The 51,575-nt window shown below is 56.0% G+C and carries 43 protein-coding genes and 1 tRNA gene; 17 read left to right on the top strand and 27 right to left on the bottom strand.

What is annotated here, in order from left to right; translation table 11 throughout:
* Positions 1 to 79 precede the first annotated feature (79 nt).
* Positions 80 to 1,903 (bottom strand): hypothetical protein, encoded by a 1,824-nt coding sequence (locus tag MDHKLMBL_RS19360; protein WP_104272247.1) that lies wholly within the window; start codon positions 1,901 to 1,903, stop codon positions 80 to 82.
* Between the two features lie 101 nt (positions 1,904 to 2,004).
* Here MDHKLMBL_RS19360 and MDHKLMBL_RS19355 point away from each other — a divergent pair, with 101 nt between their 5' ends.
* On the top strand, positions 2,005 to 2,928 hold the full coding sequence (locus MDHKLMBL_RS19355; protein WP_104272244.1) for a viperin family antiviral radical SAM protein: 924 nt from the start codon (positions 2,005 to 2,007) through the stop codon (positions 2,926 to 2,928).
* 360 nt (positions 2,929 to 3,288) lie between these two features.
* Here the strand turns inward: MDHKLMBL_RS19355 and MDHKLMBL_RS19345 are convergent, their stop codons facing one another.
* From MDHKLMBL_RS19345 to MDHKLMBL_RS19335, 3 genes are all read right to left on the bottom strand, one after another.
* Positions 3,289 to 4,131: a protein rep gene (locus MDHKLMBL_RS19345; protein ID WP_104272239.1), complete on the bottom strand. Its 843-nt coding sequence runs from the start codon at positions 4,129 to 4,131 to the stop codon at positions 3,289 to 3,291.
* Positions 4,132 to 4,155: 24 nt separating this feature from the next.
* Entirely contained in the window at positions 4,156 to 5,052 is an 897-nt protein-coding gene (locus MDHKLMBL_RS19340; protein ID WP_104272237.1) for a protein rep, read from the bottom strand.
* 184 nt (positions 5,053 to 5,236) lie between these two features.
* Entirely contained in the window at positions 5,237 to 5,437 is a 201-nt protein-coding gene (locus MDHKLMBL_RS19335) for an AlpA family transcriptional regulator (protein ID WP_104272235.1), read from the bottom strand.
* Between the two features lie 535 nt (positions 5,438 to 5,972).
* On the opposite strand from MDHKLMBL_RS19335, the gene MDHKLMBL_RS19330 reads away from it, so the two are divergent.
* A complete protein-coding gene (locus tag MDHKLMBL_RS19330; RefSeq protein ID WP_146083428.1) occupies positions 5,973 to 6,836 on the top strand; it encodes a hypothetical protein in 864 nt (287 codons plus the stop codon).
* On the opposite strand, the gene MDHKLMBL_RS19325 is transcribed toward MDHKLMBL_RS19330, so the two are convergent.
* Together MDHKLMBL_RS19325 and MDHKLMBL_RS19320 are read right to left on the bottom strand one after the other, a co-directional pair.
* Positions 6,821 to 8,044, bottom strand: coding sequence for a tyrosine-type recombinase/integrase (locus MDHKLMBL_RS19325; RefSeq protein WP_104272230.1), 1,224 nt, complete (start codon positions 8,042 to 8,044; stop codon positions 6,821 to 6,823). The two genes, MDHKLMBL_RS19330 and MDHKLMBL_RS19325, sit on opposite strands and share 16 nt — an antisense overlap.
* A 195-nt stretch (positions 8,045 to 8,239) precedes the next feature.
* Positions 8,240 to 8,316 (bottom strand) — tRNA-Arg (locus tag MDHKLMBL_RS19320).
* 87 nt (positions 8,317 to 8,403) lie between these two features.
* Here MDHKLMBL_RS19320 and MDHKLMBL_RS19315 point away from each other — a divergent pair.
* Together MDHKLMBL_RS19315 and MDHKLMBL_RS19310 are read left to right on the top strand one after the other, a co-directional pair.
* Positions 8,404 to 9,111: a TIGR04283 family arsenosugar biosynthesis glycosyltransferase gene (locus tag MDHKLMBL_RS19315; protein WP_104272228.1), complete on the top strand. Its 708-nt coding sequence runs from the start codon at positions 8,404 to 8,406 to the stop codon at positions 9,109 to 9,111.
* Positions 9,098 to 9,730 (top strand): TIGR04282 family arsenosugar biosynthesis glycosyltransferase, encoded by a 633-nt coding sequence (locus MDHKLMBL_RS19310; RefSeq protein WP_104272226.1) that lies wholly within the window; start codon positions 9,098 to 9,100, stop codon positions 9,728 to 9,730. The genes MDHKLMBL_RS19315 and MDHKLMBL_RS19310 overlap by 14 nt, the downstream gene beginning before the upstream one ends.
* 5 nt (positions 9,731 to 9,735) lie before the next feature.
* On the opposite strand, the gene MDHKLMBL_RS19305 is transcribed toward MDHKLMBL_RS19310, so the two are convergent.
* Both MDHKLMBL_RS19305 and MDHKLMBL_RS19300 read right to left on the bottom strand, forming a co-directional pair.
* Positions 9,736 to 12,558 (bottom strand): insulinase family protein, encoded by a 2,823-nt coding sequence (locus tag MDHKLMBL_RS19305; RefSeq protein WP_104272224.1) that lies wholly within the window; start codon positions 12,556 to 12,558, stop codon positions 9,736 to 9,738.
* A 64-nt stretch (positions 12,559 to 12,622) separates the two neighbouring features.
* A complete protein-coding gene (locus MDHKLMBL_RS19300; protein ID WP_104272222.1) occupies positions 12,623 to 12,922 on the bottom strand; it encodes a hypothetical protein in 300 nt (99 codons plus the stop codon).
* 385 nt (positions 12,923 to 13,307) lie between these two features.
* Between MDHKLMBL_RS19300 and MDHKLMBL_RS19295 the strand changes: the two genes are divergently transcribed.
* Positions 13,308 to 15,293, top strand: a complete 1,986-nt coding sequence (locus MDHKLMBL_RS19295) for an SDR family oxidoreductase (protein WP_008171430.1) — start codon at positions 13,308 to 13,310, stop codon at positions 15,291 to 15,293.
* 159 nt (positions 15,294 to 15,452) lie between these two features.
* Positions 15,453 to 17,699, top strand: coding sequence for a methyl-accepting chemotaxis protein (locus MDHKLMBL_RS19290; RefSeq protein WP_104272220.1), 2,247 nt, complete (start codon positions 15,453 to 15,455; stop codon positions 17,697 to 17,699).
* Positions 17,700 to 17,773: 74 nt separating this feature from the next.
* Here the strand turns inward: MDHKLMBL_RS19290 and rnt are convergent, their stop codons facing one another.
* Entirely contained in the window at positions 17,774 to 18,430 is a 657-nt protein-coding gene (gene rnt, locus MDHKLMBL_RS19285) for a ribonuclease T (protein WP_075267700.1), read from the bottom strand.
* 44 nt (positions 18,431 to 18,474) lie between these two features.
* Entirely contained in the window at positions 18,475 to 19,506 is a 1,032-nt protein-coding gene (gene pyrC, locus MDHKLMBL_RS19280) for a dihydroorotase (RefSeq protein ID WP_092034045.1), read from the bottom strand.
* A 183-nt stretch (positions 19,507 to 19,689) separates the two neighbouring features.
* Here pyrC and MDHKLMBL_RS19275 point away from each other — a divergent pair, with 183 nt between their 5' ends.
* Entirely contained in the window at positions 19,690 to 20,607 is a 918-nt protein-coding gene (locus tag MDHKLMBL_RS19275; RefSeq protein ID WP_104272218.1) for a flagellar protein MotY, read from the top strand.
* Between the two features lie 6 nt (positions 20,608 to 20,613).
* On the opposite strand, the gene MDHKLMBL_RS19270 is transcribed toward MDHKLMBL_RS19275, so the two are convergent.
* Entirely contained in the window at positions 20,614 to 21,540 is a 927-nt protein-coding gene (locus MDHKLMBL_RS19270) for a histone deacetylase family protein (RefSeq protein WP_053114886.1), read from the bottom strand.
* Positions 21,541 to 21,748: 208 nt separating this feature from the next.
* Here MDHKLMBL_RS19270 and MDHKLMBL_RS19265 point away from each other — a divergent pair, with 208 nt between their 5' ends.
* Entirely contained in the window at positions 21,749 to 24,493 is a 2,745-nt protein-coding gene (locus MDHKLMBL_RS19265; protein WP_104272216.1) for a bifunctional acetate--CoA ligase family protein/GNAT family N-acetyltransferase, read from the top strand.
* 56 nt (positions 24,494 to 24,549) lie between these two features.
* On the opposite strand, the gene rdgC is transcribed toward MDHKLMBL_RS19265, so the two are convergent.
* Genes rdgC through MDHKLMBL_RS19225 form a run of 8 tightly spaced genes read right to left on the bottom strand, consistent with a single transcriptional unit; the run spans position 24,550 to position 30,294 of the window.
* The gene (gene rdgC, locus MDHKLMBL_RS19260; protein ID WP_104272214.1) at positions 24,550 to 25,476 is read right to left on the bottom strand and encodes a recombination-associated protein RdgC; all 927 of its coding nucleotides are present in this window, start codon (positions 25,474 to 25,476) and stop codon (positions 24,550 to 24,552) included.
* Between the two features lie 19 nt (positions 25,477 to 25,495).
* Entirely contained in the window at positions 25,496 to 25,696 is a 201-nt protein-coding gene (locus tag MDHKLMBL_RS19255; protein WP_008171445.1) for a DUF2788 domain-containing protein, read from the bottom strand.
* A 24-nt stretch (positions 25,697 to 25,720) separates the two neighbouring features.
* A complete protein-coding gene (yaaA, locus tag MDHKLMBL_RS19250) occupies positions 25,721 to 26,491 on the bottom strand; it encodes a peroxide stress protein YaaA (protein WP_104272212.1) in 771 nt (256 codons plus the stop codon).
* 12 nt (positions 26,492 to 26,503) lie between these two features.
* Positions 26,504 to 26,737, bottom strand: coding sequence for a glutaredoxin family protein (locus MDHKLMBL_RS19245; RefSeq protein WP_008171448.1), 234 nt, complete (start codon positions 26,735 to 26,737; stop codon positions 26,504 to 26,506).
* Positions 26,737 to 27,486, bottom strand: a complete 750-nt coding sequence (locus tag MDHKLMBL_RS19240) for a YciK family oxidoreductase (RefSeq protein WP_104272210.1) — start codon at positions 27,484 to 27,486, stop codon at positions 26,737 to 26,739. Before MDHKLMBL_RS19240 ends, MDHKLMBL_RS19245 begins: the two co-directional genes overlap by 1 nt.
* Positions 27,487 to 27,543: 57 nt before the next feature.
* A complete protein-coding gene (gene gph / locus MDHKLMBL_RS19235) occupies positions 27,544 to 28,230 on the bottom strand; it encodes a phosphoglycolate phosphatase (protein WP_241956276.1) in 687 nt (228 codons plus the stop codon).
* On the bottom strand, positions 28,205 to 28,921 hold the full coding sequence (gene ubiG / locus MDHKLMBL_RS19230; RefSeq protein ID WP_008171454.1) for a bifunctional 2-polyprenyl-6-hydroxyphenol methylase/3-demethylubiquinol 3-O-methyltransferase UbiG: 717 nt from the start codon (positions 28,919 to 28,921) through the stop codon (positions 28,205 to 28,207). The genes gph and ubiG overlap by 26 nt, the downstream gene beginning before the upstream one ends.
* Positions 28,922 to 28,956: 35 nt before the next feature.
* Complete coding sequence (locus MDHKLMBL_RS19225) at positions 28,957 to 30,294, bottom strand: TRZ/ATZ family hydrolase (protein ID WP_008171456.1); 1,338 nt, start codon at positions 30,292 to 30,294, stop codon at positions 28,957 to 28,959.
* Between the two features lie 112 nt (positions 30,295 to 30,406).
* Here MDHKLMBL_RS19225 and mtnA point away from each other — a divergent pair, with 112 nt between their 5' ends.
* Positions 30,407 to 31,471 (top strand): S-methyl-5-thioribose-1-phosphate isomerase, encoded by a 1,065-nt coding sequence (mtnA, locus tag MDHKLMBL_RS19220; RefSeq protein WP_104272206.1) that lies wholly within the window; start codon positions 30,407 to 30,409, stop codon positions 31,469 to 31,471.
* Here mtnA and MDHKLMBL_RS19215 read toward each other — a convergent pair.
* From MDHKLMBL_RS19215 to MDHKLMBL_RS19200, 4 genes are all read right to left on the bottom strand, one after another.
* The gene (locus tag MDHKLMBL_RS19215; protein ID WP_039881881.1) at positions 31,460 to 32,260 is read right to left on the bottom strand and encodes a helix-turn-helix domain-containing protein; all 801 of its coding nucleotides are present in this window, start codon (positions 32,258 to 32,260) and stop codon (positions 31,460 to 31,462) included. The two genes, mtnA and MDHKLMBL_RS19215, sit on opposite strands and share 12 nt — an antisense overlap.
* Positions 32,261 to 32,279: 19 nt before the next feature.
* A complete protein-coding gene (locus MDHKLMBL_RS19210) occupies positions 32,280 to 34,463 on the bottom strand; it encodes a carboxy terminal-processing peptidase (protein WP_104272204.1) in 2,184 nt (727 codons plus the stop codon).
* Between the two features lie 248 nt (positions 34,464 to 34,711).
* Complete coding sequence (locus MDHKLMBL_RS19205) at positions 34,712 to 36,862, bottom strand: 3-hydroxyacyl-CoA dehydrogenase NAD-binding domain-containing protein (protein ID WP_008171463.1); 2,151 nt, start codon at positions 36,860 to 36,862, stop codon at positions 34,712 to 34,714.
* Between the two features lie 29 nt (positions 36,863 to 36,891).
* The gene (locus MDHKLMBL_RS19200) at positions 36,892 to 38,100 is read right to left on the bottom strand and encodes an acetyl-CoA C-acetyltransferase (RefSeq protein ID WP_092034067.1); all 1,209 of its coding nucleotides are present in this window, start codon (positions 38,098 to 38,100) and stop codon (positions 36,892 to 36,894) included.
* 188 nt (positions 38,101 to 38,288) lie between these two features.
* On the opposite strand from MDHKLMBL_RS19200, the gene MDHKLMBL_RS19195 reads away from it, so the two are divergent.
* The gene (locus tag MDHKLMBL_RS19195; protein ID WP_014576682.1) at positions 38,289 to 38,552 is read left to right on the top strand and encodes a late competence development ComFB family protein; all 264 of its coding nucleotides are present in this window, start codon (positions 38,289 to 38,291) and stop codon (positions 38,550 to 38,552) included.
* Between the two features lie 13 nt (positions 38,553 to 38,565).
* Here the strand turns inward: MDHKLMBL_RS19195 and MDHKLMBL_RS19190 are convergent, their stop codons facing one another.
* Positions 38,566 to 41,031, bottom strand: coding sequence for a DUF349 domain-containing protein (locus tag MDHKLMBL_RS19190; protein WP_104272201.1), 2,466 nt, complete (start codon positions 41,029 to 41,031; stop codon positions 38,566 to 38,568).
* 177 nt (positions 41,032 to 41,208) lie between these two features.
* On the opposite strand from MDHKLMBL_RS19190, the gene MDHKLMBL_RS19185 reads away from it, so the two are divergent.
* The gene (locus tag MDHKLMBL_RS19185; RefSeq protein ID WP_053114891.1) at positions 41,209 to 41,679 is read left to right on the top strand and encodes a regulatory protein RecX; all 471 of its coding nucleotides are present in this window, start codon (positions 41,209 to 41,211) and stop codon (positions 41,677 to 41,679) included.
* Between the two features lie 19 nt (positions 41,680 to 41,698).
* Here MDHKLMBL_RS19185 and mltF read toward each other — a convergent pair whose 3' ends face one another.
* On the bottom strand, positions 41,699 to 43,219 hold the full coding sequence (gene mltF / locus MDHKLMBL_RS19180) for a membrane-bound lytic murein transglycosylase MltF (RefSeq protein WP_104272199.1): 1,521 nt from the start codon (positions 43,217 to 43,219) through the stop codon (positions 41,699 to 41,701).
* A 275-nt stretch (positions 43,220 to 43,494) separates the two neighbouring features.
* On the opposite strand from mltF, the gene purL reads away from it, so the two are divergent.
* Positions 43,495 to 47,400 carry a phosphoribosylformylglycinamidine synthase gene (gene purL, locus MDHKLMBL_RS19175; RefSeq protein ID WP_104272196.1) on the top strand — a complete coding sequence of 1,302 codons (3,906 nt, stop codon included), beginning with the start codon at positions 43,495 to 43,497 and terminating at the stop codon, positions 47,398 to 47,400.
* Between the two features lie 416 nt (positions 47,401 to 47,816).
* Positions 47,817 to 48,128, top strand: a complete 312-nt coding sequence (locus MDHKLMBL_RS19170) for a YqfO family protein (protein ID WP_104272194.1) — start codon at positions 47,817 to 47,819, stop codon at positions 48,126 to 48,128.
* A gap of 9 nt (positions 48,129 to 48,137) precedes the next feature.
* Here MDHKLMBL_RS19170 and MDHKLMBL_RS19165 read toward each other — a convergent pair whose 3' ends face one another.
* On the bottom strand, positions 48,138 to 48,689 hold the full coding sequence (locus MDHKLMBL_RS19165; RefSeq protein ID WP_008171471.1) for an NUDIX hydrolase: 552 nt from the start codon (positions 48,687 to 48,689) through the stop codon (positions 48,138 to 48,140).
* 97 nt (positions 48,690 to 48,786) lie between these two features.
* On the opposite strand from MDHKLMBL_RS19165, the gene MDHKLMBL_RS19160 reads away from it, so the two are divergent.
* The 4 genes from MDHKLMBL_RS19160 to purT are packed head-to-tail and all read left to right on the top strand — an operon-like array spanning position 48,787 to position 51,304.
* Positions 48,787 to 49,374 (top strand): NUDIX hydrolase, encoded by a 588-nt coding sequence (locus MDHKLMBL_RS19160; protein ID WP_008171474.1) that lies wholly within the window; start codon positions 48,787 to 48,789, stop codon positions 49,372 to 49,374.
* Positions 49,375 to 49,376: 2 nt separating this feature from the next.
* A complete protein-coding gene (locus tag MDHKLMBL_RS19155) occupies positions 49,377 to 49,910 on the top strand; it encodes a gamma carbonic anhydrase family protein (RefSeq protein WP_008171478.1) in 534 nt (177 codons plus the stop codon).
* A complete protein-coding gene (locus MDHKLMBL_RS19150) occupies positions 49,907 to 50,095 on the top strand; it encodes a DUF1289 domain-containing protein (protein ID WP_008171481.1) in 189 nt (62 codons plus the stop codon). The genes MDHKLMBL_RS19155 and MDHKLMBL_RS19150 overlap by 4 nt, the downstream gene beginning before the upstream one ends.
* Before the next feature lie 18 nt (positions 50,096 to 50,113).
* Positions 50,114 to 51,304 carry a formate-dependent phosphoribosylglycinamide formyltransferase gene (gene purT, locus MDHKLMBL_RS19145; RefSeq protein WP_008171482.1) on the top strand — a complete coding sequence of 397 codons (1,191 nt, stop codon included), beginning with the start codon at positions 50,114 to 50,116 and terminating at the stop codon, positions 51,302 to 51,304.
* A gap of 33 nt (positions 51,305 to 51,337) precedes the next feature.
* Here the strand turns inward: purT and MDHKLMBL_RS21070 are convergent.
* A partial coding sequence (locus MDHKLMBL_RS21070; protein ID WP_206748291.1) for a hypothetical protein occupies positions 51,338 to 51,575 on the bottom strand: 238 nt, incomplete at its 5' end.

The raw sequence follows: 51,575 nt of genomic DNA, 5'->3' as shown, positions 1-51,575 counted from the left end.
AAAAACCGGAATCGGTTGACCCATCGTGACCGCTCAGAGTACAAAACTCACTCCAGCGTGATGGCCGTGTGCAAATCGGTCACGATCCCCGGAATGACCGGTCACGTTCGCCGGAATACGCAAGGGCATCTCTTGCGACTTCTCCGCGCAATGTTCCAAAGCTCTGGTTACGAAGCGCAGACAGAGCCTTGTCGAAATTGGTCTTTGCTTCCTTCAATTCATTCTTTGCGAGCTCGTGTTTTGCCTTGAGTTGAAGTACTAAAGGGGTAAGCTCTTTCTTTACATCTATCTGTTCAAGCTTTTGGAGCATGCTATTGGCAAGATCATTCGCGTCGGCAGTCCGATTTCGTTTGTCGGGGTCGTTGAGCAGCTGGGAAAGTACGGCAATGAGACCGTAGGCTTTTTCTAGATCCGTGCTTGCGACCTCCACCATTCGCCATGCAGCCGCTCTTCTGGCGGCCAGGGAAGCAGTTTCAGAGTCGACGATGCTGTTTAGAGCAACCCAGTTAGAAGTGCCCTCTATCCGCTGAAAGAGCTCGGCATCATTATCGGCCGTATTGAGCCGATGACTCTCTTCATAGTCATACTCACTGCTGTGAATGAGGGCAGTTTTCCTCTCAAACAGAGCTACGAGTTCCTTTTTGCAACGACTAAAGGGGATTTCGTGCTCGATTTCATCGGTCTCACCAAGACCCATTAGCCTTCTATTCAATTGATTCGCGAGCGACTGAAGACCCTCGATTGATTCATTCAAAGACAAAAATGTTGTTGCTGCCTCGATTGGATGTTTCTCTTTGAGGGACTCCATGAATAGCTCGTACTCATTTGAATCATCATCCGATTTAGCAGAGCTATCAATGGTGAGGTTGTAAGCAATTTCAAAGATCTTGATGACCTGCATGGCTGGATTTTCGGATGGACTTGCGGAATTCTGCATGCTTTTGGGAATGCACAAAGCGCTCGCCAGTTGAAAATACGTGGCTTGAAATGCCCTCGCGTATAGGAGACGTTTTCGAATTATCTGGGGGCTCGGCGCTTGGTACCGTTGACATAATTGGTAGCAAAAGTCGTATTTTTCCTCGCTGCTCAGGGTAAGATTGTCGAGGATTTTTCCGGCCATGGCCTTTGGAATAGGCGTTTCCACGCTTAAATCATGGGCAGTTAGCCCCTTGCGACGTAGGAATGCCCTTGCTCTATCAAAGTTCTCGTCGAGGCTTTCTGTTGGGTTCCAGTGAAAAACTCCGTGGAACTGCAAAAGAAGCTTCTCATTAAAGAATTCAAGAATTTTGTTGATACCTGGGGTTTGCGTTCCTGCATACCAGGAATGCAGGGTTTTTCGGATCGATCTCGCATCCGCAACCATATCATTCCCTCGACCAGCAATTGTCCGGGAAGATCCAAGAGAGACCGCAAGCTCATCGACAGAACACGCCAGCAGGTCCAAAAGCCAATTTATAACCTGCGTGATTGGCATCGTCAGCTTTTGATCAGTTTCTGAGAATTTCGCTGGCAGATACCAGAAGCGTCCTCCTGGCATCCCCGGATCCGTTCGACGAGCTAAGTCCCAAAAAGCCAATTGTCTGCCCAATCCTGGCGCATAGACATGTGTGGATAGCAACCAAATAACGTGTTTTGAGCTTGCGTGCGAAACCCAAATGCTTCGTTCCAGAAAGTTATTCACCTTTGACCAGTTGAAGAAAAGTTGGCGAGCTCTCGATTCAGCTGGCTCGTCCAACCTGAGGGCGGATAGTATCTCCTGAATATAGTCTCCAGTTGTCTCAATCTGGATGTCGCTGCGCCGCCGAAGCTGCTCGAACTCTTTCCTTTTTTTGTCAGCGGGACCTGCCTGAAGAACGTCTCTGACGAAGGCGAGGATGGACTCGTTCGAGGGGATGCTGGCCAAAACCTGTCCTTTTAGTAGGGGTAGGGAAAGCAATTTCCACCAACCCTACTATCCAAAATTTATTGTTGGTTCTCATTTCGTTAAACCGAGGAGAGTCAACGATGCTGTACTACAGTGCTCACAACCAGAAACAGTTGGTAATCAATTGGCACCTGACCGAAGCGTGCAACTATTCATGCCGCTACTGCTATGCGCACTGGCAGCGCGATGAAGATGTCAAAGATCTGATCCGCCAAGAATATCAGATACATCAGCTGCTGTTGGAGCTTCGAGAGTTCTTCGATCCGATCAATTCGAGGAATCCTTTGGCCTGGAAAATGGCTTGGGCCAATACGCGGTTGAATATCGCGGGAGGAGAACCTCTGTTGTTTCCCTGTGTTGTCGAAGAGACCGTCAAGTTCGCGAGTAGGGTAGGGCTGAAGGCCTCACTGATAACGAACGGGTCGCTTCTCACTGAGCGGATTGCTCGCAGGATTGGCTCGGGCCTGGAGGTCCTTGGTATCAGCATTGATTCGGCCGATGCTTTTAGTAATCAGCTCATTGGCCGCCTGAACTCAAAAGGGGAGTTTCTGGATCTCAGGCAGCTGCAGAGTGCTGTCGAGGCGATCAGAGAGCGAAACCCTGCAATCAAGATCAAGCTCAACACCGTGGTAAATCGGGTGAACTGGGAGGATGATTTTTCGGATCTGATCAGCCTGTTGCAACCGGATAAGTGGAAGATACTCCGAGCTCTGCCAGTTACAGATCGGTCCATGACCATCGATGAAGAGCAGTTTCAGTCGTTCGTGGAGCGTCACAGGCGCTATCACCGGATCGCGGTTGTTGAGGACAATCAGGACATGGTGGAATCCTACATCATGATCGACCCTCAGGGTCGCTTTTTCCAGAACTCACCTTGCAGCGCCGGTTACCAGTACAGTCAGCCTATTCTGGAGGTGGGGGCTGTGAAGGCCTTCGAGCAGGTTCGCTTTGACCCCGACCGGTTTCTTGCGCGGTACGAAGATGCCGAGGAGGGTGGCTCATGAGGTTCTCCTCGGATAAGGACATTCATCTGTTTGCTAAACATCTGGTCCGGCATGGATGGGTATTCAAGCAGGGTAAAAAGCATGGGAAATTGCTGGCGCCGAAATCTAAAGGGATGGTGGTCATTCCATCGACTCCGAGCAAACGGAGGGCGCTACAAGAGATGATGGCTACTGTGAGCAGGATAGAGCGTCGAAACTAAACCTAGCATATCTAGAGACAGCGACACGATGAACGCTTCACAGGAGGCATCGCTGTCTTCCTTCAAGAGGAAGTGGACCACTACGTAAAAAATTGATTGATTGTGTTGCGGGCTTGCCGGGCGGCTTCGGCTTTATGCCCGGCAAACCTTGGTTGTGATTTCAAGGAACCTGAATGGAAGACTTCGCGATTGAATAGCGCCGCTCCCGTGCGAGGTCCTCCTCTTGATCTTCCAATGCTTTGGTCAGCCATGGTTTGAGAACGCCATCAACATTTAAAGTCGGTACTCCTTGCACCTGTCTGGTCATTTCAAGAAACCATTCTTCGGATGGGAAATCGTCAGAATAGCTCATTGATTTGTGGATTTCGTTCTGAACAGACTCCGTCACTCTGTGTGCACTTCCGACCAATCGCATGAGATGTACCTCTGGCGTAGTCCGACGGTTCAGAAAATTTCTCCAACGTTCTGCCCATTGAGCCTCCGAAACACAATCTGCTCCTTCGAACATTGATGTTGTTACCAATAACAGGCAGCGGAAACGCGGTCTAGCAAGTCGACTATCCACTTGATCTTGGGAAACCTCCAAAAATCGAATGCAGCCGAGAATATGCTGCGCGAAGCGGCGGCGGGTGAGTTGCGTAAAGGCACTCTCCATCTCTTCGAGGCGTCGTTTTAGGCAATTCACTATCGATTGCTGGCCATAAAGGGTTAACACTAGCCAGTTAGCTTTAGCGCCGGAGGATTCGACAATTTCCATGAAGCTGTTAACTTGTTGCTGAAGGTTTTCGACCCTCTCATGCTGGCAAAAGGGACAATAACGATGCCTACAAGCAAGAAGCTTGGGGGATGTCACCATGCGGTAGTGCGGATGCGATTTCATGCTCTGGCCGCACTCGTGAATCATCTGACCTTGGTGCTCTGAATATTCGATAGTTTGAAAGTGGCAAGCGATGAAGTTTGCGATTGGTCTGAGTGCCAACGCTGAATGGGGTTGAATCGTCATAATTGTTCTCGTATTTATTGCGAGTTAAAGAGGTTTATAGCCCGCGATCTTCTCGTCCCAGGTTAGGATTTTTGGCTCATGTCGCCTACGGGCCTCTTCCTGTTGCTCAATAGCATCGAAGGCTGTCTGGCCACGAAGTTCTGACAACAGCTTTCGAACAACGCCAAAGGACCTGACTCGGTTGCGATTCCGCATCTGATCGGTCAAGACCAGAAACCGCCGTCTATCCAGCACCTTTGTTCTAGGCTTCAGGGAATAGCCCGCGTGGCTCACAATTCTGGACCTCATCTCACTAGGGTCGCCCTTGAAACGTTTGACATGGACCATCGGTTCATAATGCGCACTTAAAGCCTTTTGCCAGTGTTTGGCCCAAAGGTTTGTTGAAACGTAGTTGTTGCCGGCAAACATCGACGGTCTTACCAACAAAAGAATATGAAAGTGAGGGTGGACGGTTTCTCTGTCTCTCTGGCGTTCAGTCACTTCGAGAAAGCGAATTCCGCCGAGCACGTATTTTTTCCAGAATTTGCGCCTTTTAAGCCTGTCTAGCGCATCGGTCATGCTATCGATTGTGCTTCCGAGATCGTCAACATCGCAATTGCGAACCGTAAGGGTTAGGAACATCCAGTTGCCGAGAAGAAGCTCGGGGTACTCATCTAGCAAGTGATGAATCTGGCTCCGGTATTTTTTGGCATTATTCTTCTGGCACTGCGGACAGTGCGGGTGCTTACAGTAGAGAGGATCTAAAAAGACACCGCCTGACGAGCTGTTATAGGACCTTATGATTTTGGCACATTCACTTATCCGATATCCGTCCCAGTCAGTTGCTCCATCTGACAAAAAATGGTCCGCGATTTCTCTGGATATGGTTTTAAAGTAATGTAGCTCAGAAAAGCTGCTGCTTTTTCGTTTTTGAAAGTTCATGGCTAAATTCCTAGCTTGTTCATGAGGCAATATTTATTTGGGGTGTGGCGTGGAAAGCGAGCGTTTTATTTGTTTTTATTGAAGACTGCTTGTATTTTTGATCTTCTATAAGTTAAGAAAGATAATTTAAAATGAGGTAAAGTTATCTATATATTAAATATATAGTAGGAAGAGCTTTAATTATCTACCGATTAAAGCTATCTTGATAATCGCGTTCCTCTATCGCCTTAATGATCCATTCATGTACCTCAGAGTCTACCCAGCCTACCGAACGACCACCTAAGGAAATTGGTTTAGGGAAATCACCTGTGTCAACGTATTTATAAATAGTTGATCTGGCCAATCCGGTTTTTTCAATTACGTCTTTTAATCTAAGAATTCTCATTATTCATCCTTTTGGGTCAGTTTTCCCAGAAGATGAAAGGCACCTGTAAAAAATGATGTATGTTGTTGGACAGCAATAGACTAATTGAGAGCTGAAAGGTTGATTGCCAAAATAATTTTTAGATCTGAATTAGACGAAGTTAATCTACTTCTCCACCTTATGTATAGTTCATAAATTGTCAGCGCTTGGAGCTGGCAGTTACCCACGCTCTGAGATTCCGAAGACTCTCAATGATTAGCTACTGGGAAAAACCGATGGTGATGTTTCTCCAGCTGCTCTAGCGGGTGGGGTGTAAAAGGTAGGTATAATCTTGGGCTATACCTCTGAGTGTAGGCATTGAGAAGTCGATAAAATGATCTAGAAAGCTGATATTAATGCATTTATAGAAGAGAAACCGTTGTTTAACACACCTATAAAACTGGTATTTAAGCACTATAATTGCGCTAGGTTGTGCCTAGGTGTATCCTATAACGCTGCTATAAAGGTGCTAGGCTTTGAGGCCTAGTGGGTTTATTGGGAAAATGGTGTATTTTTAATGTCGCTTTCAATGGGTTGGGAGAAGAGAAGACCAGTCGGCCTGGAGGGTTTTAAGAACAGGGATATGCTTTGGCTGTGGTGCCGGCTCGAAGAAAGTGGCTATTCACTGAACCATGGTGTTTTAGGTAGTCCTGATAATCGCGCTAATCATTTAATTGATTGCATTGAAGATCGCGAGACTGTAGGTCGTTTACAAGAATATCGTCGTGAGTGTTTTTCGCATAGATTAGAAATCTCAGATTTGGCTTGGATTAAAAGCGGAGGCGATCGTTTACTTGTTTGGGTTCACGAAATGTTGCGCAATCGTTCTTTGCCGGTTGCTCCTGCAGAGACTAAATTTAATCAGGCTATATTGAGCAAATTTGAACAAATATTGTTGGCTTTCGATCTAAGTAAAGCGCCAGTTAATGTTAAGAAAGATACCATCGAAAATCTGCGCCAGAAGTGGTCTAAATTGATCAGCATAGACCCTTATTTGAACTGGATTGATATAAAAGATGAAGGCCAGTGTAGGTGGTTGGTTGACCAGGTACAGAACAGTGGTCTTTCAGTGTTCGTGCCGCTGGATTTCGCATATCCCGTCGATAATAAGGGGCGTCTTCTTCTTTTATTTAGCGCACTTGATAGATCGACCTACGATGAAAAGATTAAAGTCCTATTTATTAATGACCTAAAAAATAAGTGGGCACGAAAAAAGAGGAAGGACGATACTGAGAAAGTGCAATGTAATCTTAATGTCGACGCGATAACAAAAAAGAATATAAAGAAGTTAGCCGATCAGAGAGGGCTGAAAATGGGCGAGTATATAGATGCGATTGTGGCCGAAGATAAGGAAAGGGTGTTGGGTCAGTCTGAGCCTTGACGCAAGCTTTCGAGATAATCAGCCCATGCTTGCATCATTGTAGTCCGGTCCTTTAGACGAGCGGACCGATTGTATGCGGCAGCCACCTGATCTCTCTGTCTGTGTGCGAGCTGGAGCTCAATAACTTGATGGTCCCAGCCCTGCTCGTGAAGTAACGTGGAGGCGGTAGCACGAAAGCCGTGACCAACCATTGTGTTTCCATCAAACCCCATCGACCTTAATGCGACATTGATAGTGTTTTCAGAGAGGGGGCGGCCGGCGCGGATGGATTCGAACACTAAAATTTTACTGCCTGTAATTGTGTGGAGCTCTTTCAGTACTGAAACAGCCTGCCTCGGCAGAGGAACAATGTGATCCGGTACTTGGCCAGCCCGTTTTGCTTTGAGCGTTCCTTTCATCCGTTTTCCGGGGATGATCCAAGTGGCGGATTCGAGATCTATCTCCGTCCACTCAGCATTGCGGAGTTCGCCAGGGCGCAAGAAGAGCATGGGGGCTAGCTTCAGTGCTGCTCTGGTAGAGGCATGGCCTCCGTAGGCTTCAATGGCCTTCAAGAGGGTACCGAGTTCGGCCTGTGTTGTAATTGCCGCTCTATTTCGTGTGGGAACGGTTTTGAGTAGACCTTGCAGAGCTGACGTGGGATCTGTTTCCGCTCGGCCTTCGGCGACGGCGTACCGGTAGATTTCACCAATGCGCTGACGGATGCGGTGCGCGGTCTCGTGTTTGCCCTGGTTCTCGATTTCACGAAGTGTTTCCAGAATTTTGGTAGGCTTGATGTCTGCGATAGGCAAGTGGCCGAGTTTCGGGTAGGCCCAGGTTTCCAGCCTTCTGCGTGCCACTCTCAAGGTGCCTTCGGAGAGCTCTCCTTTTTTCAGTGTCAGCCATTTTTCCGCAACGACCTTGAAGGTATCGCTCTTTTCTTGTTCAGCGGCCTTTTCCTGCCTTTTGACCGCATTGGGGTCTACGCCGTCAGCGATTAACGCTCGTGCGTCAGAGCGCCTCTGCCGGGCGAGCTTCAGTGGAACGTCCGGGTATACCCCGAGAGCCAACGTTTTTTCTTTGCCGCCGAATCGGTATTTCATGCGCCAATACTTGCCCGACGGTTGGATATCCAGGTACATGCCTGCACCGTCAGAGAGCTTGGTGCGCTTGCCATACTTTTCGAAGCTGGCGGATTTGATCTGTCTGTCGGTCAGCTTGTCCGTCGCCATTGGGGGGTATCCTGCAGCGGTTGGGGGTATAAAACTTACTATAGCGGGGTGCATTTCAGTTTGCACCCCCAGATGTACCCCCAAAGTTTATGGCTGAGCATGGATGTCAATGGATGCTTATGGACTAAGAGAAAGGTAAAAAGTGTTTAAAAACGGTATTTTGCGGATTTCGGTGGATCTTGATGGAAGGGTGCTTGGTACCCCCGGCAGGACTCGAACCTGCTACCTTCCCCTTAGGAGGGGGACGCTCTATCCAGATGAGCTACGGGGGCATTATCGCGAGAAGGGCGGTATGATAGCGGGCTAAGACCTGAGGCTCAAGGTTCGGTCCGGTTTCAGAGAATGCCACGGAGTGTGTTTTGCCAGATCCTTTCTCGCTAAGCGTGATTGTTCCCGTGTGGATGGAAGCGGCAGGTGTAACCGACACCCTGCGCGCCCTGCAACCGATTCGTAACCGGGGGCATGAGGTGGTTGTCGTTGATGGCGGCAGCACCGATCGAACCGTTGAGCTGGCCCAGCCACTTTGCGACAGGGTGGTTGTGTCAGAGAAAGGCCGGGCGCTTCAGATGAACGCCGGCGCGGCAGTTGCAAAGGGCGATCTACTGTTGTTTCTGCACGCAGATACGCGCCTGCCGGAAGAAGCTCTGGAACATCTCGCAAGTTTCGTCCATTCCCGTCGCGCCTGGGGGCGGTTCGATGTGCGGCTGAGTGGTGAGCGGCCGCTTTTCCGGGTTATTGCCTGGTTCATGAACCAGCGCTCGCGCCTGTCAGGCATCTGCACCGGTGATCAGGCCATGTTCGTACGGCGGGATGTTTTCGACGCCCTGGGTGGTTTTCACTCGATGCCGCTGATGGAAGATGTCGAATTCTCACGCCGTCTTTGCCTGGTGTCCCGTCCTTTCTGTATAAAAGAGCCAGTCGTCACCGATAGCCGCCGTTGGCAGAAATACGGTGCCTGGCGAACGATTTTTCTGATGTGGCAGCTGCGCTGGCGGTATTGGCGTGGTGAATCGCCGGAGTCCCTGGCCCAAATTTACCGATCGGATGTGCGCAATGCCTCAAAGTAATCCGCCTGCGGCGGTTTTTCTCCAGTTTGCCAAATGGCCGGAAGCCGGACGGGTTAAAACCCGGTTGATGCCCGAGTTGGGTGCGGTCGGGGCTCTCGAAGCCCATGTTCGGCTCACGCTGGCTGTGCTGGATAACCTGTGTGCGACCGGCTATCCGGTGGAATTCTGGTGGGATAGACCGGTGGATGACCGGCCCGGCGAGGCGGCCTCTATCATTGAAGAGCTTGATGCCGCCGGCCTGATGCAAGGCGTTCAGGAGGGCAGCACACTGGGCCAACGGATGTATCGAGCGTTGAGCCTGTCTCTTCAGGATTATGACCGGGCATTGGTGGTGGGCAGTGATTGCCCCTCGGTCGATCCGGATTACGCCCGTAACGCCGTCTCGCTCCTGAAAGACTACGACGTTGTGCTCGGGCCCTCAGACGATGGCGGCTATGTCCTGATTGGAGCCTCCCGAGTGGCTGAGGGAATGTTGGATGACATTGCCTGGGGCACGTCGGAGGTTCTGGCCCAGACATGTGAGCGCCTGAAAGCATCGGGGCTCAGCTATTGTTTGCTGGAGCCCCGTTGGGATGTCGACGAGCCCGAAGACTGGGCGCGCTTTCTGCGCACTCTTTGAGGACTCTAGCTGGCGGGCACCGGCGGCAGCTCGGTGAGCCTGCCAAGCGCCCGGTTTGCCTCCAGGCCATTCCCACCTGTAACCACTTCTAATGCCTGCTTGCGCTCCAGCACGGCCTTTCTGAAGGTTTCCAGCAATTGTGGTTTCCCGACCTGCTTGATCGCGTTGGCCAACTGCTGGCGGGAATCAAACGTGCCCATGCTCCGATCAATCTCACGCCAGTAGCGGCTGGAAATCTCGCCGAGTTGCCGGTCCTTCTCGAGTAGCTTGCTGATAACGGCCTGTTTCTCCCGATCAAGGCGTTCCGCTGTCAAAGCGGAGAGGGTTTCCTCAAAGCTGTTGGAGAATTCCTGAACCGCCTGGTCAATCTCTGCCGGGGAAGCGGAAGGTGACTGCACAACAAACCCCAGGGCCGGTGTTTCAAGCATTTCAAAAGGCGTCGCGTAAACGATGTAGCCCATCTGGCGGTTGGTTCGGATCTCTTCGTAGAACGGGCTGCTGATAATCTGGGCCAGCAGCCTGAATCGGGCCCGTTCCTCAAAGCTGGTGTTGTCTCCCTGCATGTAGAGGGTATAGCCCGTGTCCGGATGGTCCACGTCGATGGAGACGAGGGTTTCATTATCTGGCAGCTGGCGCACCTGGCTTCGTGCTACCCGGACCAGCTCGCTGTTGCCCAGAACAATGGCGTCAATTTGCCGCGCGAGGTTAAGAGTCGAGGCCTCGGTGAGGTTTCCGTGCGCCATCATGACCGGGTCAACCTGTGACAGCAGGGCTTCAGAGAAGGACTGCAGTTCCTCGAAGCTAACTTCCCGGGCGGCTCTCAGCTTGGCGTCGGTGGGCCAGGCGCCTTCGATGAGGGACGTCTGGATAAACTCAGAGGTCTGTTCGACGGGGCGATCCTTGGCCTTGTTCTGCAGGCCGTCAATCAGCTGCTGCCGCGCGATCTCGAAACGTTGTTCGGTCAGTTCCGGTGCAGCCACCTGGAGCAGAATTCGGTTCATCAGGGTATGGAGTTTGTCGTTGTAACCGCCGACCCGGACCGTGATACCCCTGAGATGCGGATAGACGCTGTAATCCAGGCCCGCAAGACTGGCGGAGTAAGCCCAAGCGTTCAGATTGGTATTGATGGCGTCCACCAGCAACTGAGTGAGCACGTAGCTGCGTGCCGACGCTCGGGTGGCAGGCGTACGAAGGCCCACAAACACGTTGGCTTTCGGGGTATCAAACCGGGTATCCCGGGCAAACCAGACATCCATTCCCTCGATTGTTGCCAGTTGTGTCGGCTGCGCCATGGTTTTTCCGGGCACCATCGCCAGATCTTCCGGCACAAATGGATTCTCCGGCGGCAGGCGCAGCTGGGCAGCGAGTTCTGGCAGGCTCTGGGTCCTCAGCATTGTCGGGTCGAGTGGTTCCCGGGCCCAGGCCGCTTCGTACCAGTCGGTTCGGTTCGGATTTTCAAGTTCAGGCTCCGGTGCCAGAACAAAAGTAAGGAGGTTGTCCGGCGTCAGCCTGTCCAGAATGTCGCGGTACTGTTCCGGCGCGAAGCGCTCAACCAGCCAGGGCGCCCGCAAAACGTCTTCGGCGGGATAGTCCTGGAGGTAACGAGAAAGGCGCATGGCTTCGTGCAGGGGGTTACCCTGTTCGCGGAATCGAAAATCGATGCGAGCCAGGTTCTGCATTTCCAGGAAACGCTGCTCGCTGATGCCTTTCTGTCGAATCTTCTCGATGTAATCGAATACCAGCGGAAGGATGTCCTCATGGCGAGCCAGTCCTTCCGGTGTCAGGGAAATGCTGATTTCGAGGGTGGCGTTCTCGCCGGTATCCATGCCCAGGCCTGCGGAGAGGCTTTCCGCCAGACCGGCCCGTTTCAGAACATCGAACAGGCTGCCCGGGCCCTCGTGGCCGAGCAGGTTGGCCACGTAGCTGGCGGGTTTGGTGCGGTAGTTCGCTTCCTGGGATGGAATAGGGAAGGTGAGCGACAGGCTTCGAACGTCCTTCAGTGCCTCTGCTGTGACCCTGGCTGGCAGCTCATCTGAGCGGTACAGGCTGGCGACGTGACGCTTGGTCTCAAGGTTGCGGTTTTCAATGGCATCGAAGCGCCCTCGCAACATGGATTCCAGCTCATCCAGGGTTTGGGGCCCGTAAACCGCCAGGCTCATGATGTTCGAGGAGTAATGCTGCTTCCAGAACTCGATCAGGTCCGGCCGAAGGGGATTTGCTTCCGTATTCTCAAGGGTGCTCAGGTTTCCGACGGCAAAGTGACTGAAGGCGTGATCCGGATTGCTGACGGCCTTCTTGACGGAATAGAAGCGTCGACCATCGTCTTTCTGTTTGGCGCTGAACTCCGAGTGCACAGCGTTGCGCTCACGATCTACCAGTTCGGCGGTAAATAAGGGCGCGGAAAATTGCTGGGCGAACCGATCCAGTGCCGGTTCCAGAAATTCGGCCTGAACATCGAAGAAGTAGTTCGTGTCCTGGAACGCGGTGAAGGCATTGTGCTGGCCACCGTGGCTCTTTATGAACTGCTGGTACTCGCCAGGATCGGGGTATTTCTCGGTCCCAAGGAACAGCATGTGCTCGAGGAAGTGGGAGAGGCCTTCGCGCTCCGCCGGATCATCTCCGCTACCAACAGCAACGTTCATTGAGGCCGCTGCTTTGTCTGCATCCTCATCAGACACCAGAATGACCTTCAGGCCGTTGTCCAGTTCGATGAACCGGTACTGGTTGTCGTCATTGGGGCTCTTCTCCGGAATCTGCGCAGAAAGAGCAAGGGTGCTGAACAGCAAAAGTATGAGCAGGGAAAACAGGCGTGAGATCGGGTTCTGCATGGAGTTCTTCCTGACGGTACGTGTGTTCATAGGCCCTCTGGGATCCGGAGAAGAGGTTTGCGAATCAGTGCATCAGCGCGTTGCGGGTGCTTTCAGGCTGCTGGTCAAGTGTTTTACGTGCCAGGTCGGCGGCTTTCTCACTGTCCAGCTGGCCCGAGGAAATACGCTCGAGAACCGTGGCCATGATGGCGACGGACTGGCGATAATCGGCGAACTCGGCCTGGAAGGCCTTGTCGATGGCCTCGTAGACCGCCTGAATTTTCTCTTCCCGTGAACCAGCGTTATCGGCTGTGTCGTTGATGGCCTTCAGGCAGGCCCGGGCAATCGAAATGTAGCGTTCCGCGTTGGGATTGTCTTTCTGCATAGTAGGGGTTCCGGAGGTCGGTGTTCCTGTGAAAACAAGAGATGCCAAAAGGCGCGATAAGTTCCCGATTATGTCATTGCTGGCGGGCGCTTTCATTGCATTGTGGTAATCCGGAAATTGAGCATGCACGGGGCAATTCCTGTGCTAGTCTCAAAAACATTGTGTCGACGAACCGGACAGGCATGTCCCGCTTGTCGGGTCAGAAATTTAGAGTAATAGCTCTATACAAAACAAAGGCTTACAGAGTAAAAGCTCTAAAAAAGTTCGATACATGAAGGTTGCAATTAAGTACAATGCCGGCGTTTCCGGAAAACTCTAAGACTTTAGTCGTATGGGTGCCGGCATGGATAGACAACAACAGAGCAACAGGCAGGGTGGAAGATTGATGAATTATTTCCTGACGGGTGGCACCGGATTTATTGGCCGTTTCCTGGTGGAGAAGCTTCTGGCACGTGGTGGCACTGTCCACGTACTGGTGCGTGAACAATCCCAGGACAAGCTGGACAAATTGCGTGAGCGCTGGGGCGCGGATGAAACCCAGGTGAAGGCCGTCATAGGCGACCTGACCAGCAAGAATCTGGGCATCGACGCCAAGACGATGAAAGCCCTGAAAGGGAAAATCGACCACTTCTTTCACCTCGCCGCCGTGTACGATATGGGCGCAGATGAAGAAGCCCAGCAGGCGACCAATATCGAGGGCACCCGCGCTGCGGTGAATGCTGCGGAAGCGATGGGCGCCAAACACTTCCATCACGTTTCTTCCATTGCGGCTGCCGGTCTGTTCAAGGGAATCTTCCGCGAAGACATGTTCGAGGAAGCCGAGAAGCTGGATCATCCGTACCTGCGGACCAAGCACGAATCTGAAAAGGTCGTTCGTGAGGAATGCAAGGTTCCCTTCCGCATCTACCGCCCGGGCATGGTGATTGGGCATACCGCTACCGGTGAAATGGACAAGGTGGATGGCCCCTACTATTTCTTCAAAATGATTCAGAAAATCCGCCACGCGCTGCCCCAGTGGGTTCCGACCATTGGTGTCGAGGGTGGGCGTCTGAACATTGTGCCGGTGGATTTCGTGGTTAACGCCATGGATCACATTGCTCATCTCGAGGGTGAAGACGGCAAGTGCTTCCACCTGGTGGATACCGATCCGTACAAGGTTGGCGAAATTCTCAACATCTTCAGCGAGGCTGGTCACGCACCCCGGATGGGGATGCGGATCGATTCCCGCATGTTCGGCTTTATTCCGCCATTCATTCGCCAGAGCTTGAAGAACCTGCCACCGGTGAAGCGTCTGACGTCGGCCATTCTTGATGACATGGGCATTCCGCCATCCGTGATGTCGTTCATCAATTACCCGACCCGTTTTGACGCCCGCGAAACCGAGCGCGTTCTTAAAGGCACCGGCATTGAAGTGCCTCGCCTGCCGGACTACGCGCCGGTGATCTGGGATTACTGGGAGCGCAATCTGGATCCGGACCTGTTCAAGGACCGCACGCTCAAGGGCACGGTTGAAGGTCGCGTCTGTGTGGTGACCGGTGCTACGTCCGGTATTGGTCTTGCAACTGCCCAGAAACTGGCAGACGCCGGCGCGATCCTCGTGATCGGTGCCCGCAAACTCGAGCGCCTGAAGGAAGTGGCCGCAGAGCTGGAGTCCCGGGGCGCAAGCGTACACGCCTATCCCTGCGATTTTTCCGACATGGATGCCTGCGACGAGTTCGTGAAGACCGTGTTGGATAACCATGGCCAGGTCGACGTGCTGGTTAACAACGCCGGGCGCTCGATTCGCCGTTCACTGGATCTGTCGTTCGACCGCTTCCACGATTTCGAGCGCACCATGCAACTGAACTACTTTGGTTCCGTTCGTCTGATCATGGGCTTTGCGCCCAAGATGCTTGAGAATCGCCGCGGTCACGTGGTCAACATCTCGTCCATCGGTGTGTTGACCAACGCTCCCAGGTTCTCGGCTTACGTGGCTTCCAAATCCGCGCTGGATGCCTTCAGCCGCTGCGCCGCTTCGGAATGGTCGGATCGCAATGTCACGTTCACCACCATTAACATGCCGCTGGTGAAAACGCCGATGATTGCGCCAACCAAGATCTACGATTCTGTCCCCACGCTAACGCCGGACGAGGCTGCGACCATGGTTGCTGATGCCATCGTCTACCGGCCGAAGCGAATCGCTACCCGTTTGGGTATCTTTGCCCAGGTGCTTCATGCCCTGGCGCCCAAGATGGCCGAGATCGTCATGAACACCGGTTACCGGATGTTCCCGGATTCACCGGCCGCCGCTGGTAGCCGTTCCGGGGAGAAGCCGAAGGTGTCCAGCGAGCAGGTGGCTTTCGCCGCCATCATGCGGGGCATCTACTGGTAACGCAGTTGCCCCGAATCGAGTGGGAGGGGGAGTTATTTCCCCCCCCCCCATATTAATGGGTTAAACGAGATTCGCCTCTTTTATAAAGTGTTCTGGGCTAAAGAAAACCAGCCGATAGCCGATGGTTAACATAAGAACAATATAAAAGAAGGGCTATTGATGACTCTCAAGAAACGTCTTTTGCTGACTTTGCTGCTGGTTGGCCTGCTTCCCGTCATTGCCATCTCATTTTTTAACGCCGAAATTGCCCGACAGAGCCTGACGGAACAGGCGTTGCAACGACTCTCTATTGCGGCTACCAATAAGCAGCATAGTGTTGAAGATTATCTCAGCACTATTGCCCGGCAGCTGAAAGCCATGGCCAATAATCGCGGGACCCGAACGGCGGCCCAGGGGTTTGGTTTGGCATTCCAGAATTATGAAAAACTGGTACAAGAGGAGCAGTCGACCTTACGAGAAAACGTCGAGGCTTATTATCAGCAGAATTTTTTGCCACCCTTGCAGCAAAATGGTGGTGCTAACGGACGTTCAGCCTCGGACTTCGTTGCATCCCTCAGCAAAAACAGCCTGGCTCTGCAGATGGGTTACATCGTGGACAACCCGAATCCTGTGGGGCAGAAAGACGAATTGGTATCGGCTGACGTCCATATCGCGCAGTTTTATAACACGCTTCACAAACAGTGGCACACCTCGTTCAAGGAGTTTCAGGAGGCGTTCGGCTACTACGATATTTATCTGATTGATGCCGATACAGGCCATGTTATCTATTCCGTAGCCAAAGAGGTGGATTTTGCTACCTCCCTGAAAGACGGTCCTTACGCGGATTCTGGCCTGGCGGCAGCTTATCGTCAGGCGATGTCTGACGGACAGGATACTGCTCCGACTTTTGTTGATTTTACTCGGTATGTACCGTCCTACGGTGCGCCCGCCGGATTTGTGGCAACCCCCATATATTCCGAAAAAGATGAGCGGCTGGCCGTGCTGGCCTTCCAGTTCCCCATCGACAGCCTGAACAACATCATGATGGAACGAGATGGCATGGGCGAAACCGGGGATGCCTATCTGGTGGGGCCGGATAACCTGATGCGGTCAGACTCCTACCTGGATCCGGAAAACCGCAGTGTTGTCGCTTCCTTTGCCGACCCGGAGAATGGACGCATTAGTTCGACATCGGTGGATGAGGCCCTGGCCGGAAATTCCGGTGAAGGCGTGGTTACGTCCTACCGTGGCGAGCCAGTGTTTTCCGCCCACAGGCCAGTTACCGTAGGCGGGCTGAACTGGGCGCTGGTGGCGGAGATTAGCGAAGACGAGGCCTTGGCGCCGGTGCGTGAAATGTGGACGCTGGCGGCGATAGCCATTGCTATTGTGCTCCTGGCTGTGGCGGCCGTGGCGGTCTGGACCGCAGTGCGGATCATGAAACCCCTCGGCAAAGACCCGTCCGAATTGCAGGCACTGGCGGAACAGGTAGCTGCAGGTAACCTGGTCATTGATTCGTCCGACAGTGACAATGCCACGGGCGTATACGGCTCCATGCTCAAGATGGTGTCAGACCTGAAAGAAGTGATCTTCAAGGTTGAAGAAGCGTCCCAGCGCCAGGCCAGTGCATCTGAACAGTTGTCCGGTACCACCTCGCAGACCCTGGACAGTGTGCATCAGCAGGCAGAGCAGACTGAGCAGGTGGCGTCGGCCATTGAAGAAATGTCCTCTGCCATCAGCGAGGTGTCCCAGAATACCTCGGAATCGGCAGCCGCCGCCCGGCGCACTGATGAGGCGGTCAGCCGCAGCGCCACCGAGGTGGAATCCTCCGCTGAGGACACCCGTGCTATGGCCAGGGAACTGGAGGAAGCAGAAGCCGGCATAGAGGACTTGCGAAAGAATATGGAATCCATCACCAGGGTTCTGGATTCGATAAAGTCCATCGCCGACCAGACTAACTTGCTGGCTCTGAATGCCGCTATTGAAGCGGCCCGGGCCGGTGAACAGGGCAGGGGCTTCGCGGTGGTCGCGGATGAGGTGCGCAGCTTGGCCCAGAACAGCCAGAAGGCGACCGAGGAGATCAGTAGTTCCATCGAAACTCTGGTCAATTCGTCGGAGCGTGCTTCAAAGGTCGTTACCCGTTGCAGCACCCAGGCCAGAGGCATTTCTGAGCGGGCAGGAACCGTAGTATTGCAGCTTCGCGAGGCAGTGGAAGAGGTTGCCCGGATGTCCGGTATGGCGGAGCAGATTGCTACGGCTTCCGAAGAGCAATCAGCCACGGCCGAAGAAGTAACGCGCAACGTATCCACAATTGCTGAAAAGTCCTTGGAGACCAAACAGGCCATGGTCCAGATCTCCGAAGCCAGTGGTGACTTGGCGGAGTTGTCTCATCAGCTCAGGGATTCTCTGTCCCGCTTTAAAGTCAGCTGAGTATGAGGCGTGCCTTCAACACTTAGGCCTGGCACACAGAAAAAAACCCGCTGCGGCGGGTTTTTTTATGGCGGTTATTCGGTCTCTTCGGGGATCACCGGAGGCGGAAAGCCGCCCAGTTCTTTCCAGCGATTCACAATGCCACAGAACAGGTCTGCGGTTTTTTCCGCGTCATAGGCGGCGGAATGGGCTTCCTTGTTGCTGAACGGAATGCCCGCGAGTTTGCAGGCCTGGGCCAGAACCGTGTGGCCATAGGCCAGGCCGGCCAGCGTGGCGGTATCGAAGGTTGAGAAAGGATGGAACGGGTTACGACGGATGTCGGCCCGCAGCGCGGCTGCAAAGATGAAGTTATGGTCAAAGGTGGCATTGTGGCCCACCAGGACGGCTCGCTTGCAATCGTGGTTCTTCACCGCCTTGCGAATGGGGCTGAAGATCTCGCTGAGTCCTTCCCGCTCGGGTACCGCTTCTCGCTCCGGATTCCACGGATCAATACCCGTGAAATCAAGGGCGGACTGCTCCAGATTCGCGCCTTCGAAAGGATCGATCTGCTGAACGTGGGTTTCAGCGCGCCGCACCCAGCCATCGTCGTCCATGGTCAGTATCACTGCCGCCACTTCCAGCAGGGCGTCCCGCTCGGGATTGAAGCCAGCGGTTTCCACGTCGACTACAACAGGCAGAAACCCGCGAAAGCGGCGGGACATGGGATGCGGTGGTTTGTTTTCGTCAGTCACTCAAGCTCCGGTCTTGGCCGTGTGTGAGAAGGAATAAGTCAGGTTTACGCCAGTTTCCAGTGAACGGTTTCACCAGCCTTGAGGGGCACGATGGTTCCGTCAGCCAGCGGCAGCTCTGCCGGCATGGTCCAGGGGTCACGAATCAGGGTGATGGTATCGGTATTCCGCGGTAGGCCATAGAAATCCGGCCCGTTGAAACTGGCGAATGCTTCAAGTTTATCCAGGATGCCAAGCTCTTCGAAAATGTCCGCATACAGGCCGATTGCGCCGTAAGCCGAGTAACAGCCAGCGCAACCGCAGGCTGCCTCTTTGCGATCCTTCGAATGAGGGGCGGAATCCGTGCCCAGGAAAAAGCGTTTGTCGCCGCTGGCCACCGCGTCCCTGAGCGCCTGTTGATGGCGGTTACGCTTCAGGATTGGCAGGCAATAGAGATGCGGTCGAATGCCGCCTACCAGCATGTGGTTGCGGTTATACATCAGGTGCTGGGGCGTCAGAGTCGCACCGAGGTTGTCACCGGTGTGCTGCCGGACAAACTCTGCGGAATCGGCCGTGGTGATATGTTCCAGTACAACCTTCAGGTTCGGGAAAGCCTCGAGAGTGGGTGCCAGGACACGCTCCAGAAATACCTTTTCCCGGTCAAAAATGTCGATATCGGCATCGGTTACCTCGCCGTGTACCAGCAGCAGCATGCCACAATTGGCCATGGCTTCCAGAACCGGGTAGATGTTGCGGATATCCTTCACGCCGGAGTCGGAATTGGTCGTTGCTCCGGCCGGGTAAAGCTTGGCAGCCACAACGCCGGCAGCCCTGGCATCCCGGATGGTCTGCGCCGTCATGCTCTCGGTCAGATACAGCGTCATCAAAGGCTCGAACTCGGTGCCATTGGCAGCCGCCAGAATCCGCTCCCGGTAGGCTGTGGCATCGGCTGCGGTGGTGACTGGCGGTACCAGGTTGGGCATGATGATGGCGCGACCGAAGCAGGCGGCCGTAGCCGGTACCACGTCGTTGAGAATGTCGCCGTCCCGTACGTGAAGGTGCCAGTCGTCGGGGCGTGTGAGCGTGAGCTTGTCTGTCATGGCGTTTGTCCGAAATACCTTTGGCGGGGCGAGCTTGTGCCCGGTTCTCTGGGAGCCGAAAAAATTTGGCGAATTATACCAGAAGGCGCGGGTGATTGTTTTCCGGTTGGTGGCTAAAGAACTTCCGGCTCAGGCCGTTAAACAGTCTGACTCTGCTAACTCCGGACACTGATGGCTAGCTCTATGGGATTTCGCCCCGGACAACTCCTGAATACTCCGCTGGTTGCCATGTTGCCCGTGGTGCTTCTGCCGGCAACCGCGCAGGCTGCCAGCTATGGCGCCGGAATCGAGAACAGCCAGTGGTATCTCGCCGAGTCGGTATTTGAATGCCGGCTGGTGCACGAAGTTCCCGGCTACGGTCGGGCGGTGTTCAATCATCGCGCCGGTGAAAGTCTCAGCTTTTTCCTGGAGTCTGATTCCGCATTGATGCGACCAGGGCGCGGCAGCCTTGTGGTCGAGGCACCGGCCTGGCGTCCGGGTGTGGCGCCGAAGCCCCTGGGAACGGTCAATGTCTCGGATGATCGCCGTCAGGTCTCGCTGGATACCCGTCAGGCGTTCGTGGTCGCCCATGGACTTCTGGACGGGATGCGCCCGACGGTAACCAGGGAATCGTGGTTTGATGGCCGCCCGGTGCGGGTTCAGGTCTCCAACATCAACTTCGCCGGCGAGTACCAGCGTTATCAGCGCTGTACGTCCAATCTTCTGCCGGTAAACTTTGATCAGATCCAGCGCTCGAGGGTGCCCTTTGCCAGCGGCAGCACGCAATTGTCCGATGCCGACAGGCAACTACTGGATAACATCGTGGCCTATGTGAATGCAGATTCCACGGTCGAGCGGATTTTCGTGGATGGCCATAGTGACAGTATTGGAAGCCGGATCGACAACCGTGCGCTTTCCGAAGATCGCGCCAATGTAGTAGCCGACTACCTCAAGGCGAGCGGTATTGATGAAAACATGATTACCGTTCGGGCTCACGGCGACCAGTACCCGGTATCCAACCGGCCCGCCGATAACCGCCGCACCAATATCCGCCTGCAACGGGCCGGTGACCGCCCGGAACTGCAACAGGCCAACGGCTATGGCGGCGAACCCAGGGGCTGATTGGCGTCAGTAAACCGAATCCAGAACTTCCAGGTGGGCATTGACGCTTTCCGCCAGGGCCCGCAGGTGGTAACCGCCTTCCAGGGTTGAAATGATCCGGTCATTGCTGTGCTCACTGGCGACACTCACAATCATTTCTGTTAGCCAGCGATAATCTTCCGTATCCAGATTCAGTTCTGCCATCGGATCCAGCCGGTGGGCATCAAAACCCGCCGAAATCAGGATCAACTGCGGTTTGAATTCATTCAGGCGCTTCAGCCATCCCGCCTCCACCTGCTTCCGGTACTCTTCAGACGAACAGTTTGCCTCAATCGGAATATTCACGATGTTGTCGGCCTGCCGGTGCACGTGGGAGTGCGGATAGAAGGGATGCTGGAAGCTTGAGCACATCAGGATACGCTCGTCGCCACTGACAATGTCTACGGTGCCATTGCCCTGGTGCACGTCGAAATCGATGATCGCGACCCGCTCCAAATGATGAAAGGTGAGGGCGCGCATGGCGGCCAGGGCAACGTTGTTGTAAAAACAGAACCCCATGGATTTCGCCCGCTCGGCATGGTGCCCGGGCGGCCGGGCACACACAAACGCGTTAGTAACCTGGCTGCTCATGACCATATCCACGGCCTGGATATTGGCACCAGCTGCCAGACGAGCGGCTCGAAGGGTGTCGGGCATCATGGCCGTGTCCGGGTCGGTAAACACGCGGCCGCGGGTCGGTTGCATCAGGTCCAGTTGATGGAGATATTTTTCCGGATGCACCATCAGAAGCTGATCACGGGTGATTTCTTCCGGCCGCACCCAGTCCAGCTTCTGGTCCAGGCCAGTATCAGCAAGGTAGCTGATGATGGCCGCCAGCCGCTCAGGGCTTTCCGGATGTTCCGGCCCCATGTTGTGTTTCATGAAGTCATCGTGGGAAAAGAATGCCGTGGTCATACGTCTCGGACTGCCTTCGATATGCTTATATTTTCTTCAAGCTTATCAGGGAAAACTGCACGATGCCGTGTTTCTTTGGTCTTATAACGGCGATAGTCATTTCACATCGGGGTATCAAGGCCTAAGATAAGAGTTACACTCATAAGTAACCTGTTTTATTACATTTATTTCCCAACGGTCTGCCGGCCGCATACAAAGGAGAGTCAGCTTGAGCACCCGGTATCTGGAGAGCCTGTTTAATCCCGCGTCCATTGCGGTGATCGGTGCGTCGGAGCGGGCAGACAACCTTGGCGGTATGGTGTTGCGGAACCTGATGGGGGGCGGTTATCCCGGCCGGTTACTGGTGGTTAACCAGAACGATTACGACAACGTGCACGGGGTGCCCTGCGTCAAGAAAGTCTCGAAAATGGAATTTTCCCCGGACCTGGCAATCATCTGTACGCCGCCGGATACCGTGGCCAAGACCATCAAGCGGCTGGGGGAGGCCGGGGTGCGCACCGCGATCGTTATGACCGGTGGCATGTCACGTACTCACAGTAAAACCGGCCAGCCCCTGATGTATTCCGTTCGTGAAGCGGCCCGGGAGACCGGAATCCGGGTTCTGGGCCCCAACACCATTGGCCTGATGGTCCCGGCACGCAGCCTGAACGCTACCTACGCCCATATGGGCGCCATCCCTGGCCGGGTTGCCTTCGTTGGCCAGTCCGGCACCATCGCCAGTTCGGTCATCGACTGGGCATTCGCCCGTGGTGTGGGGTTTTCCTACTTCCTGACCCTGGGCGATGGCATGGATATCGATCACGACGACCTGATCGACTACCTGGCGCAGGATACACAGACCCGTGCGATTCTCCTGCACATCGAAAACATTCCCAATGCCCGCCGCTTCATGTCGGCGGTGCGGGTGGCGTCCCGCACCAAGCCGGTGATTGCGGTGAAGTCCGGTCGGGTGCCGGAGTCGGAGTGGTTTCCCCACGACCTCCCTGATGGCCTGAAACGCAGCGATCCGATTTACGACGCCATGCTTCAGAGGGCAGGTGTGCTCCGGGTGGATGGCCTTGGCCAGATGTTTGATGCGCTCGAGACATTGACGCGGATGCGTCCCTTGCGCCGCGAAACCCTGGCGATCATGGCCAATGGGGTCGGCCCCGGGGTGTTGGCCGTGGACCGGTTGGCGGATCTTGGTGGTGAACTGGCAGAGCTGTCGAATTCCAGCATTGAGAACCTGGCCGAGCTGCTGCCACCTTACTGGACCCGCAAAAACCCCATTGACCTTAACTACGATGCCTCGCCGGAACTTTACGGCCAGGCCATCAAGATCCTGGCAAAGGATCCGGAAGTGGCAAACGTTCTGGTGATGTATGCCCCGAGTCTGACGGAGGACAGCCTCCAGATTGCGGACGCGGTTGTGCAGGCGTCCAAGGGCACACGTCTGAATGTGTTCACCTGCTGGCTCGGCCAGAGTACGGTCATGGATGCTCGGGAAGAGTTTTACCGGGCCGGGCTGCCGTCGTTCTTCAATCCCGAAAAAGCCGTGATGGCATTCATGCAGCATGTTCGTCACCAGCGGGTTCAGCGGCTGCTTACGGAAACGCCGGAATCCTTTACCGACCACTTTGCAGACCGCACCCACACCCGTCGTGTGGTCAACAGGGCCCTTCGAGCAGGTCGGTATTACCTGTCGAACCGGGAAGCGCGGGACCTGGTGCGGGACTACGGGATCAGCACCATCGAAACCATGTACTGCGACGATATGGAAGAGGTGCTGGAGGTGTTTGCGGTTGAGCGGCGCCCCATCGACATCACCATCATTCATGAGCAGGCGTGCCATCCTTTTCTGGACCTGAGTCCGACCCAGCGTCGTTACAAGGGTACGGTCCAGAAACTGAACAGCGAGGCGGCCATCATGGATTCGTGCCGCTACCTGATGGAGGAATACAAGAGCCATTTCCCGGAAAGTGGATTTCTCGGGTTTGCGGTTCAGCGTTCCTACCAGCACGTGGGTGGGATCGAGTTCAGTGTCGGCATTACCCGGGACGCATTGTTTGGGCCCCTGGTGGTTTGTGGTGCAGCTGGCGCCCAGATCAACGTGATGACCGATCGTCAGATCGCACTGCCGCCATTGAACATGGTGTTGGCCCGTGAGCTTCTGCGCCGTACCTACATGTACAAGCTGCTGAAAGAACACAGCCTGAAGCCGGAGGAGGATATCCGCGCGGTGTCCGAGACCCTGGTCACCCTCTCACAGATCGTTATCGACATTCCGGAAATCAAGGGGCTTGAGATCTCGCCCTTGCTGTTCAACGAGCAGGGGGCCGTGGCTGTCAATATTGCCATCAATCTGGCCGACAAGCCGGGGCGGCCGATTATTCAGCCTTACCCGCGGGAACTGGAGGAATGGATTGTTTTGCCCAAATCCGGGCGCCGGGTCATCATTCGACCGGTACTGGCGGAAGATGAGCCTGCCCACCGGGCGTTCCATGAGTTGCAGTCGCCGGAATCCATTCGTTACCGGTTCTTCCAGTATCGCAAGCATTTCTCTCGCGAAGACGTAGCCCAGATGGTGCAAATCGATTACGACCGGGAGATGGTTTTTATTGCCAACGCGCCCAGGGAAGACGGGGAAGGCGAGGAAACCCTCGGAACCGTGCGCACCTGGACCGATGCCGATAACCTGCAATGCGAGTTCGCGGTCATGGTGCACGATAAAATGAAGGGCGAAGGCCTCGGCGTTGCCTTGATGCAAAAGATGATCGATTACTGTCGGGCCAGGGGTACCGTGGAAATGGTGGGCAATGTGCTGCCGGATAATCGTCCCATGTTGCAGCTGGCGGAACATCTGGGCTTTGAAATCAAGTTCAATACCGAAGAGGAAGTGATGGATCTGCGGCTGGTCCTGAACGAACCGGAAAAAGACTGGCAGAGAGAGCGGCTGGGAAAGAGTGCCCACTGAAGAGCGCAAGGGAGGCCGGGTCAGATAAAGCGGGTATCTGACCCGGATTTACGGCACTACTCTTCGACAATCGCAGAGCGATCTTCGCCGCCGAGCGCTTCCAGGAGCCCTGGAATCAGCCGGGACAGCTCAAGGGTCATGAGCGTGAAAGCCGCATCAAACTTGGCAGCGTGGTCGTCCACGTCGACATCGTCCAGTTGATCCTGCAGTGTTTCGCCGAACTTGAGGCGACGGATGCCCAGTTCTTCATCCAGCACAAAGGAGACGTTGTCGTCCCAGGTCAGGGACAGCTTGGTCACCTGCATGCCCGCATCCAGATGGTTGCGGATTTCATCGGCTTTCAGGTCCAGGCCTTTGCAGCGCACCACGCCGCCATCTTCAGACGGATCCTTGAGTTCGCATTCAGTGCCCAGAACCACCTTGCCGGGCAGGTCGATGGATTCGTTCAGCCAGCCGGTAAAGGTAAAAGCAGGTGCCAGTTCCACCGCGGGTGGACGAACCGGCAGCGATCCGAGGCTCTTGCGCAGAGTCGAGGCCAGATCTTCCGCCTGCTTGGCGGAACCCGCGTCCACCACCAGAACACCGTCCTGGGGGGCGAGGTAGGCAAAGGAGCGGCGGTTTTTGGAGAAGGCCTGGGGCAACATCTCCAGCATTACCTGTTCCTTGATTTCGTCCTTTTCTTTGCGCCGGACCTTCCGGCCCTGCTCGAACTCGATGGCTTCGGCCTTCTCCTCAACCGCTTCTTTCACCACCGGGCCGGGAAGAATCTTTTCCTCCTTGCGCAGGGCAATCAGGTGATAGCCGTTGGCACTGTGAACCAGCTGTTCGCCATGCTTGCCCAGGGGCGGAACCCAGCCCTGGCGGCTGGTTTCCTGAGGTCCGCAGGGCTTGAAGGCATCGGCCTGGAGCTTGTCTTCCAGCTCTTCGGCAGAGATATCAAAGGGTTTGGTAAATCGGAATACGCGGGCGTTGCGAAACCACATCAGGGCTGGTCCTTGTCTTTCATATTTGCATGATCTCTACGAGTACGGTTTTAACGATAAAACCCACAACGCCGGCGCCCAGCACCGTAAACAGTGCGATGGTGCCGAACTTGCCGGCCTGGGATTTCTTGGCCAGATCCCAGACGATGACACCCATCCAGACAATCAAGCCGGTCAGAAACACCAGCATGGCGATCTGGGAAAACATTGCTTCGTTCATTGCTGACTCCGATTTCAACGTGGATTACTGTTCATCCCGCAGGAAAACCCAGTTGTTCCTATCGGATTGGTCTTCGCTGAAGTAATAGCCTTCGAGGTTGAATCCCTTGAGGTCGTCGGCCTGGGTAATGCGGTTCTGAATGGCGAACCGACACATCAGCCCCCGGGCTTTCTTGGCATAAAAGCTGATCATCTTGTACTGACCATTCTTCCAGTCCTTGAATTGGGGAGTAATCAGCCGGCCTTCAAGGTCTTTCTTCTTTACGCTTTTGAAATACTCGTTGGAGGCGAGGTTGACCAGCACGCCGTCGTCATCCGCAAGCAGCCGGTTGATCTCCTCTGTGATCTTGCTGCCCCAGAAGGCATACAGATCCTTGCCACGGTTATTCTCGAACCGGGTACCCATTTCCAGGCGGTAGGGCTGCATCAGGTCCAGCGGTTTCAGGACGCCATACAGACCGGAAAGCATGCGCAGATGCTGTTGGGCAAAGTCGAAGTCCTGTTCACTGAAGCTCTCGGCGTCCAGGCCGGTGTACACGTCACCTTTGAAAGCCAGCACAGCCTGCCGGGCATTCTCGGGGGTAAACGGCGTGTGCCAGTTCTGGAAGCGCTCGGCGTTCAACTGCCCAAGCTTGTCGCTGATGCTCATCAGATTGCTGATCTGGTGCGGCTCCAGCGTTTTAAGCTGGTCGACCAGCTCGCAGGCATCCTCAAGGAATTCCGGCTGAGTATAGGTACTGGTCGCCAGCGGACTCTCGTAATCCAGCGTTTTGGCAGGGGAAATAACCATCAACATGTCAGGCAATCCTCATTGCAGGAATGTAAGTAAGTCATCCCTGGTAAAAGGCCAGTCCAGTTCCACACCGGTATCGTTGCGTCGGAGCACCGGTATCCGGGTACCGTAGCGTTCTACCAGTTCTTCGGACTGGGCAATGTCCACCACATCTACCGGGATCGGCTCCGGCATGGGCGTGCTTACAAGCAGGGCTTCGGCCAGTTCGCACAGGTGGCACTGAGAGGTTGTGTAAAAAAGCAGTTCCATTATTTCGGTTGTGCGTCCAGTTTCTGGCCGTTGACGCCCTGGCTGTCCTTGCCCATGAGATACAGGTAAATCGGCATCAGGTCCTCTGGTGCCGGATTTTGCTGTGGATTCTCCGCCGGATAGGCGTGGGCTCTCATGTTGGTACGGGTCGCGCCGGGGTTCAGACTGTTTACCCGGACATTGTGACGCTCGTCGTCCAGTTCTTCGGACAGCAACTGGCTCAGGCCCTCTACGGCAAACTTGGAGACGGCATAGGCGCCCCAGTAGGCTTTTGCCTTGCGGCCGACACCAGAGGAGGTGAAGATCACCGAGGCGTCGTCGGATTTGCGAAGCAGGGGAATCATTGCCCGGCTTAGCAGGAACGGCGCCGTTGCGTTCACGTGCATGACCTTGTTCCAGGTTTCCGGGTCATAAAGCTCCACGGGACTGCGGTCGCCCAGAATTGCCGCGTTGTGCAGCAAACCATCCAGCTGCCCGAAGTTATCTTCCAGGGTCATGGCCAATTCTTCGTAGTCTTTCACCGCGGCGCCCTCGAAGTTCATGGGCACGATGGCAGGCTTGGGGTGGCCCGCTGCCTCAATTTCATCGTAAACCGTTTCGAGTTTGCTGACCGTGCGACCTACCAGTACCACGGTGGCGCCATGGGCGGCGTAGGCCTTGGCTGCAGCCCGGCCAATGCCGCTGCCGGCACCCGTCACCATTACGATGCGGTCTCTCAGAAGATCGGCGGGTGCTTGGTAATCATGCATAACCTGTCTCCGTGTCAGGCTGTTACCGGCTGAACACCGGATCCTAAATTTGATGCGCTATTGTAACAGCTTTGCCAGATCCGTGACGGTGTCGGCGATGAGGTCCGCTTGCCACAGGTCAATGGCTTCCGGCTCCTCAATGTAACCGTAGCGGACGGCGATGGTTTTCATGCCTGCGTTACGCCCGGCTTCGATGTCCCGTTCGTGGTCGCCCACATAAATGCCGGTGGCGGGATCGGCGCCGATCTGCTGGCAGGCCAGAAAGAGGGCCTCCGGATGAGGTTTGCGCTGGGCAACGTGATCGGGGCAAACCAGAGCCGCGCAACGGTCAGCCAGGTTAAGGGCCTCGATCAGTGGAACCGCGAACCTGGCAGGCTTATTGGTCACAATGCCCCAGGGAATACCTTGCTCCTCGAGGGCTTTGAGAAGCTCGTCCATGCCCTCGAACAGGCTGGTCTCCACTGCCACGCCCGCCTCGTAGAGGTCGAGGAACGCGGTGTGTTTTTCCAGGTATTCCGGATGTTCCGGTTCCAGGCCGAAGCCGACCCGGATCATGGCGCGCGCGCCGTTCGAGACCGAGCGTCGGATATGCTCGTGTGGAAGGGCGGCGAGCCCGTGCTGTTCCCGTAACTGATTAAGGCACCGGATAAAGTCCGGTGCGGTGTCAATCAGCGTTCCATCCAGATCAAACAGGACCGTGGAGGCTCGATGCGTGGTTTCAGGCTTCACGAATATCTCTGGCATGCATCAGATAGTTGACGTCCACGTCCCGTCCTAGCTTGTATACCTTGGTGACGGGGTTATAGGTCATCCCCGTAAGCTCACGGACTTCCAGCCCTGCGTGGCGAAGATGGTCGGACATTTCCGATGGCCGGATAAATTTCTTCCATTCGTGGGTGCCTTTGGGTAGCAACCTGAGCACGTACTCCGCCCCCACAATCGCAAAAAGAAACGATTTCGGGTTCCGGTTGATGGTTGATACAAACAGATGGCCGCCCGGTTTCAGCATGGCGGCACAGGACCTCACCACCGATGCGGGGTCCGGTACATGCTCAAGCATTTCCAGGCAGGTGACCACGTCGTACTGGCCCGCGTGTTCGCTGTCCTCGGCCAGTTCCTCGATGGTGATCTGGCGATAATCCACATTCACGCCGCTCTCCATGCCATGCAGCCGCGCGACGGCCAGCGGAGCCTCGCCCATGTCGATACCGGTCACGTGGGCGCCTCGCTGGGCCATGCCCTCCGACAGCAAGCCACCACCGCAGCCGACATCCAGAGCGCGCTTTCCGGCCAGGGAAACCCGCTCGTCGATGTAGTTCAGCCGCAGGGGATTAATATCATGCAGTGGCTTGAATTCGCTCGAGGGATCCCACCAGCGGCTGGCAAGGGCCTCGAATTTGGCGATCTCGTTCCGGTCTACGTTCTGGTTTGTCATGGTTGGTTCTGCCTGGTGAATCAATAGGAAATCAGTTAGTCAGCCTTTGTGCGGATTCGCCCGGCCCAGTCCTCAACTCGAAGCATGAGATCGGCAACGTCAATGCGGGTAAGCCGGCCATCCTGTACTTGTGGTACGCCGTTAATCCAGCTGTGGCTTACTGATCGACCATGGTTGCTGTATACGAGGTGCGAAGCCGGGTCGTAGACCGGCTGCAAAAACGGGTCGCTCAGGTCAATGGCAATGATGTCCGCCAGCTTGCCCTCGGCCAGAGAACCCAGTTCATGGTCCCGCCCCAGAGCCCTTGCCCCGTTGATGGTGGCCATCTGTAGGGCCTTGTGCGCCGACAGCGCCGAGGCATCATTGGCCACTACTTTGGCCATCATGGCGGCAGTCCGAAGTTCCCCGAACAGATCGAGGTCGTTGTTGCTGGCGGCGCCGTCGGTGCCTATGGCAACGTTGATCCCGCTATCGAGGAGTTCCTGCACCGGACAAAGGCCGCTGGCCAGCTTCAGATTCGATTCCGGGCAGTGGATAACATGGGCGCCCGTTTGTTTAAGCAAGCTGATATCGCTGGCATCGATCTGGGTCATATGGACGCACTGGGTCTCTGGGCGGAGCAGGCCGAGATCCGCCAGCCGGGCTGTCGGCCGTTGACCCAGCTTTTCAGTAGCCTCGGCCACTTCGAATGCCGTTTCGTGCAGGTGGATCTGGATGGCTGCGCCGGTCTTTTCGGAGAGCCGGACGGCTTCAATCATCGGGCCGTCGGACACAGTGTAGGGTGCATGGGGGCCAATGGCCGGCATGATGTAGCAATCGTTTTTCCAGCTGTCGATAAAGTCGGCGCCCTTGCTCAGGTATTCCTCGGGTCCGGCACCCCACGGCGTCGGGAAGTCGAGCAGCGGAAAACAGACTTGCGCACGAATGCCCGTATCGTGCGCCATCTGAGCCGCAATTTCCGGGAAGAAATACATGTCAGAAAACGTGGTGGTTCCCGTACGCAGCATCTCGGCCATGGCCAGTTGGGTGCCATCGGCAATGAACTGCTCGCTGATAAAGCGACCTTCGGCCGGCCAGATATGGTCATTCAGCCAGGTCATCAGCGGAAGATCGTCTGCCATGCCCCTGAACAGGCTCATGGCCGCGTGGCCGTGCATGTTGATCAGGCCGGGCATGACGACGTGGTTCGGAAGATCAACGGTTTCCCGGGTTCTGAACGATCTGTCCGCCTGTTCCTGGGGAATGACTGCGGCAAGGCGGTCACCCTGGATAATCACTGCATAATGCTCAAGTACCGTGCCTGCCGGCTCAATCGGGATCAGCCAGCGCGCGTTGATGCGAATATCGGCTGCGGTGATAGTGTCTGCCGTCATTTATCCTGCCTTACAGCGCATGGCGCGGAGCTTCCACACCTTGAAAATGTAGCCCGGAAGTATAACCGTTATACTGGCAGTTTTCAGCGCTGAAAAACCGGAGCAGTCTTCTATGACAACAACCCCGAAACCCTCCCAAGAACGGGCCATTGGCACCGTTGCGATTCGCTGGCACGGCAGCAGTCTTGAGCTGCTGGATCAACGCCTGCTGCCGGGAGAGGAGCACTGGATAACGCTGGAAGGCGCTGCCGGTGTAGCGCAGAGTATCCGGGATATGGTGGTTCGGGGCGCTCCTGCAATCGGCATCAGTGCAGCCTACGGGGTGGCCCTTGCGGCCAGACATGCCGGTGGCGGGGACTGGAAGGCCGAAATCAAACAGGCCATTCGCGAGCTTGCAGCTTCACGTCCGACCGCAGTAAACCTGTTCTGGGCGCTGCAGCGCATGGAAAGGATTTTCCACGCGTGCCATTCGCTGGACGAAGCGGTAAAACGCCTGGCCTCGGAGGCGCGGGCCATACATGAGGAAGACCTGGCCGCCAACTTTGCCATGGCGGACCATGCCCTTGAGTTCATCGGAGCAGAGGCACCGTTTTCGGTGCTGACCCATTGCAATACCGGTGCATTGGCCACCGGGGGCTACGGTACGGCACTGGGCGTTGTTCGTCGTCTCCATGAGGAAAAGCTGCTGGCAGACGTCTATGCCGACGAGACTCGCCCCTGGCTTCAGGGTGGCCGGTTGACGGCCTGGGAACTTTCACGCGACGGCATTCCCGTCACGCTGAATGCCGATGGTGCCGCTGCCGCCATCATGGCTCGGAAAGACGTACGCTTGGTGATCGTCGGGGCGGATCGAATAACTGCCAATGGTGATGTGGTCAACAAGATCGGCACCTACAGCCTGGCGGTTCTGGCCCGCCATCACAAAGTGGGCTTCATGGTGGTCGCGCCTTCAAGCACGGTGGACATGGCCACGGCGTCAGGGGCCGATGTGGCCATTGAGGAGCGCGACGGCATTGAGATCCGGGAGATACGCGGTATCGGGTTGGCGCCGGAAGGCATCAACGTATTCAATCCGGTCTTTGACGTGACACCGGCAAGCCTGATCGACGCGATCGTTACTGAAAAGGGCGTGGTGCATAACCCGAATATAACCGGTATGCAGGCGTTATTTGGTTGACGGTGGGGTGCGCTCCGGCTGTTTCTTTTTGGCCGCAGGTTTGTCAGGTGACCTTTTCACGTCGGGGTGCTTTTCCTCGTACGTGGCCCTGAGTTCGGCCACCTGCCGTTCCTGCTCCTCAATAAAGTGCAGGGACATTTCAAAGCTTTGACGGGTGAACTCCAGAACTTTCTGGAAGCCTTCATCCGAGAGCGTGCGAGCGTCATCATGCCGGCGGAAGATGTTGATAAACTCCCGCTCCCGCTCAAATTGCAGGGGCAGTCTCGCCACGCCCCAGTCATTCAGAATCTGCCAGACTTCGGGATTGTAGTTGCGCGTGGTGCGCATGATGAACGGGATGGGATCGTTTCTGGCAATGAGGGCTGCCAGACGTAGTATCAGTTCGAAGGACAGGGTGGTGGTGCCGTTCTCTATAGCCTCCAGAACGGACTTGTCCCGCAGGTTAAGGGCCTCGCTCATTTCAGATACGGTGAGGCCGGCCACTTCGCGGATGTCCTTGAGAGACTGGCCTGCTGTGAGCATTGCCCGCAGCTGATCCTGGGAATTGATCAGCGCCCGGCCCACCCGAAGAGACGTATCCGTCGCCTTGACCCCGAAGCGGAGCGCAGACCCGGTAAGGCTTGCCAGGCGGTCGATCAGGCCTTCCGGCGTTCGTTCCTGAGCCGCCGGTTTCTCCAACCCTTCCACTTCCTCCAGGGAGCGCATGGCATGTAGCGCGTCCAGTAGCATGTCTTGCAACATCCGTGCTTTCTGGTGGCTATCCTGTCCGCCTGCGTCCTGCTCAGTCATGAGACTTGGAGCTGCCTGTTCAACGTGTCACTGCGGCGGCCGGAGACTGTGCCGCAAATTGCTGGGGATCCAGGATCGATGCCATGCGGTTATCAAGGTCCAGCATGTCGGCCATGATATGTCCACCTTCCCGTATCACGAAATCCAGCTCCTCATCGGTGGAATTCAGGTCCGCCGCCTGCTGGTCTTGCCAGTCTTCAAGGTCTTCCAGCGACTCGAACGGTGTCTGGCCTTTCAGTTCACGACGGGCATTTGCGATCGTGAGCCGTGTGCGTTCAATCTGTTCGTGCTCAGCGCGGCGTTCTTCCAGGTTGAGGCTGACGCTGTCGGTGGCGCGCTGTTTGGTCAGGAAGTCGATCTCCTGCTTCAGCAGGCTGAACTCAGGGTTGGTTGAGAACCGCTCTTCGTGCCGCTTGCGAAGCTCATCGATAATGCCGCTGAAATCGAAGTAGCGTGTATGCGGCACGGCCTCGATCTGGTCCCAGGGCAGGGCATGATCCAGGGCGTCCTCACCGATGCGGGTCTTGTCGATACGAGAAGGAATCTCGATGTCCGGGATAACCCCTTTGTGTTGCGTGGAGCCGCCGGATACCCGATAGAACTTGGACTGGGTGATCTTGAGTTGCCCGTGGTTCAGGGGACGCACAGCCTGAACGGTGCCCTTACCAAAGGTCTGGGAACCGACAACCAGTCCGCGGCCATAGTCCTGGATGGCGCCGGCGAAAATTTCGGACGCTGACGCACTCATGCGGTTGGTGAGTACCACCAGAGGCCCGTTGTAGGCCACGGAAGGATCCTCGTCATTGAGTACCTGCACATCGTTATTGGCGTTGCGAATCTGAACGGTGGGGCCCTTGTCAATAAACAGGCCGACCAGATCATTGGCTTCGTGCAGCGCACCACCGCCGTTGTTTCGCAAATCCATCACCAGGCCGTCAACGCCGTCGGCTTCGAGCTCCGCAATCAGGTTGCGGACATCGCGGGTCGTGCTCTTGTAATTCGGGTCACCAGCCTGCATGGCCTGGAAATCCGCATAGAACGTGGGGATGGTAATGACGCCAATCGTATATTCCTTGCCACCACGTTCAAGACGTATGGTGTCCTTGCTGGCGCTCTGCTCTTCCAGCTTTACTTCATCGCGTTTGATGGCGATGGTCTCGGTAATGGTCTCGTCGGAGGCATTGGCCGGAATCACTTCCAGTGTGACGGTCGAATTGCGCGGCCCACGAATCAGATCCACCACTTCGTCCAGACGCCAACCGATCACATTCACCGGCTTTTCGTCTTCCTGTGCGACAGAAACAATGCGATCTGCGGGCTCAAGCTGACCCTGCTTGGAGGCGGGCCCGCCGGGTACCAGTCTCACCACCTTGGTGTATTCGTTGTCCGACTGAAGCACAGCACCGATGCCTTCCAGTGAAAGGCTCATGTTGATATTGAAGTTTTCTGAGGTGCGCGGCGAAAAGTAGGACGTGTGCGGGTCCCACATGCCGGTAAACGCATTCATATAGGCCTGGAAGGCATCTTCACTGCGGGCCTGGTACGCGCGCTTCAACTGGCCTTCGTAGCGGCGGCGCAGGGTTTCAACGATGGCTTCGTCTTCTGCCCCGTTCAGGCGCTGAGCCAGCACCGCATTTTTAATGCGCTTGACCCAGAGATCGTCCAGGGCCTCGGCGTTCGATTCCCAGTCCGCTTTCGAGCGGTCGACCAGAATACTTTCGTTGGCCGAGAAATCCAGCGTGTCGATGCCCTTGTCGATTGTTTCCAGAGCAAACTGGAGGCGCTCGATAATCCGTTGCTGAACCAGATTGTAAATATCGAATCCGGGCTGAAGCTGACCTGTTTTCAGGGCAGAGCCGAGTTGAGTGCGGATTTTGTCGAACTTCGCAATGTCGTCCTGCGAAAGATAGATTCTCTGCCCGTCGAGGTAATCCAGGTAGGCATCAAACACATCTCCGGAGAGTTCATCGCTGATTCCGAGGTCCCGGAAGTGGGTAAACTGCAGTTGACGGGCGATCAGGATATTGGCTCGCGCCTGATCAATCGTCGGTGCAACTGGCTCGTACACGTCTGGAGTTTCAACGTTCGCATGAAGCCCCAGTGGCGCAGACAGCAGCAATGCTACAGTCATTGCCTTGCACACCCCGAACCGAACAGATCCGGCCGAAGAGCGACGAGCCATAATTCTTTCCGCGATGGTCATAAATGCTTACCCGACGGTGTTGGTAGCCCCTCGGTTTGCGAGGGAGTGTCTACCCGTGACTTATTAAATTTATTGTAGGCAAGCACTACACCCGATGCCATAGGCAGGGCGTATCGGATCGTGACAATCTGTCCATGAAGACGCCACGTTCGTAACTGAGGGATCATCGGGGTTGAGGCGTGTTGCACACGGGGAAACTGCCGGGAGAATCGGTAAATCCTCCCGGCAGCAGACGTGCAGAGGCTGAATCAGGCGAACGGTGTGTTCGTTTCCGCCTTTTCCTGCAACAGTCTGGGTGGTGCAAAGCGTTCACCATAGGTCTCGGCGAGCGCCGATGCCCGCTCCGTGAATGCTCTCACGCCATACTGATTGATGAACTGAATCGCGCCACCGGTCCACGGCGCATAGCCAATGCCAAAGATACTGCCGATATTCGCATCCTCTACCGTTCGCAATACGCCTTCCTCCAGACAACGAACGGTTTCGATGGCCTGAATGAAGAGGATCCGGTCTTTCAGCTCCTGCAGTTTGACCGTTCTTGCCTTCTCCGCGTTCACGAACAGAGTTTCCAGCTCCGGCCAGAGGTGTTTCTTGCCGTTGGCAGGGTACTCGTAGAAGCCCGCGCCCGCAGCCTTGCCCTTGCGGCCATGTTCGTTGACCATCGCATCAGTGACGGCCTCCGCTGGGTGGGGATTCCAGGTTCCGCCGGCGGCTTCGGTATCCTTCCTGCTCTGATCCCGGATGTGTTGCATCAGGGTCATGCTGACTTCGTCGGAAATCGCCAGTGGCCCGACGGGCATACCGGCCAGCACCCCCGCGTTTTCAATGCTCGCTGGATGAATACCTTCGCCAAGCATGCAGATGCCCTCGTTGACGAAGGTCCCAAAGACCCGCGAGGTAAAGAACCCTCGACTGTCGTTGACCACCACGGGAATCTTTCCGATCTGCTGAACGTAGTCAAACGAGCGCGCCAGGGTTTCATCCGAGGTTTTTTCGCCGACGATGATTTCTACCAGCTGCATCTTGTCGACCGGTGAGAAGAAATGCAGGCCAATGAAGTTCTCGGCGTTCGCAGAGGCTCCGGCGAGCTGGGTAATGGGGATGGTTGAGGTGTTGGACGCAAAAATCCCGTTTGCCACCAGTTTGGGTTCCGCTTCCTGGGTCACTTTTGCCTTCAGTCCACTGTCCTCGAAGACCGCCTCGATCACCAGGTCACAGCCTTCCAGATCGTCTGACGAATCGGTGGCCTTGATGCGGCTCAGGATGTCTGCCTTCTGTTCTTCCGTCATTCGGCCACGACTGACTTTCTTGGCGAGCAGGTTCTCCGAGTAGCTTTTGCCTTTTTCGGCATTTTCAACGGAGACGTCTTTCAGCACCACATCGATACCCCGTGTCGCCGTTGAATAGGCGATACCTGCGCCCATCATGCCTGCGCCCAGAACACCCACCTTGCGGAAGGTTTCTTTCTCAACGCCCTCGGGGCGGCTGCCGCCCGCCTTGATGGCGTTCAACTGGAACCAGAAGGTGCCGGTCATGTTCTTGGCAACCTGGCCGATCACCAGTTCCGCAAAATACCGGGTCTCGATCAGGCTGCCGTTATCGAAATCGACCTGAGCGCCTTCAACGGCAGCAGAAAGTATGCGCTCCGGGGCCGGATAGCAGCCTTTGGTCTTCTGCTTCAGCATGGCCGGAGCGATCGCCAGCTTCTGCGCCATGGCAGGATGGTGGGGCGCGCCACCCGGGAACCTGAAGCCTTTCTGGTCCCACGGCTGCTGACATTTCGGGTTGGCCTCAATGAACGCTCGGGCTTTCGTGATCATATCGTCGGCAGAATCTGCCAGTTCGTTGATAATGCCGGCCTTGAGCGCAGCTTTCGGATTTACCTTTTTGCCTTCCATCAGGAACGGGAAGGCTGCCTCCAGGCCAATCATTCGAGGCAGTCGCTGGGTGCCGCCGCCACCTGGCAGCAGGCCCAGAGTCACTTCCGGCAGTCCAAGTTGAATGCTGTCGTCATTGATGGCGACACGGTAATGACAGGCGAGGGCAATCTCGAGGCCGCCACCCAGGGCGGAGCCGTTGATGGCTGCCACCACGGGTTTTCCGGTGGTTTCCAGAAACCGCATGTGCGATTTCAGGCCGTTGACCATATCCTCGAAAGTCCCGGCGTCTTCGCGCGTGACCTTATGCAGTTCTTTCAGGTCGCCGCCGGCAAAAAACGTCTTTTTGGCGGAGGCAATGATGATGCCGCGAATGTTATCCAGGTCTTCCTTCACTTTTGCGGCGGTTTCCGACAGGGCGTCCCGAAAAGCAGCGTTCATGGTGTTGGCGGACTGGCCGGGCATATCGATGGTGAGGGTCAGGATCTGGTCTGAACCCAGTTCGTAACGAATAGCACTCATAATTGGTTCTCCTGGAAAAGTGGACGGGTTCAGACGCGCTCAATGATGGTGGCAATGCCCATGCCGCCACCGACGCACAGTGTGGCCAGGCCGTAGCGCAGCTCGCGCCGCTCCAGCTCATCCAGCAGGGTGCCAAGGATCATGGCGCCGGTGGCACCCAGCGGGTGGCCCATGGCGATAGCCCCGCCGTTCACGTTCACTTTTTCGCCGGGAACCGAGAGTTCCCGCTGGAAGCGCATAACCACAGAGGCGAAGGCCTCGTTCACTTCAAACAGATCGATCTGATCGGCAGTCATGCCCGCCTTTTCCAGTGCCTTGCGCGCTGCCGGGGCGGGGCCGGTGAGCATGATGGTGGGGTCTGTGCTGGTCACGGCCGTGGCGATGATGCGAGCGCGCGGCGTCAGCCCCATGGCTTTGCCCTTGGCTTCACTGCCGATGAGCATGGCGGTGGCACCGTCGACGATACCTGAGGAGTTGCCGGCATGATGAACGTGGTTAATCTTCTCCACGTAGTGGTATTTCTCCCGGGCGACACCGTCGAAGCCCATCTCGCCCATCATCTGGAAGGAGGGTTTCAGGCCGGAAAGGCTTTCCAGGGAAGTGTTGCCACGCACATGCTCATCGCGATCAAGGATCACCACGCCATTCTGGTCAGTGATCGGAATGATGGACTTCGCAAAGTAGCCGTTCTGCCAGGCATTGGCCGCTTTCTGCTGGGATTTCACGGCAAAGCCATCAACGTCTTCACGGCTGAAGCCCTCGAGGGTGGCAATCAGGTCTGCGCCGATGCCCTGGGGCATGAAACCGGTATGCAGATTGGTTTCCGGATCTGTGGCCCAGGCTCCGCCGTCGGAGCCCATGGGCACACGGGACATGGCCTCCACACCGCCGGCAACCACCATGTCTTCCCAGCCAGAGCGAACTTTCATGGCCGCCAGATTCACGGCTTCCAATCCGGAGGCGCAGAAACGGTTCAGGGTGACGCCCGCCACCTTTTCATCCCAGTCAGCGGCCAGCGCTGCTGTCTTGGCGATATCAGCACCCTGGTCACCCACGGCGGTTACGCAGCCCATCACAATGTCGTCCACCTGGGCGGTATCCAGGCTGTTCCTCTCCTGCAGCGCATGGAGCACCGTGGTCAACAGCGAGATGGGTTTGACGCTGTGAAGTGATCCGTCTTTTTTTCCGCGCCCCCGGGGGGTGCGGACTGCATCGAAGATATAAGCCTCGGTGGTCATTGCTTGTCCTCTGGTCATATTGTTTTCGGGTTTGATTTACCGATGACACAACCATAGCCGGTTGCGGTTGCAGGGGGTAATGACGCGGGCTGCCAATCGCATTGGCGAAATTGCTCATGAACCATGACAAGGAGGGGGCTGGCTTCTATGGTGTTAGAAACCGCAGACGAATTCGGGAGGCGGAAGCCATGTCTCTGCGAGATGCAATCGATAATTTCTACGAGCGGCTGGTGGTGGATGCCATCGAGGCAACGCGGGAGGAGTCTGACACAGCGGACTATCTGACCGATGTTATGTGCGTGGCTCTCAACCGACTGCCCACACGGTATTACCGGCATTCAATCGATATGATGTTTTACCTGGCGGACGAGGAACTCAAGGGGATGAAACAGAAATCCCTGGCCGCCGTAAAGGAAGCCAGGGAATTCGTCAGGGAACATCAGCGGGAGTAGACCGCTGGGCGCCTCAGGCCTCGTTCAGATTGGCGATAGCCCTGTTCAGTCGCTCAGCGAGCTCCGTGTCCGCGTTTTTGCCAGTGCCACCCAGGCACCAGGCTGCCAGCAGTTTCTCTACATCCTGCATTTGATCCGTGCTGTTGTCGGCGGAACCCATGCCATTGGCAAGGCGCTGAACCTGGATTTCCATGCGGCGCTGCTGATCGGCTTCGGGGGAGGGCACGCCGCAAAGGATTTCTGCGCGAATCACCAGCTCGACCGGATCGCTGGCGTCTGACGTTTCGGCCAGCGCAGCCCAGTGCTGAGGCGCTGATTCACTCCCGGACTGGCCCGCTGTGGCCGCCATCACCAGAGACTGCCAGGAAGCCATTTTTGCCTGCAATCTCAGAGCCGAGAGAATCTTGCTCAGCCGCTGCTTTTCTTGCTGGACCTGTTCCCTGACGCCTTTTGAGAGCGTAGCGGCATCAATATCCTTGAGCGTCGCCAGGGCCGCAGTGACTGCCTGTTCGTCACTTTCCGGGGATATTCCTGAAACCTGATTCAGGCCTGCTTGCGCCGTCTCGTCGGCGGCCCGTGATGCCTGCTGCTGTTCCGAGCGCTCGGCATCACGGCGAGCAAAGATCTGGTCACAGGCCTTTCGGAACGCCTGCCATAGTTTGCGGTCTTCCCGATGGCGGGTGATTCCGATGGCTTGCCAGTCTCCCTGGAGGGCCTTGGCCTGGTTCATGGCCTCCTGAAGCGGCTCGTGTTCGACCAGGGCCTGGGCCTTGTCCACGATCGTCTGTTTCAGGCCTTCGTTCTTGCGCCGTTCCTCGTCCAGGGGTGCTTCCAGCCTCTTGAGCAGTTCATCGAAGCGCTTTTGAACGCCCCGATTGTCGCGGAATTCCACTGGCCAGGCCTCTTTCCACTCCTGGCGAGCGGTCTGGTGGATTCGTTCCGCGGCTTTCCAGTCGATGGAAGACCAGTCGGCATTGTCCAGGAAGCTTTCGAGCTGCTGGCAAATGGCGGACCGTTTTTCCAGATTGGCCTGTTTGAGGCCGGACTTGGCAGAGAAGTAGGCCTTGCAGGGCTCGTAAGCCTTGTCCGAGGCAGCTTTGAACCGGGACCACAGCGAGCGATCTGAAGAGCCGCCGAGATCGCGCCACTCATTCTGCAACTCCTTGATTCGCTCGGCCTTTGCTTCCGGATCCATTGGCTGCTCTGCCAGGTATTCCATTTGCTCGCACAGGGCAATCTGCTTGGGTTCCGTGGCGAAGCCCTGCCAGTCCGAGAGTTCACGCAATTGCCCGGTAAGCAGCTGCATGCGCGCCTGATAGGGTTTTGCGTGGCGCTGGTCCAGATCCCGGAAGTGCTGTTGTGCCGTTTTGAAGAGCTGTTTGGATTCTTTCAGCTGTTTGGCCTCCAGAGCCTCCTCCAGTTGCCTGATTTCGGCCTCGAGGCGAGTCGTCAGAGCTTTCTGTTGCTCCTGGTCAACTCGGGGCTCTGCCGGTTTCTTGCGTTTGCCGGCCAGCTTCCGCAATGGCTCCAGTAGTGCCGGGATGGGATAGTCTTCCGGCCAGTTGATCTCGGCAACCAGTGTCTTTGCCTGGGCACGCTGCTCGTCGGTGGCATCGTCTGCGCGCTCGAGCAGTGCGCCAAGTTCGACGATGGTTTCCCGTTCCTGGGTAATCCGACGGACAGAACTCAGGTAATTGCGCAGTGCCAGCATGGCGTTTTCGTAGGCTTTCTGTTCCTGCTTCTCCACTGCCGTATCCCGGGTTGCTTCCAGCCAGCGGTTTTCCTGGGTTTTCTGGAGTGCATCCAGGGACGCCAGTGAGGGCAGTGTTTCAGGCGGTTGAGACTTGAGCTCGTCCAGTGTGCGGGTCAGCAGATCCAGGGTTTCCTGACGTTGCAGCTTCTGCTCGCGCTGGCGCTTTTCATCTTCCGCCGCAGATTGCAGGGCCGCAATGCGCTCTTTGCACAGGTGAACCGCTTCGAGAAATGCCTGGGCCTGTTCCGGTGAGGCGTGTGTTTCCACCTCTGTCCATTGTTTCAGCAGGGCTTCGAGGCGGGCCTCATAAAGCTTGGTATCGTCACTTTTCGCCTGGTCCTGGGCGTGGCGGGTAAGGGTAGCGATGGTCTGGCTGATGCTGTCCAGCCGGGCCTGCTCTTCGCGCCGCTGCTGCAGTGCCAGTTTAACGATCTGGTAGACACCTTTGTCACGGCCTTTGGCCTGTTTCTGCACTTCCTGCAGGCTGGCTTCGTCGGTCAGTCTGCCTGCAGCGGACTGCCGGATATCCGCGGTAACGCCCTCAATGGCAAGCTTGGCCAGGACATCCTGGGATGGTGCGCTCTCCAGTGTTTTGAGCTGTTCTTCCCTCCGGTCAGTCCGGGTATCTTCCTGTTCGACAGGCTCTGGCTGGGTGGCTTTCCGCTGTTTTGGCGTTGCCTCGGTTGTCTTGCGGGATTTGAACAGTTTCTGGATGAACGCGGCCATAAGAGTATCCTTGGGTGTTGAAACCAGTTCACGGTGTCGGGCAAAGTTGTGCCGCCACCGGCCGTCGGCATCCGGTCAGGATGCCGGGTAGTTTGACTGGTCAGCCTGAGGTGCTGGCCAGCAGGAAAAATTCGCGGCTAGTCTAGCGTTTTGTATGCGTGTGCGGAAAGGGTCTGTATGGCAAAACAGGAAAATGACAACGATCAGGATTACAAGGCCCGGGCAACGGCACTCAGGTTGCTTGCCAGGCGCGAGCACAGTCGCCTCGAGTTAAGCCTTAAACTCCGCCAAAGAAAGCTGCCGGGCGACATTATTAACGCTGTTCTGGATGATTACGAGAAAGAGGGTTGGCTAGACGATGATCGGTTTGCTGACGTCTACGCCCGCCAAAGAATGGACCTTGGTTACGGACCGCTACGGATTCTTGGCGAACTTCAGCAGCGCGGGGTCCACAAGACTCCGGAGTGTGTTGCCGAGATGGCGGAGGAGGATTGGTGTCAGCGAGCTATCGGTATCCGCGATAAGCGTTTTGGCCTGGCGGATCTGAGTGACGACTGGGACGAAAAAGTGCGGCAGGCGCGTTTTCTGAATCGTAGGGGCTTTTCCGCCAGTCAGGTGGAGCGCGCGCTCGAGGCTCGTAGCGAATAGCCGGCGGAAGTCAGATTCTTCAAAGGGTTGGCGGTATCATGCCCAGTTCTGCGGGCAGGCCGGCCCTGAGCTTTCCGTCCGTTTGCAGCTCGCCTGATCGGCCTTCCGGCGCCCGGCTTTCCTCCATCTGTACGATCTGTTCCTCTGCTTCGGTCGCCGGGATACCCGGCTGGTTGAGCCGGGCGAGTACATCGTAATAGCGCCGTATATTCTGGACGTAGATCACCGGTTCGTGGCCCCGGGCATAGCCAAAGCGGGTCTTGGTATACCATTCCTTCTCGGCCAGTAACGGCAGGAATTCCTTTACGTCCATCCACCGGTCAGGGTCTCGTCCCGCGCCTTCTGTAAGTCGTCGGGCGTCCTCCAGATGCCCGAAACCCACGTTGTAGGAGGCGAGGGCGAACCAGGTGCGGTCTGGCTCCGGGATTCGTTCCGGGATTTTTTCGTGCACGATCCGGAAATACTTGGCGCCGCCCTGAATGCTTTCTTCGGCGTCCAGGCGGTTATTGATGCCGATATGGCTCGCGGTGTTCCTGGTCAGCATCATCAGTCCACGGACCCCGGTGGGCGATACCGCATTGGGGCGCCAGTGGGACTCCTGGTAACCAATGGCTGCGAGCAGTCGCCAGTCCATGTTGAACTCGCGGGCATAGTCGCGAAACAGCGACTCGTATTTGGGCAACCGGTTCTCCACATGATGCATGAAGGTTCGGGCACCCACGTAATTCAGTCGATCAAGGTGGCCATAGAAGCGCTCGGAAATCTGGGCCAATGTTCCGTTGGTCTCGAGACTTTCCAGGAACTGGCGGGCCGCTTTTGCCAGGGAATCATCCTGCGCTGACGGGAAAAACCAGGCCAGTTCACCGGGTTCTCCAAGGGTAAAGGCCTCCTTCACCATCGGGTAGAATACGTGGTTAAGGTCGAGCTCGTTGGAGGAAACCATTGCGTAGGGGAATTCGCCGCTTTCAACGCGGGACAGAACGCCCGCGGCGTCCAGTCCGGGATGCACCTCCCATTCAAGCTCTGCGTTTTCCCGGCGGGCTTCATTCAGGCGGTGCTCGTGGTTGCTGTCGGATACCACGTGCACCGTTTTCCCGATCAGGTCTTGTAATGATTCAGGCCGCTCGACATCGCGGTTATAAACCAGGATCGACTGGGCGGTGATGCCGGTCGCTACGGTGCGATACTGATTGGCAGTATGGGGTTGCCTGGAGAGCCCGAGCATCCCGAAGTGGGCGTAGTTCTTTTCCAGAACGGACAGGATTTCTGTGTTGTTATCGGCAACGCGGACCCGGAGCTTTACGCCAAGTTCCTCGGCGAACAGTTTTGCCAGTTCGTAATCATAGCCGGTGGGGCCGTCTTCACTTTCCACATAGATAGACGGCGCCGTCCGGGTAATCACATGCAGCACCCCCTCATCACGGATTTCCTGGAGAGTGCTGGGCTGTGAGCATCCGGTCAGTATCAGGGCAGTGCCGAGGAAGAAAACAATCCCGGCGGATGCGCTTTTGAAAGCAGCAAATATCTTTGGCAAGTCCATGGACTCCGTCACGGCTGGATCATCTGGTTGTAGCGTCGCATAAAGCCACGCAACCTTGTCTATCCTGAGCGTGGAATTCCTTTCCACACATTCAATGATCCTTGGTGTCGGAGGCCTGGTCAATAAAGCTGGTTAATTAATGTGCAAAACAATGTTAATTGTACAGCCCGGGATTAACGCCTCAAGCGCTGTATCCTGACCCCGCTTTCGAGTATCATGTCGGCCTTTCAAATTGCACCCAGACTTCCCCGTTTCGCGCGATACAGGTTGATATCATGCTTGAACTTCGCGGCGCTCCCGCGCTCTCGCCATTCCGCTCCCGCAAATTGCATTCCCGGATTCAGGATATCGTGCCTGAAATCGAGCATGTTTATGCTGAGTTCATGCACTTTGTTGACCTGGAGGCAGACCTCTCGGACGCGGAGCAAGCTATTCTGGACCGGCTCCTGACCTATGGCCCGAGTGTGCCGGTGGAAGAGCCTGACGGCGTGCTTTTCCTGGTTGTGCCTCGCCCCGGCACGCTCTCGCCCTGGTCCAGCAAGGCAACGGACATCGCCCGGAACTGTGGCTTGCGGCAGATACATCGGATTGAGCGGGGCACGGCCTATTACATTCGTTCGGGGCGCAAGCTTGGCCTGGAACAACGCGAGAAAATCGCAGCGCTGCTGCATGACCGCATGACTCAGAAAGTATTTCATGAGATGGGCGGCGCAGAGCTGTTGTTCAGCCATGAAGAGCCTCGGCTCCTGGGGAGGGTGCCAGTTCTCGCCGGTGGCCGCGATGCCCTGGTGGAAGCCAACTCGCGCCTGGGGCTGGCGCTTGCCGAAGATGAAATTGACTACCTGGTTAAGTCCTTCACGGATCTTGAACGGGATCCGACCGACGTGGAACTCATGATGTTCGCCCAGGCGAACTCCGAGCATTGTCGCCACAAGATATTCAACGCGTCCTGGGATATTGACGGCGAGGGTCAGGAAAAATCCCTGTTCGCCATGATCCGGAATACCTTCGAAATGAACAGCGAGGGCGTGCTATCGGCCTACAAGGACAATGCCTCGGTTATTCGGGGTAGTCGTGGTGGCCGCTTCTTCCCGGACCCCGAGACGGGTGTCTACGGATATAACGAAGAAGAAATCCATATTCTGATGAAGGTGGAAACGCACAACCACCCGACGGCGATTGCTCCTGCCGCCGGCGCCGCCACGGGCTCCGGCGGCGAAATTCGCGACGAAGGTGCTACCGGCCGGGGTTCCAAGCCCAAAGCGGGTCTGACTGGTTTCACAGTCTCAAACCTGAATCTGCCGGACGATCCCCAGCCATGGGAAATCAACTACGGCAAACCTGAACGCATCGCTTCACCGCTCGACATCATGATTGAAGGGCCTATTGGTGGCGCGGCATTCAATAACGAATTCGGACGTCCCAACCTGGCGGGCTACTTCCGGACCTTTGAGGAGAAAGTGCCCGGAGCCGCCGGCGAAGAAGTCCGCGGTTACCACAAGCCGATCATGATTGCCGGTGGTCTTGGCAATATTCGTGAGGAGCATGTTGAAAAGGGCAATATCCCGGTGGGCGCGAAACTCATCGTGTTGGGTGGGCCCTCCATGCTGATCGGTCTGGGCGGTGGTGCGGCTTCGTCCATGGACTCGGGCTCCAGTAACGAAAATCTGGACTTTGCGTCAGTGCAGCGGGACAACCCCGAGATGGAGCGTCGGTGTCAGGAAGTTATCGACCGCTGCTGGCAGATGGGCGACAAGAACCCTATTGCGTTCATCCATGATGTGGGCGCCGGTGGTCTGTCCAACGCTATGCCTGAGCTTGTCAAAGATGGCGGTCGCGGCGGTAAATTCGAGCTTCGCGACATTCCCAGTGACGAGCCGGGAATGTCTCCGCTGGAAATCTGGTGTAACGAATCCCAGGAACGGTATGTGATGGCAGTGGCTCCGGAAAACCTGGAGCAATTTGACGCCCTGTGCCGCCGCGAGCGCTGCCCCTATGCCGTGATAGGCGAGGCGACAGAAGCTCATCATCTGGAATTGGGCGATTCCTACTTCGACGACAAGCCGGTTGATCTGCCGATGGAAGTGCTGTTCGGCAAACCGCCGCGCATGCATCGGAGTGTCAGCCGCGCTTCCTTTACGAAGCCCATTTTCGACTCCACCAAAATCGATCTGGATGATGCCATTCGCCGCGTTCTGCGTCTGCCGTCTGTTGGCTCCAAGAGCTTTTTGATCACCATTGGTGACCGGACCATTACCGGCCTGGTTGCTCGGGATCAGATGGTTGGGCCCTGGCAGGTTCCGGTGGCTGATGTGGCTGTGACGGCCACCTCCTTCGATGTTCGCACCGGTGAAGCAATGGCCATGGGCGAGCGCACGCCGGTCGCCACGATCGATGCGCCCGCGTCCGGTCGCATGGCCGTCGGTGAAGTGATTACCAATATGGCGGCAGCGCCGATCGGCAAGTTGGCCGATATCCGGCTCTCTGCAAACTGGATGGCCGCTGCTGGCCACCCGGGTGAAGATGAGAATCTCTACGAGACCGTTCGCGCCGTAGGCATGGAATTGTGCCCGGAGCTTGGAATCACGATCCCCGTGGGCAAGGACTCCATGTCCATGAAGACCATGTGGGAAGAAGACAGCGGCGAACAGAAAAGCGTGACTGCACCGCTTTCATTGATTGTCAGTGGTTTTGCACCGGTTATTGATGTTGCAAGGACGCTGACTCCCCAGCTGGTCAAGGATGCTGGCGAGACAGATCTGATCCTCGTGGATCTTGCTGCTGGCCAGAACCGCCTCGGGGGCTCCGCTCTGGCTCAGGTTTACCGTCAGGTCGGTGCAGTTGCACCGGATCTGGATGACCCGGAGGACATCAAGGCTTTCTTTGCGGTTATTCAGGGTCTGAACAGCGACGGTAAGCTCCTGGCCTATCACGATCGTTCAGACGGCGGCCTGTTCGTCACCCTTGCTGAAATGTGTTTCGCCGGCCACTGTGGGGTTGATATCAAGCTGGATGGCCTCGCCGAGGATCGCAGTCAGTTTGCCCGGGAACTTTTTAATGAAGAGCTGGGTGCCGTCATCCAGGTACGCAGGGAAGACACCGGTTTTGTCCTGCAGCAGTTCTCTGCCGCGGGTCTTGGGGATTACATCAGTGTTATCGGTAGCCCGAATGATACTGACAACCTTCGCCTGACCTTCGAAGGTAGCACTGTGGTGGATGAATCCCGGGTGGAGCTCCAGCGCCTGTGGTCCGAGACCAGTTACCGTGTTCAGTCGCTCCGGGATAACGCCGATTGCGCTCGTGAAGAATTCGATAACCTGCTTGACGCAGAGGATCCCGGTCTCCACGCCGAACTCTCTTACGACATCAACGACGACGTGGCTGCCCCTTATATCAACAAGGGAGCCCGTCCAAAAGTTGCGGTTCTGCGGGAGCAGGGTGTCAATGGTCAGGTTGAGATGGCAGCCGCATTCGACCGTGCCGGCTTCGATTCTGTCGACGTGCATATGAGCGATCTGCTCTCCGGCCGGGTTACGCTGGAAGGCTTTAACAGCCTGGTTGCCTGTGGCGGTTTCTCCTACGGTGACGTTCTGGGCGCTGGCGAGGGTTGGGCCAAGTCGATTCTGTTCAGCGATCGCGTCAGGGACCAGTTTGCGGCGTTCTTTAATCGCCAGGACACGCTGGCGCTGGGTGTGTGCAATGGCTGTCAGATGCTCTCCAATCTTCACGAACTGATTCCGGGAAGTGAGGGCTGGCCACGTTTCGTACGCAACCAGTCCGAGCAGTTTGAGGCGCGCCTGGTTATGGCTGAGGTGATGCCGTCACCGTCGGCGTTCATGGATGGCATGGCCGGTTCCCGTATGCCGATTGCCGTTGCTCACGGCGAGGGCAGGGTTGAGTTTGCCAGCGGCACCTCGGCAGAAGCTCTCTCCGAGAACGAGTTGGTGGCGCTGCGCTATGTGGATAATCGGGGGCAGGCGACCGTACGCTATCCCTACAACCCGAATGGATCCGAAGCCGGTATTACTGGTGTGACGACGCGCGATGGCAGGGTCACCATCATGATGCCGCATCCCGAGCGAGTGTTCAGGGCTGTCCAGCATTCCTGGCGCCCCTCAGAATGGCAGGAAGATGGTTCCTGGATTCGCATGTTCCGAAATGCGAGACGCTGGTTCGGCTGATTTTCCGTTCCAGTGACAAGCCGGTTTTGGGTGCGCTCAACATGAGTGTTTATTCCAAAGCCGGCTTTTTTGTTTTGCGCCCTTTTTTTGGGCGTTTTTCAAGGGAAAAAATCGGCAAAAATGGCAAAAATCCCCTTGACTCAGTATTTTTATGCACATTGCTGGTGCCTCCCTGTTTGTTCTGTGCACAAAGAGCGGGAATTTGGTTCAACTTTTGCTCAAAAGTCATAACCAATTGAAAAATATAGAATAAATGAATCAGGTGATTTTGTCGCCAATTTAACGGAAGTGCAGTGATTACGGGGTTTGAGGGCGTGTTCCCAAAAACTTTCCCCAGAGTTATCCACAGATTCTGTGGGTAAGTATCTAAGCTATTAATCTGTACAAAAAATATCCGACCTGAAGGAGGTTTTTCGATGTACAAGATGTGTTATTTCGTTCCGGAGACTCACGTCGAAAAAACCAAACAGGCATTGTTCGATGCCGGCGCCGGTCGAATCGCTGATTACGATTCCTGTGCCTGGCAATGTCTTGGAAGAGGGCAGTTTCGTCCGCTTGAAGGAAGCGATCCGTTTCTCGGTCATGCCGGGGAGATTGAAGCGGTGGATGAATACAAGGTTGAGCTGGTTTGCGCCGACGAGCTGATAAAGGATGCTCTCGCGGCACTCAAGCAGGCCCACCCATACGAGGAGCCCGCTTACGAAATCTATCGAATGGAGGAATTGTAGTCGCCCGCGCTACTTGCGGTCTTTCGCCATGGGGTGGCGGATATCACTCACGTGAACCCCGAAGGATTCGCGGCTGTAGTCAGACAGGAAAAGTTCCAGGGTTCGCTTGACGGTCGGGAACGAGATTTCTTCCCAGGGAATCTCGTCCAGGCCGAACAGTCTGGATTCGAGGGACTCCTCACCTGCACCAAACTGACCGTCTTTCAGTGTGGCCCGGTAGAACATGTGAACCTGATTGATGTGCGGGACGTCGATGATGGAATAGAGGCCTTCAATGTTAACCTCTGCAAGCGCCTCTTCCATCGTTTCCCGCTCCGCGGCCTCGATGGTGGTTTCGGCGTTCTCCATGAAACCCGCAGGCAGCGTCCAGTAACCATAGCGAGGTTCGATAGCGCGGCGACACAGCAGTATCTGGCCCTCCCACACGGGCACCGTGCCGGCGACAATGCGTGGGTTCTGGTAATGTATGGTATCGCAGCTGACACAGACATAGCGGTGACGGTTATCGCCTTCGGGGATGCGTTGTTCAACCGGATGGCCGCATGTGCTGCAGTACTTCATGATTTTCCCCGTATACTTAAATTGGTTTGGTAGTCAGTTTAACGATCCCGGCTGCCTCTGTCTCATCCAACCTCCGGATGTACCGTGGAGATGAACATTGCGTGATTTACTTGCCGAGCGCCTGGCCGGCTATGCACCGCGCCAGTTGGCCCTGGATTATCCTGAGGCAGGCATACTGGTTCCGGTAACCGACGATCTGAAAAACCCGGAGATGATCTTTACGCTCAGGTCCGAGAATCTGAGCACCCATCGCGGGCAGGTCGCCTATCCCGGCGGCAAAAGGGATTCGGAAGATCCGTCTCTGGCAGCAACGGCGTTACGTGAAACCCATGAAGAGATCGGATTGCCGCCGGATCAAGTACAACTAATTGCGCCGCTCAGTCAGGTGATGTCCCGCTACGGAATTCTAGTTACACCTTACGTTGGTGTGATTCCCGGAGATCATCCTTTGGAGCCAAACCCCCATGAAATCGAAAGTGTATTCCGCGTGCCTCTATCGTTTTTTCTGGAAGACAGGCGGGAGCGCACAGATGCTCTGGATTTCCTGAACCATACGTTTTACGTACCCTGCTACCGTTGGGAACGCTACGAGATCTGGGGCCTGTCGGCAGTGGTTCTGGTTGACTTCCTGAACGCTGTGTACGATGCCGGAATCGATCTGCTTGAACCGCCTGAAGGAGGCTGAGAATGTTTTACCAGTTGAATGACCGAACGCCGGAACTGGAAGGTGAGGGTCACTTTGTGGCCGAGAACGCGTCGGTGATAGGCCGTGTCCGGCTGATGGATAAGGCCAGCGTCTGGTTCAATGCCGTTCTACGTGGTGACAACGAGTGGATCACCATTGGGCCTGAAACAAATGTTCAGGACGGTTCGGTACTGCATACAGACCCGGGTATGCCTCTTACTCTGGGTAAGGGTGTAACGGTTGGTCACAAGGTAATGCTCCATGGGTGCGAGATTGGTGATTACTCTTTAATTGGCATAAATGCTGTGGTTCTGAACGGAGCAAAGATTGGCAAGCACTGCCTGATTGGCGCCAATGCTCTCATTCCCGAAGGAATGGAGGTGCCTGACGGCTCCATGGTTGTCGGTTCGCCGGGCAAGATCAAGCGGGAGCTCAACGATAGCCAGAAGAAGATGCTGGAAATGAGTGCGCAGCACTATGTTCAGAATGCTGCCCGCTACGCCGATGAGCTCAAGCCCTGCGAGCCGAAAAAATGAGTGTTGCTGACAAGGTTCGATCGCCCTGCGTAAGCATCTGCGCGCTTGATGAAAATGACATCTGTGTGGGCTGCCATCGAAGTGGGGATGAGATCACCCTCTGGACCAGGATGGATGACGACGAACGGCGCGAGGTGCTCCGGAAAGTGGCGGAGCGCGAAAAAGGTTCCCTGATTCACGGCTAACATAGGTGTTGGTAAATCATGACTGACTCAGTTCGAATTGGTACTCCCCTTAAAGGTAATGCCTTCAGGGTTTTGTTTTGTGGATCCGGTGAGCTTGGCAAGGAAGTTGTCATTGAACTTCAGCGCTATGGCGTCGAAGTGATCGCTGTCGACAGATATGCGGATGCGCCTGCCATGCAGGTGGCGCATCGGAGCCATGTCATCGACATGCTGGACGGCGCCAGCCTGCGCAGTGTTATCGAACAGGAAAAGCCGGATCTGATTGTTCCGGAGATTGAAGCGATTGCCACGCCGGAGTTGGTAAAGCTCGAAGAGGAAGGCTATCGCGTCATCCCCACCGCCAGAGCGGTGAACCTCACCATGAACCGTGAAGGAATCCGGAGGCTCGCGGCTGAAGAGCTCGGGCTGCCTACCTCACCCTACCGCTTTGCGGGTACCCGGGAAGAATACCTTGCCGCCGTGAACGAAATAGGCCTGCCACTTGTGGTAAAGCCGGTCATGAGCTCGTCGGGCAAGGGGCAGAGTACCGTCAAGACCGAGGATGATATTGAAGCGGCCTGGGAATATGCCCAGTCTGGCGGGCGTGCCGGTAAGGGAAGGGTGATTGTCGAAGGCTTTGTGGACTTTGACTATGAGATTACCCTGCTCACCGTCAAGCACCGTGATGGCGTATCTTTTTGTGAGCCCATCGGGCACAGGCAGGAAGATGGAGACTATCGGGAATCCTGGCAACCACAGCCAATGGCCCCGCTGGCCTACGAGCGTTCGGCCGAAGTTGCCCGCGCTGTGGTCGAAAACCTCGGTGGCTATGGCATCTACGGTGTGGAGCTGTTTGTTAAGGAAGACAATGTCTGGTTCTCCGAGGTTTCGCCGCGTCCGCACGATACTGGCCTGGTTACGTTGGTCTCACAGGACCTGTCCGAATTTGCTCTGCATGCCCGAGCCATTCTGGGTTTGCCCATTCCCGCGATACGGCAGACTGGTCCCTCGGCATCAGCCGTGATTCTTCCTGAGGGCGATTCGGCGTCCGTATCGTATTCCGGTCTTGAGACAGCGCTTTCCGAGCCGGATACTCAATTGCGTTTGTTCGGCAAGCCCGAGTTGAAGGGGCGCCGTCGAATGGGCGTTGCCCTGGCGAAGGGCGCAACGGTGGATGAAGCGCGCAAGAAAGCTCGCGACTCGGCAAATTCGATTACCGTTGAACTGTGAGGTTCACCCAGGCCTGGCTCTGATCAGCCAGGCTTATGAAGGTTTGATGACGATTTCCGAAAAAATTCGGAACGAACCGTTGACACCTTCAGGCAGGTCTGTAGAATGCGCATCTCTTTCGAGGGGAGCACCGCTGAGGCGGCTGAGGAATCGAAAGATAACTGTTTGAAAGCGCTGAAGAAAATGAGTTTCAAAATTCTTCAGAAAGCAGTTGACAGGCAAGCGATTCACTGTAGAATGCGCGCCTCGAAACAAGCAGTAAGCCGGGTCA

Origin of the sequence: Marinobacter flavimaris (assembly GCF_002933295.1) — a bacterium.
GTDB lineage: Bacteria > Pseudomonadota > Gammaproteobacteria > Pseudomonadales > Oleiphilaceae > Marinobacter > Marinobacter flavimaris.
This window is presented reverse-complemented; position numbering and strand designations above follow the sequence as displayed.

Coding starts and splice junctions, on each gene's coding strand:
- mltF (WP_104272199.1), bottom strand. CDS start 43,219: ATGGACTTGCCAAAGATATTTGCTGCTTTCAAAAGCGCATCCGCCGGG.
- MDHKLMBL_RS19340 (WP_104272237.1), bottom strand. CDS start 5,052: ATGAACTTTCAAAAACGAAAAAGCAGCAGCTTTTCTGAGCTACATTAC.
- MDHKLMBL_RS19225 (WP_008171456.1), bottom strand. CDS start 30,294: ATGACGGCAGACACTATCACCGCAGCCGATATTCGCATCAACGCGCGC.
- MDHKLMBL_RS19245 (WP_008171448.1), bottom strand. CDS start 26,737: ATGGAACTGCTTTTTTACACAACCTCTCAGTGCCACCTGTGCGAACTG.
- MDHKLMBL_RS19325 (WP_104272230.1), bottom strand. CDS start 8,044: ATGGCGACGGACAAGCTGACCGACAGACAGATCAAATCCGCCAGCTTC.
- MDHKLMBL_RS19255 (WP_008171445.1), bottom strand. CDS start 25,696: ATGAACGAAGCAATGTTTTCCCAGATCGCCATGCTGGTGTTTCTGACC.
- rdgC (WP_104272214.1), bottom strand. CDS start 25,476: ATGTGGTTTCGCAACGCCCGCGTATTCCGATTTACCAAACCCTTTGAT.
- purL (WP_104272196.1), top strand. CDS start 43,495: ATGCTTGAACTTCGCGGCGCTCCCGCGCTCTCGCCATTCCGCTCCCGC.
- MDHKLMBL_RS19335 (WP_104272235.1), bottom strand. CDS start 5,437: ATGAGAATTCTTAGATTAAAAGACGTAATTGAAAAAACCGGATTGGCC.
- mtnA (WP_104272206.1), top strand. CDS start 30,407: ATGACAACAACCCCGAAACCCTCCCAAGAACGGGCCATTGGCACCGTT.
- MDHKLMBL_RS19275 (WP_104272218.1), top strand. CDS start 19,690: ATGGGATTTCGCCCCGGACAACTCCTGAATACTCCGCTGGTTGCCATG.
- MDHKLMBL_RS19270 (WP_053114886.1), bottom strand. CDS start 21,540: ATGACCACGGCATTCTTTTCCCACGATGACTTCATGAAACACAACATG.
- MDHKLMBL_RS19155 (WP_008171478.1), top strand. CDS start 49,377: ATGTTTTACCAGTTGAATGACCGAACGCCGGAACTGGAAGGTGAGGGT.
- MDHKLMBL_RS19295 (WP_008171430.1), top strand. CDS start 13,308: ATGAATTATTTCCTGACGGGTGGCACCGGATTTATTGGCCGTTTCCTG.
- pyrC (WP_092034045.1), bottom strand. CDS start 19,506: ATGACAGACAAGCTCACGCTCACACGCCCCGACGACTGGCACCTTCAC.
- yaaA (WP_104272212.1), bottom strand. CDS start 26,491: ATGTTGATGGTTATTTCCCCTGCCAAAACGCTGGATTACGAGAGTCCG.
- MDHKLMBL_RS19205 (WP_008171463.1), bottom strand. CDS start 36,862: ATGAGTGCTATTCGTTACGAACTGGGTTCAGACCAGATCCTGACCCTC.
- MDHKLMBL_RS19185 (WP_053114891.1), top strand. CDS start 41,209: ATGGCAAAACAGGAAAATGACAACGATCAGGATTACAAGGCCCGGGCA.
- gph (WP_241956276.1), bottom strand. CDS start 28,230: ATGCCAGAGATATTCGTGAAGCCTGAAACCACGCATCGAGCCTCCACG.
- MDHKLMBL_RS19240 (WP_104272210.1), bottom strand. CDS start 27,486: ATGCATGATTACCAAGCACCCGCCGATCTTCTGAGAGACCGCATCGTA.
- MDHKLMBL_RS19300 (WP_104272222.1), bottom strand. CDS start 12,922: ATGCAGAAAGACAATCCCAACGCGGAACGCTACATTTCGATTGCCCGG.
- MDHKLMBL_RS19355 (WP_104272244.1), top strand. CDS start 2,005: ATGCTGTACTACAGTGCTCACAACCAGAAACAGTTGGTAATCAATTGG.
- MDHKLMBL_RS19150 (WP_008171481.1), top strand. CDS start 49,907: ATGAGTGTTGCTGACAAGGTTCGATCGCCCTGCGTAAGCATCTGCGCG.
- MDHKLMBL_RS19170 (WP_104272194.1), top strand. CDS start 47,817: ATGTACAAGATGTGTTATTTCGTTCCGGAGACTCACGTCGAAAAAACC.
- MDHKLMBL_RS19310 (WP_104272226.1), top strand. CDS start 9,098: ATGCCTCAAAGTAATCCGCCTGCGGCGGTTTTTCTCCAGTTTGCCAAA.
- MDHKLMBL_RS19290 (WP_104272220.1), top strand. CDS start 15,453: ATGACTCTCAAGAAACGTCTTTTGCTGACTTTGCTGCTGGTTGGCCTG.
- MDHKLMBL_RS19305 (WP_104272224.1), bottom strand. CDS start 12,558: ATGCAGAACCCGATCTCACGCCTGTTTTCCCTGCTCATACTTTTGCTG.
- MDHKLMBL_RS19190 (WP_104272201.1), bottom strand. CDS start 41,031: ATGGCCGCGTTCATCCAGAAACTGTTCAAATCCCGCAAGACAACCGAG.
- MDHKLMBL_RS19330 (WP_146083428.1), top strand. CDS start 5,973: ATGTCGCTTTCAATGGGTTGGGAGAAGAGAAGACCAGTCGGCCTGGAG.
- MDHKLMBL_RS19215 (WP_039881881.1), bottom strand. CDS start 32,260: ATGACTGAGCAGGACGCAGGCGGACAGGATAGCCACCAGAAAGCACGG.
- MDHKLMBL_RS19345 (WP_104272239.1), bottom strand. CDS start 4,131: ATGACGATTCAACCCCATTCAGCGTTGGCACTCAGACCAATCGCAAAC.
- ubiG (WP_008171454.1), bottom strand. CDS start 28,921: ATGACAAACCAGAACGTAGACCGGAACGAGATCGCCAAATTCGAGGCC.
- MDHKLMBL_RS19210 (WP_104272204.1), bottom strand. CDS start 34,463: ATGACCATCGCGGAAAGAATTATGGCTCGTCGCTCTTCGGCCGGATCT.
- MDHKLMBL_RS19200 (WP_092034067.1), bottom strand. CDS start 38,100: ATGACCACCGAGGCTTATATCTTCGATGCAGTCCGCACCCCCCGGGGG.
- purT (WP_008171482.1), top strand. CDS start 50,114: ATGACTGACTCAGTTCGAATTGGTACTCCCCTTAAAGGTAATGCCTTC.
- MDHKLMBL_RS19195 (WP_014576682.1), top strand. CDS start 38,289: ATGTCTCTGCGAGATGCAATCGATAATTTCTACGAGCGGCTGGTGGTG.
- MDHKLMBL_RS19165 (WP_008171471.1), bottom strand. CDS start 48,689: ATGAAGTACTGCAGCACATGCGGCCATCCGGTTGAACAACGCATCCCC.